Source organism: Glaciihabitans sp. INWT7 (assembly GCF_014217685.1).
Lineage (GTDB): Bacteria > Actinomycetota > Actinomycetes > Actinomycetales > Microbacteriaceae > Lacisediminihabitans.
In genome coordinates, this window is record NZ_CP043653.1 from 2,437,748 (window position 1) to 2,494,799 (window position 57,052).

General features: G+C 66.9%; 52 protein-coding genes (1 of these 52 only partly in view). 19 read left to right on the forward strand and 33 right to left on the reverse strand.

Annotated features, from left to right (window positions below; genetic code table 11):
• Both F1C58_RS11775 and nudC read right to left on the reverse strand, forming a co-directional pair.
• Positions 1 to 747 carry the beginning of an ATP-dependent helicase gene (locus F1C58_RS11775; protein WP_185201288.1) on the reverse strand. 945 nt of this gene lie to the left of the window's left edge, so only the first 747 of its 1,692 coding nucleotides appear in the window; it begins with the start codon at positions 745 to 747; its stop codon lies off the left edge, out of view.
• Positions 741 to 1,724 (reverse strand): NAD(+) diphosphatase, encoded by a 984-nt coding sequence (gene nudC / locus F1C58_RS11780; RefSeq protein ID WP_185201289.1) that lies wholly within the window; start codon positions 1,722 to 1,724, stop codon positions 741 to 743. Before nudC ends, F1C58_RS11775 begins: the two co-directional genes overlap by 7 nt.
• Before the next feature lie 79 nt (positions 1,725 to 1,803).
• Here nudC and F1C58_RS11785 point away from each other — a divergent pair, with 79 nt between their 5' ends.
• A complete protein-coding gene (locus F1C58_RS11785; protein WP_185201290.1) occupies positions 1,804 to 2,799 on the forward strand; it encodes a phosphotransferase in 996 nt (331 codons plus the stop codon).
• Between the two features lie 21 nt (positions 2,800 to 2,820).
• On the opposite strand, the gene F1C58_RS17030 is transcribed toward F1C58_RS11785, so the two are convergent.
• The 5 genes from F1C58_RS17030 to F1C58_RS11810 all read right to left on the reverse strand — a co-directional run bounded on the left by F1C58_RS17030 (position 2,821) and on the right by F1C58_RS11810 (position 8,152).
• Positions 2,821 to 3,384 carry a hypothetical protein gene (locus F1C58_RS17030; RefSeq protein WP_185201291.1) on the reverse strand — a complete coding sequence of 188 codons (564 nt, stop codon included), beginning with the start codon at positions 3,382 to 3,384 and terminating at the stop codon, positions 2,821 to 2,823.
• Between the two features lie 72 nt (positions 3,385 to 3,456).
• Positions 3,457 to 4,650 carry an ABC transporter permease gene (locus F1C58_RS11795; protein WP_185201292.1) on the reverse strand — a complete coding sequence of 398 codons (1,194 nt, stop codon included), beginning with the start codon at positions 4,648 to 4,650 and terminating at the stop codon, positions 3,457 to 3,459.
• On the reverse strand, positions 4,647 to 5,384 hold the full coding sequence (locus F1C58_RS11800) for an ABC transporter ATP-binding protein (RefSeq protein ID WP_185201293.1): 738 nt from the start codon (positions 5,382 to 5,384) through the stop codon (positions 4,647 to 4,649). Before F1C58_RS11800 ends, F1C58_RS11795 begins: the two co-directional genes overlap by 4 nt.
• The gene (locus F1C58_RS11805; RefSeq protein ID WP_185201294.1) at positions 5,384 to 6,697 is read right to left on the reverse strand and encodes an efflux RND transporter periplasmic adaptor subunit; all 1,314 of its coding nucleotides are present in this window, start codon (positions 6,695 to 6,697) and stop codon (positions 5,384 to 5,386) included. Before F1C58_RS11805 ends, F1C58_RS11800 begins: the two co-directional genes overlap by 1 nt.
• Positions 6,698 to 6,817: 120 nt before the next feature.
• A complete protein-coding gene (locus F1C58_RS11810) occupies positions 6,818 to 8,152 on the reverse strand; it encodes an MFS transporter (RefSeq protein WP_185201295.1) in 1,335 nt (444 codons plus the stop codon).
• Between the two features lie 144 nt (positions 8,153 to 8,296).
• Between F1C58_RS11810 and F1C58_RS11815 the strand changes: the two genes are divergently transcribed.
• Positions 8,297 to 9,157 (forward strand): LysR substrate-binding domain-containing protein, encoded by an 861-nt coding sequence (locus F1C58_RS11815; protein ID WP_185204126.1) that lies wholly within the window; start codon positions 8,297 to 8,299, stop codon positions 9,155 to 9,157.
• A gap of 35 nt (positions 9,158 to 9,192) precedes the next feature.
• Here F1C58_RS11815 and F1C58_RS11820 read toward each other — a convergent pair whose 3' ends face one another.
• The gene (locus F1C58_RS11820; protein ID WP_185201296.1) at positions 9,193 to 12,381 is read right to left on the reverse strand and encodes an ATP-dependent DNA helicase; all 3,189 of its coding nucleotides are present in this window, start codon (positions 12,379 to 12,381) and stop codon (positions 9,193 to 9,195) included.
• The gene (locus F1C58_RS11825; RefSeq protein WP_185201297.1) at positions 12,374 to 15,520 is read right to left on the reverse strand and encodes an ATP-dependent DNA helicase; all 3,147 of its coding nucleotides are present in this window, start codon (positions 15,518 to 15,520) and stop codon (positions 12,374 to 12,376) included. The genes F1C58_RS11820 and F1C58_RS11825 overlap by 8 nt, the downstream gene beginning before the upstream one ends.
• A 110-nt stretch (positions 15,521 to 15,630) precedes the next feature.
• Between F1C58_RS11825 and F1C58_RS11830 the strand changes: the two genes are divergently transcribed.
• Positions 15,631 to 15,855 carry a DUF3107 domain-containing protein gene (locus F1C58_RS11830; protein WP_185201298.1) on the forward strand — a complete coding sequence of 75 codons (225 nt, stop codon included), beginning with the start codon at positions 15,631 to 15,633 and terminating at the stop codon, positions 15,853 to 15,855.
• Positions 15,856 to 15,858: 3 nt separating this feature from the next.
• Entirely contained in the window at positions 15,859 to 16,149 is a 291-nt protein-coding gene (locus F1C58_RS11835) for a hypothetical protein (protein WP_185201299.1), read from the forward strand.
• A 17-nt stretch (positions 16,150 to 16,166) separates the two neighbouring features.
• Here F1C58_RS11835 and F1C58_RS11840 read toward each other — a convergent pair whose 3' ends face one another.
• Positions 16,167 to 16,886, reverse strand: a complete 720-nt coding sequence (locus F1C58_RS11840) for a ferritin-like fold-containing protein (RefSeq protein WP_185201300.1) — start codon at positions 16,884 to 16,886, stop codon at positions 16,167 to 16,169.
• A gap of 191 nt (positions 16,887 to 17,077) precedes the next feature.
• Here F1C58_RS11840 and F1C58_RS11845 point away from each other — a divergent pair, with 191 nt between their 5' ends.
• Positions 17,078 to 18,544 carry a DEAD/DEAH box helicase gene (locus F1C58_RS11845; protein WP_185201301.1) on the forward strand — a complete coding sequence of 489 codons (1,467 nt, stop codon included), beginning with the start codon at positions 17,078 to 17,080 and terminating at the stop codon, positions 18,542 to 18,544.
• Between the two features lie 38 nt (positions 18,545 to 18,582).
• Here the strand turns inward: F1C58_RS11845 and F1C58_RS11850 are convergent, their stop codons facing one another.
• A complete protein-coding gene (locus F1C58_RS11850) occupies positions 18,583 to 19,434 on the reverse strand; it encodes a PHP domain-containing protein (protein ID WP_185201302.1) in 852 nt (283 codons plus the stop codon).
• Between the two features lie 33 nt (positions 19,435 to 19,467).
• On the opposite strand from F1C58_RS11850, the gene F1C58_RS11855 reads away from it, so the two are divergent.
• The gene (locus tag F1C58_RS11855; RefSeq protein ID WP_185201303.1) at positions 19,468 to 20,481 is read left to right on the forward strand and encodes an endonuclease/exonuclease/phosphatase family protein; all 1,014 of its coding nucleotides are present in this window, start codon (positions 19,468 to 19,470) and stop codon (positions 20,479 to 20,481) included.
• Positions 20,482 to 20,492: 11 nt separating this feature from the next.
• On the opposite strand, the gene F1C58_RS11860 is transcribed toward F1C58_RS11855, so the two are convergent.
• From F1C58_RS11860 to F1C58_RS11875, 4 genes are all read right to left on the reverse strand, one after another.
• Entirely contained in the window at positions 20,493 to 21,263 is a 771-nt protein-coding gene (locus F1C58_RS11860) for an ABC transporter permease (protein ID WP_185201304.1), read from the reverse strand.
• Positions 21,260 to 22,150, reverse strand: coding sequence for an ABC transporter ATP-binding protein (locus F1C58_RS11865; RefSeq protein WP_185201305.1), 891 nt, complete (start codon positions 22,148 to 22,150; stop codon positions 21,260 to 21,262). The genes F1C58_RS11860 and F1C58_RS11865 overlap by 4 nt, the downstream gene beginning before the upstream one ends.
• Entirely contained in the window at positions 22,147 to 22,548 is a 402-nt protein-coding gene (locus F1C58_RS11870) for a GntR family transcriptional regulator (protein WP_185201306.1), read from the reverse strand. Before F1C58_RS11870 ends, F1C58_RS11865 begins: the two co-directional genes overlap by 4 nt.
• A 64-nt stretch (positions 22,549 to 22,612) precedes the next feature.
• Positions 22,613 to 23,245: a TetR/AcrR family transcriptional regulator gene (locus F1C58_RS11875; RefSeq protein WP_185201307.1), complete on the reverse strand. Its 633-nt coding sequence runs from the start codon at positions 23,243 to 23,245 to the stop codon at positions 22,613 to 22,615.
• Positions 23,246 to 23,705: 460 nt separating this feature from the next.
• Between F1C58_RS11875 and F1C58_RS11880 the strand changes: the two genes are divergently transcribed.
• Entirely contained in the window at positions 23,706 to 25,178 is a 1,473-nt protein-coding gene (locus F1C58_RS11880; RefSeq protein ID WP_185201308.1) for an aminopeptidase P family protein, read from the forward strand.
• A gap of 114 nt (positions 25,179 to 25,292) precedes the next feature.
• Here the strand turns inward: F1C58_RS11880 and F1C58_RS11885 are convergent, their stop codons facing one another.
• Positions 25,293 to 25,778 carry a general stress protein gene (locus F1C58_RS11885; protein ID WP_185201309.1) on the reverse strand — a complete coding sequence of 162 codons (486 nt, stop codon included), beginning with the start codon at positions 25,776 to 25,778 and terminating at the stop codon, positions 25,293 to 25,295.
• Between the two features lie 46 nt (positions 25,779 to 25,824).
• Between F1C58_RS11885 and F1C58_RS11890 the strand changes: the two genes are divergently transcribed.
• Genes F1C58_RS11890 through F1C58_RS11900 form a run of 3 tightly spaced genes read left to right on the forward strand, consistent with a single transcriptional unit; the run spans position 25,825 to position 28,755 of the window.
• Complete coding sequence (locus F1C58_RS11890; protein ID WP_185201310.1) at positions 25,825 to 27,141, forward strand: magnesium transporter MgtE N-terminal domain-containing protein; 1,317 nt, start codon at positions 25,825 to 25,827, stop codon at positions 27,139 to 27,141.
• A complete protein-coding gene (locus F1C58_RS11895) occupies positions 27,125 to 27,628 on the forward strand; it encodes a DUF1003 domain-containing protein (protein WP_185201311.1) in 504 nt (167 codons plus the stop codon). The genes F1C58_RS11890 and F1C58_RS11895 overlap by 17 nt, the downstream gene beginning before the upstream one ends.
• Entirely contained in the window at positions 27,625 to 28,755 is a 1,131-nt protein-coding gene (locus F1C58_RS11900) for an Mrp/NBP35 family ATP-binding protein (RefSeq protein ID WP_255461087.1), read from the forward strand. Before F1C58_RS11895 ends, F1C58_RS11900 begins: the two co-directional genes overlap by 4 nt.
• 36 nt (positions 28,756 to 28,791) lie before the next feature.
• Here the strand turns inward: F1C58_RS11900 and F1C58_RS11905 are convergent, their stop codons facing one another.
• A complete protein-coding gene (locus F1C58_RS11905; RefSeq protein ID WP_185204215.1) occupies positions 28,792 to 28,950 on the reverse strand; it encodes a hypothetical protein in 159 nt (52 codons plus the stop codon).
• 63 nt (positions 28,951 to 29,013) lie between these two features.
• Between F1C58_RS11905 and F1C58_RS11910 the strand changes: the two genes are divergently transcribed.
• A complete protein-coding gene (locus F1C58_RS11910; protein WP_185201312.1) occupies positions 29,014 to 29,928 on the forward strand; it encodes a LysR family transcriptional regulator in 915 nt (304 codons plus the stop codon).
• A gap of 16 nt (positions 29,929 to 29,944) precedes the next feature.
• Here the strand turns inward: F1C58_RS11910 and F1C58_RS11915 are convergent, their stop codons facing one another.
• Together F1C58_RS11915 and F1C58_RS11920 are read right to left on the reverse strand one after the other, a co-directional pair.
• On the reverse strand, positions 29,945 to 30,625 hold the full coding sequence (locus F1C58_RS11915; RefSeq protein WP_185201313.1) for an SDR family oxidoreductase: 681 nt from the start codon (positions 30,623 to 30,625) through the stop codon (positions 29,945 to 29,947).
• Positions 30,626 to 30,702: 77 nt separating this feature from the next.
• The gene (locus F1C58_RS11920) at positions 30,703 to 31,098 is read right to left on the reverse strand and encodes a twin-arginine translocase TatA/TatE family subunit (protein WP_185201314.1); all 396 of its coding nucleotides are present in this window, start codon (positions 31,096 to 31,098) and stop codon (positions 30,703 to 30,705) included.
• 65 nt (positions 31,099 to 31,163) lie between these two features.
• Here F1C58_RS11920 and F1C58_RS11925 point away from each other — a divergent pair, with 65 nt between their 5' ends.
• Positions 31,164 to 31,790, forward strand: a complete 627-nt coding sequence (locus tag F1C58_RS11925; protein WP_185201315.1) for an O-methyltransferase — start codon at positions 31,164 to 31,166, stop codon at positions 31,788 to 31,790.
• Between the two features lie 30 nt (positions 31,791 to 31,820).
• Here the strand turns inward: F1C58_RS11925 and F1C58_RS11930 are convergent, their stop codons facing one another.
• From F1C58_RS11930 to dapE, 3 genes are all read right to left on the reverse strand, one after another.
• The gene (locus F1C58_RS11930; protein ID WP_165063777.1) at positions 31,821 to 31,997 is read right to left on the reverse strand and encodes a DUF3117 domain-containing protein; all 177 of its coding nucleotides are present in this window, start codon (positions 31,995 to 31,997) and stop codon (positions 31,821 to 31,823) included.
• 81 nt (positions 31,998 to 32,078) lie between these two features.
• Positions 32,079 to 33,314 (reverse strand): hypothetical protein, encoded by a 1,236-nt coding sequence (locus F1C58_RS11935; RefSeq protein ID WP_255461088.1) that lies wholly within the window; start codon positions 33,312 to 33,314, stop codon positions 32,079 to 32,081.
• A complete protein-coding gene (dapE, locus tag F1C58_RS11940; RefSeq protein WP_185201316.1) occupies positions 33,296 to 34,393 on the reverse strand; it encodes a succinyl-diaminopimelate desuccinylase in 1,098 nt (365 codons plus the stop codon). The genes F1C58_RS11935 and dapE overlap by 19 nt, the downstream gene beginning before the upstream one ends.
• Positions 34,394 to 34,433: 40 nt before the next feature.
• On the opposite strand from dapE, the gene dapD reads away from it, so the two are divergent.
• Positions 34,434 to 35,369, forward strand: coding sequence for a 2,3,4,5-tetrahydropyridine-2,6-dicarboxylate N-succinyltransferase (gene dapD, locus F1C58_RS11945; protein ID WP_185201317.1), 936 nt, complete (start codon positions 34,434 to 34,436; stop codon positions 35,367 to 35,369).
• Positions 35,370 to 36,246: 877 nt separating this feature from the next.
• The gene (locus F1C58_RS11950) at positions 36,247 to 36,522 is read left to right on the forward strand and encodes an endonuclease domain-containing protein (protein WP_185201318.1); all 276 of its coding nucleotides are present in this window, start codon (positions 36,247 to 36,249) and stop codon (positions 36,520 to 36,522) included.
• Between the two features lie 172 nt (positions 36,523 to 36,694).
• Here F1C58_RS11950 and F1C58_RS11955 read toward each other — a convergent pair whose 3' ends face one another.
• The 4 genes from F1C58_RS11955 to F1C58_RS11970 form a co-directional block, all read right to left on the reverse strand.
• The gene (locus F1C58_RS11955) at positions 36,695 to 37,996 is read right to left on the reverse strand and encodes a citrate synthase (protein ID WP_185201319.1); all 1,302 of its coding nucleotides are present in this window, start codon (positions 37,994 to 37,996) and stop codon (positions 36,695 to 36,697) included.
• Between the two features lie 92 nt (positions 37,997 to 38,088).
• Positions 38,089 to 39,198: a succinyldiaminopimelate transaminase gene (gene dapC, locus F1C58_RS11960; RefSeq protein ID WP_185201320.1), complete on the reverse strand. Its 1,110-nt coding sequence runs from the start codon at positions 39,196 to 39,198 to the stop codon at positions 38,089 to 38,091.
• 2 nt (positions 39,199 to 39,200) lie between these two features.
• The gene (fdxA, locus tag F1C58_RS11965) at positions 39,201 to 39,527 is read right to left on the reverse strand and encodes a ferredoxin (protein ID WP_185201321.1); all 327 of its coding nucleotides are present in this window, start codon (positions 39,525 to 39,527) and stop codon (positions 39,201 to 39,203) included.
• Positions 39,524 to 40,723, reverse strand: a complete 1,200-nt coding sequence (locus F1C58_RS11970; protein WP_185201322.1) for a PIG-L family deacetylase — start codon at positions 40,721 to 40,723, stop codon at positions 39,524 to 39,526. The genes fdxA and F1C58_RS11970 overlap by 4 nt, the downstream gene beginning before the upstream one ends.
• Positions 40,724 to 40,830: 107 nt before the next feature.
• Here F1C58_RS11970 and efeU point away from each other — a divergent pair, with 107 nt between their 5' ends.
• The 3 genes from efeU to efeB are packed head-to-tail and all read left to right on the forward strand — an operon-like array spanning position 40,831 to position 44,187.
• A complete protein-coding gene (gene efeU, locus F1C58_RS11975; protein ID WP_185201323.1) occupies positions 40,831 to 41,694 on the forward strand; it encodes an iron uptake transporter permease EfeU in 864 nt (287 codons plus the stop codon).
• The gene (efeO, locus tag F1C58_RS11980) at positions 41,691 to 42,902 is read left to right on the forward strand and encodes an iron uptake system protein EfeO (RefSeq protein ID WP_185201324.1); all 1,212 of its coding nucleotides are present in this window, start codon (positions 41,691 to 41,693) and stop codon (positions 42,900 to 42,902) included. The genes efeU and efeO overlap by 4 nt, the downstream gene beginning before the upstream one ends.
• A 7-nt stretch (positions 42,903 to 42,909) precedes the next feature.
• A complete protein-coding gene (gene efeB, locus F1C58_RS11985; protein ID WP_185201325.1) occupies positions 42,910 to 44,187 on the forward strand; it encodes an iron uptake transporter deferrochelatase/peroxidase subunit in 1,278 nt (425 codons plus the stop codon).
• A 6-nt stretch (positions 44,188 to 44,193) separates the two neighbouring features.
• Here efeB and F1C58_RS11990 read toward each other — a convergent pair whose 3' ends face one another.
• The 4 genes from F1C58_RS11990 to F1C58_RS12005 all read right to left on the reverse strand — a co-directional run bounded on the left by F1C58_RS11990 (position 44,194) and on the right by F1C58_RS12005 (position 50,344).
• Positions 44,194 to 44,640 carry a hypothetical protein gene (locus F1C58_RS11990; RefSeq protein WP_185201326.1) on the reverse strand — a complete coding sequence of 149 codons (447 nt, stop codon included), beginning with the start codon at positions 44,638 to 44,640 and terminating at the stop codon, positions 44,194 to 44,196.
• A gap of 51 nt (positions 44,641 to 44,691) precedes the next feature.
• Positions 44,692 to 46,599 carry a translational GTPase TypA gene (gene typA, locus F1C58_RS11995; protein ID WP_185201327.1) on the reverse strand — a complete coding sequence of 636 codons (1,908 nt, stop codon included), beginning with the start codon at positions 46,597 to 46,599 and terminating at the stop codon, positions 44,692 to 44,694.
• A 133-nt stretch (positions 46,600 to 46,732) separates the two neighbouring features.
• Positions 46,733 to 48,517, reverse strand: a complete 1,785-nt coding sequence (locus F1C58_RS12000; protein ID WP_185201328.1) for an ABC transporter family substrate-binding protein — start codon at positions 48,515 to 48,517, stop codon at positions 46,733 to 46,735.
• Positions 48,518 to 48,565: 48 nt separating this feature from the next.
• Positions 48,566 to 50,344, reverse strand: a complete 1,779-nt coding sequence (locus F1C58_RS12005; RefSeq protein ID WP_185201329.1) for an ABC transporter ATP-binding protein — start codon at positions 50,342 to 50,344, stop codon at positions 48,566 to 48,568.
• Between the two features lie 86 nt (positions 50,345 to 50,430).
• On the opposite strand from F1C58_RS12005, the gene F1C58_RS12010 reads away from it, so the two are divergent.
• Positions 50,431 to 51,057 carry a PH domain-containing protein gene (locus tag F1C58_RS12010; RefSeq protein WP_185201330.1) on the forward strand — a complete coding sequence of 209 codons (627 nt, stop codon included), beginning with the start codon at positions 50,431 to 50,433 and terminating at the stop codon, positions 51,055 to 51,057.
• Between the two features lie 20 nt (positions 51,058 to 51,077).
• Here the strand turns inward: F1C58_RS12010 and F1C58_RS12015 are convergent, their stop codons facing one another.
• From F1C58_RS12015 to F1C58_RS12025, 3 genes are all read right to left on the reverse strand, one after another.
• Entirely contained in the window at positions 51,078 to 52,145 is a 1,068-nt protein-coding gene (locus F1C58_RS12015; RefSeq protein WP_185201331.1) for an ABC transporter permease, read from the reverse strand.
• On the reverse strand, positions 52,145 to 53,677 hold the full coding sequence (locus tag F1C58_RS12020) for an ABC transporter permease (protein ID WP_185201332.1): 1,533 nt from the start codon (positions 53,675 to 53,677) through the stop codon (positions 52,145 to 52,147). Before F1C58_RS12020 ends, F1C58_RS12015 begins: the two co-directional genes overlap by 1 nt.
• Before the next feature lie 206 nt (positions 53,678 to 53,883).
• On the reverse strand, positions 53,884 to 55,656 hold the full coding sequence (locus F1C58_RS12025) for an ABC transporter family substrate-binding protein (protein WP_185201333.1): 1,773 nt from the start codon (positions 55,654 to 55,656) through the stop codon (positions 53,884 to 53,886).
• Between the two features lie 256 nt (positions 55,657 to 55,912).
• On the opposite strand from F1C58_RS12025, the gene F1C58_RS12030 reads away from it, so the two are divergent.
• On the forward strand, positions 55,913 to 56,722 hold the full coding sequence (locus F1C58_RS12030; protein WP_255461089.1) for a CPBP family intramembrane glutamic endopeptidase: 810 nt from the start codon (positions 55,913 to 55,915) through the stop codon (positions 56,720 to 56,722).
• Positions 56,723 to 57,052 lie beyond the last annotated feature (330 nt).

The following is a 57,052-nucleotide window of genomic DNA, read 5'->3' on the forward strand; positions in this document are numbered from 1 at the left end:
GACGCAGAGGTCCTGGCGATCGCCGAGCCAGAGGTCGAGAAGCGACTGCTGCAGCGGTGAGACGTCCTGGTATTCATCGACGACGAAGAAGCGGTACTGCTCGCGCACCTGCTGGGCGACCCGCGGTTCCGCTTCGATCATGCCCGCGGTCGCGAGCAACACGTCTTCGAAGTCGAGCTGGCGGCGCTCGTCCTTCACCGATTCGTAGGCGCGATGGATGGCGACCATCTTGTCGGCGTCGAGTGCAGAGGGCAGCACGCGCTGAGGCAATATCGTCGCGTACTGGTCGAGCGTGAGACGCGACACCTTGCGCCACTCGATCTCTGCGGCGAGGTCGCGGAGCGTGGCCGTGTCGAGTTTGAGTCTGAGTGTCTCGGCGGCCTGGGCGATCACGCGGCCCTTGCTGTCGAGCAGCCGCGGCATCTGGCCACCGATCACCTCCGGCCAGAAGTGGCCGAGCTGGGACAGGGCTGTGGCGTGGAAGGTGCGCGCCGCGACGCCGGTGGCTCCGAGCTGGCGCAACCGGCCCCGCAGCTCGGCCGCAGCCCGCGAGGTGAAGGTCAGCGCCATGATGCGGTCGGGGGCATAGACCCCGGTCGCGACCCCGTAGGCGATGCGATGGGTGATGGCGCGAGTCTTTCCGGTGCCGGCACCGGCGAGCATGCACAGCGGACCGAGCAGGGTCTCTGCGGCGATGCGCTGCTCGTCATCGAGGGCTTCGAGCAGTGATTCGGCGGAGCTCACCACTGCCGACGGTCGGCGATCGGACCGCCGTACCAGTGCTCGATGATCGCCCGGGCGATGGAGGTGTGGCCGGGGAGGCCGATGTCATCGAGCGATTCCGTGAGCTCGTCGCGGCTGAACCAGCGCAGATCGAGGATCTCCGCGCCATCCGGGGTGAGGATCGACTCCAGGGCCGGATCGACCCGGGCCATGAAGCCGAGCATCAGCGAGGCCGGGAACGGCCACGGCTGCGATCCGAGATAGACGGGATCGACCACTCGGATGCCCGACTCCTCGAACACCTCGCGCTCGACGGCGCTCTCGAGCGACTCGCCCGGCTCGACGAACCCGGCGAGGAGGGAATAGCGATTGGCCGGCCACATCGCGTTGTGGCCGAGCAGGATCCGGTCGTCGGCATCCACGATCCCCACGATGATGGCGGGATCGGTGCGGGGGAAGACCTCGCGGCCGCTCTCGGTGTCGGTGCGCACCCAACCTCCCTGGCCGGAGATGGTCGCCATTCCGGTGCGCGGAGAAAAAGGGTGGGAGTCGTGCCAGTTGGCGAGCGCGAGCGCGGCGGTGAACAGGCCGGCATCGCGATCGCTGAAGGTGCTGCCCAGTGCCCGCAGGTCGCCCCAGCGCTCGGACTCCGGCGAGGCGAGGTACGCCGCAGCGGCGTCGTCCACGATCACGGCGACCACCGGATCGCCCGGCGATTCCGATCCGATCGATCGTCCGAGGTACAGCCGCAGCGCGGAATCGATGTCGGAATCGTGGGGCAGAAGGTCGAGCGCGCCACTCGCGTCGAGCAGCGCCTTGCCCTTCCAGAGCACGAGCTGACGCATCCGCGGATCTCTACGGAGGGTTTCGAACAGATCGGGGTCGCTGCGGGAGAGATAGTCGCGGTCGAGGCCGTGGCGCGAGAGCGGCAGCGCCGACACGGGGAGCGGGGACAGATAGGACGGCGAACCAGCGTCTGAGGACACAGGGTCGATTGACATGGGGCACCAATCATCGAAGGGGGCGGGAAAGGCGTGGCGTTCGGCACCGGCCGCCGGAGGACGACCTACCCTGTGAGGTATGGCCAGATCCCATCTCACTCTAGCCGCGCTCGCAACCTCGGCTGTTGCCGGACTCGATGTCGCTCAGGCCAGTGGTTTCGGGTCGGGTACCCATGGCGATTTCGAGTCGGCCCTGCTGACCACCCGCGACGGCGCGCACTGGATCATCCGGGTGCCCACCTCTGAACGCGCGGAAGCCGAGCAGTCGGCAGACCTCGTCTCCCTGCGCGCGCTGAGCACCGGCGTGCGTGCGCGCCTGCCGTTCGCCGTGTCGAACTACGCGGGCCAGACGCCGATCGGCGGCACCCGCGCCGTCGTCTACGACTTCGTCTACGGATCTCCCGTCGATCTCGCCGCGATCGCCGAGGGCAGCCTCCTCGCCCCGAATCTCGGACGGGCCATCGCCGCGATCCATACTCTCCCGACCAGCTTCGTCGCGGATGCCGGTCTTCCCGTGCTCAGTCCTGCGGAGATCCTGCGCTCGACGATCACCATCATGGATCGGGCGAGCGCGACCAACCTGGTGCCGGCCGCGCTGCTCGGCCGCTGGGAGAAGGCCACGGAAGACGGGCCGCTCTGGCAGTTCGCACCCACCGTGATCAACGGAGGACTCTCGGCCGATTCCTTCCTCAGCTCCGACGACGAGGTCACGGGACTGCTCGGCTGGCAGTCGCTGAGCATCGGGGATCCGGCCCGCGACCTGTATTGGCTCCTGGGCGCCCGCGGCGGATACGTCGCCGAGGCCGCCTTCGATGCGTACAACGAGGCGCGCGGATCGAGTGACCGCCAGGTGAAGCATCGCGCGATGCTCTACGCGGAGCTCGAGATCGCCAAGTGGTTGCTTCACGGCACCCAGGAGCGCAGCACCGAGATCGTGGATGACGCGGTGCAGATGCTGCATGGCCTCGTCGACACCGTGCAGAATGACCTCGACCAGACCCTCAGCCACAACACCATGCCGGTGATGGCCGTGGATGAGGTCGAGGCCATGCTGGATCGCGACCAGCGCTCCTAGACTGCCCGGCGGGTGCCTCCGCTAGGGCGTGGTTCCCGCGGGTCCGCTGCCGGCTCCCGCCCCGCCACCCGGGCGTCCGCCGAAGCCGCGGGCACCCTCGGAGACGCTGGTGGCCGAGATGTCGCCGTTCGATCCGGCGGCACCGATCACCGTCACGGTCTGGCCTGCCTTGAGGGCGGACAGCGTCGTGGTGGAGGTCTTGCTCACCCGCGTGGTGCCCGAGGTGGTGACGGTCTTCGTCGTGCCGTCCTGGGCCTTTACCACCATGGTCGTTCCCGAGATCGAGACGATGGTGCCGGAGGTGAAGCCACCACCGGCGAACCCGGCGCCGCCCGCACCCCCGGCGCCTCCGGCTCCGCCAGCACCCCCGTTGGCCCCCCGCGAGAATCCGCCCGCCGCTGCGCCCTGCGCGGAGGAGGCCGTGGCATGCCCGATGAGCACGCCTCCGAACACCCCGACGACCAGCACCGCGACGAGCGCGAGCGTCGGAGTCAGCCACTTGCGGCGGAGTGCGGGCGCGGCGCTCGCCACCGGTTCGCTCCGCGGGGAGGCGGGTGGTGGAGTGGAGTCAACATCGTTCGACATGGGATCCTTCTTCTCTGGTCTGGCTAGTGGTCCGGCTGGATGGGTGGGTGGGTGTTCTTCTGATGTGCCGGGTCAGATCGCCCGCAGCGCCTGGATGGGTCGCATCGCGGCGGCGCGCGCCGCGGGATAGACCCCGAAGAACACGCCGATGGCGACGGAGACCCCGAGCGCCAGCGGGATCGAATACGACAGCACGACCGGCTGGGTGCCGTTGATGGGAAACTGTGCCCCGATCAGGGCGGCGATGACTCCGAGCACTCCCCCGAGCAGAGTCAGCGTCGCCGCCTCGGCGAGGAACTGTCCAAGGATCGCCCCGCGAGTCGCCCCCAGGGCCTTGCGGATGCCGATCTCGCGGGTGCGCTCGGTGACGGTCACGAGCATCACATTCGTCACCCCGATGCCCCCGACCAGCAGGCTGATCGCCGCGACGGCGCCCAGGAGCACCGTGAAGCTCGCCGCGCTGGTCGCCGCTGTCTGCAACAGGGAACCCTGGTTGATGATCGTGTACGGCTCATTCGCCGTGGTCGTTCCGAGTAGTTGGTTGAGCATCACCTCGACCTCACCCTGGGCCGCCGAGACCGCATCCGAGCTCTTCGCCTCGACGGTGAGCGAGCTGACCGCGCCGTATCCGGTGAACGAGGCCTGGATGCGACTGATCGGGGCGATGATCACCGAGTTGGGGTCGTTGAATCCGACGCTGCCCTGTTGGGCGAGGATCCCGACGATGGTCAACGGGGTTCCCCCCACGGTCACCTGTTGGCCGAGGGGCGAACCAGAGGGGAACAGTTGCGTGGCCAGCGTCTGCCCGATCACCGCATTCTTCGCCGAGGCGGTGACGTCGGCCGCGGTGAAGGCCGAGCCGGAGGACACCGAATTCGTGCCGACAGTGAAGTAGGCGGGCGTCGTGCCGATCACCGAGATCGAGGTCTCGGAGGCTGTCGTTGACGCCACGGTCAGGCTCCCCGACACCTGAGGGATCACCTCCTTCACGTGCCCGAGTCTCGCCGCCTGGATCTGTTGGCCGACCGCCGTGGTGATCTGTTTCGTCGATCCCGCGCTGCTTCCCCCCGTCGGGCGAACGGTGAGGGTGTTCGTGCCCAGTTGGGAGATGGCGGAGTTCACGGTCTGAGCGGAGCCATTGCCCACCGCGAGGAGCAGGATCACGGAGGCGACACCGATCATCACGCCCAGCAGGGTGAGGATCGATCGCAGCTTGTTCGCCGTGATGCCGCGAAGGGCGGAGAGGATCATCTCGGCGACACTCACGGTCGCACCCCCGCAGCGTGGATGCGTGCCGAGGTGCGGTCGGCCACGATGAGGCCGTCGCTGAGGGTGATCACCCGGTGGGACTGTTCGGCGACATGAGCTTCGTGGGTGATGACGATGATCGTGCGCCCCTCGAGCGCCAGCAGGTTGAACATCTCGAGGATCTCGTCGGTCGAGGTGCTGTCGAGGTTTCCGGTCGGTTCGTCGGCGAGTACGAGCGTCGGTGAGGTGACGAGAGCTCGCGCGATGGCGACGCGCTGCTGTTGCCCTCCCGACAGCTCCTGGGGTTGGTGGCTGGCGCGGGATGCGAGCCCGACCGAGTCGAGGGCTTCCAGGGCACGCTCCCGTCGTTCCGCGCGGCCGACCCGGGCGTAGACGAGAGGCAGTTCCACGTTGGCGAGCGCCGACATCCGCGGCACCAGGTTGAATGACTGGAACACGAAGCCGATCTGCTGGTTGCGGATGCGGGCCAGGGCGTTCTCGTCGAGTGTCTTCACGTCGTTGCCGGCAAGGGTGTACGTGCCGGATGATGCGACATCCAGGCATCCGAGCACGTTCATCAGGGTGGACTTGCCCGATCCGGACGGTCCCATAATCGCCACGTAATCGCCCTGCGCCACGTCGAGACTGACGCCGCGCAGTGCGTGCACGGCGGCGTCCCCGGTGCCGTAGACCTGGGTGATGTCGGCCAGCTGCACGACGGGATGCGCGGCGCGGTCTTCGTAGAGCGACATCAGTTTCCGCCCCGGTTGCCGGTGCCGCCAGTGGTACCGCCGCCGGTGCCGGCGCCGCCGAATCCGCCGCCTCCGGTACCCGTGCGGGTTCCGAAGCCGCCGCCTCCGCCCCCGAAACCGGTGCGACCCGTGCCGGCGGTGCCGGTCGTCGTGGGGACGACCACACCGAGCGAGACCGTCTGGCCCGCCTTCAGCCCGGTGAGAACCTGCGTTCCCGCGTTGCCGACGATACCGAGGGTCACGGTGACCGGGGTGACCTTGCCGGTGCTGCCGACGACCTTGACCGTCGACACTCCGTTCGCGGTGGTGATCGCGGCCGCCGGAACGTAGAGCGCATCCGCTGCGGAGCTCTTCGTGGTGATCGCGACCGAGGCCGTCTGGCCGAGCCGCAGGCCGGCGGGGATCGCGGCGAGGGTGATGGTGGTCGCATAGGTCACCACCGAGTTGCTCGTCGTCGCGGTCGGTGCGATCGCCGTGACCGTGGCGTCGGCCGTCTCGCCCGGCACGGCCGGGAAGGTCACCACCGCCTTCTGTCCGACGGTGACCGCGGCGATGTCCGCCTCGGCGATACTGGCGCTCACGGTCATCGCCGAGACATCGGCGATCGTGGCGAAGCCGGAGCTTGCAGCGGAGGAAGCCCCGGTCGACGTGCCGACCGACGCCGTTCCGGTGCCGGATCCCGATCCGGATGACGACGAAGAGGCCGACCCGGAGCCCGAAGCCTGCCCGACCGAACCGCTGAGCGAGACCACCAGCCCCGCGATCGGAGAGCTGAGCGTCGCGGCCGCCAGATTCGCCTCATCCCTTGCCAGGTTCTGGGAGCTCGTCGTCACCTGGTTGAGAGCGGTGGCCACCTGCTGCTTTGCACTGTTGATGCTCGAGACGGTCTGGGCCGCGGAGGTGTTGGGAGTCGTCGGCGCAGACTCGGTGGCGGTGAGTGCCGACACCGCGTTGGCGTATTGGGACTTGGCTTGCGAGTACAGCGAGGAGTCGTTGTTGACGGTCTGCTGCAGTGGCGCGGTCTGCAGGGTGCCGAGCACCTGGCCGGCGGTGACGGTCTGGCCCAGCGAGACATCCACCGTGGCGATCGTGCCCGAGACGGCGAAGGAGGCGGTCGCCTCCGACACGGGCGACACCGATCCGCTCGCCGTGATGGTGTTGCTGACCACTCCCTGCTGCACGGTAGAGGTGAGCTGGGTCGCCGTGCTCGAAGCGTCGGCGACCGGGAACACGAAGAAATAGGCGCCGACGAGTGCGCCGATGATCACCACGGCGAGCACGCTGTTGATCACCACGGGTTTGCGAATTGTCATTTTCGCAAACTGGCCGCTCAAGCTATGAAAGCTGTATGAGCAGGCTGAATGCCCTGCGTAGGTTCCTGAGAGAACGTAAAGAAAGCCGCCGGTGCCCTTGGGGCGGCCCGCTCGGTGACCTCAGGCCGCCCGGCCCCGCTGTTCGATCGCGACGAACCTGCCGGACCGGCGGATGCGGATGCGCAGCGCCAGGCGACCCGACCGCGCAAGCACTATCGCGATGACGATCGCGGCGACCGCCGGAACCACTCCGGCGATCGTCATCGCGGCCTGCACCCCGAAACGATCGGCGATGGCGCCGCTGATCGGTCCTCCGAGTGCCTGGCCGCCGAGCATCACCATGGAGTAGAGGGACATCACCCGGCCCCGGATTGCCCGGTTGGTGGAGAGCTGCACTATCGATTCGGCGCCGGTGGCGAAGAGCAGTCGGGTGACGCCGATCCCCACGAGGAAGACGAGGAAGAGCGGCTCCCAGGGGGAGTTACCGGCGAGTACCAGCGCGAGGCCGAAGAGGCCGGCGGCGAACATGATGGTGCGCAGTCTCACGTTCATCCGTCGCGTCGACAACACGGCACCGGTGAGTGCGCCCACCGCCGCGGCGGAGCTGTAGAGCCCGTATCCCGCCGCACCGGTCTGGTAGACGTTGTCGGCGAAGGCGACAAGCAGCACGGGGAGGGTCATCCCGAAGGTCGACACGAAAGCCAGCATCACCATCGGCCAGAAGATGGTCGGCTTGCCGATCACGTATTTCACGCCCTCGCGGATCTGGCCCTTCGACCGGTTGGCCCGCGGCGAGGGCAGCAACTCGCGCACCCGCATGCAGCCGAGGGTCACCACCACCACGATGGCCGCGACCGCGTTGACGCTGATCGACCAGCCGGAGCCGACCAGCACGATGAGCACGCCGCTGATCGCCGGACCGAGCAGCCCGCCGAGGTGGAAGATCGACGCGTTGAGGCTGATGGCGTTGCGCAGGCGGCGATGCCCGACCATCTCGTTGACGAAGGCCGAGCGCGCGGGTCCTTCGATGACGGCGACCATCCCGAGCAGGAAGGCGACCCCCCACACCTGCCAGACCTCCACGACTCCGGCGATCGTCAGAGCACCGAGAACCGCGCAGAGGAGCGCCGTCGTGGACTGGGTCACCATCATCAGTCGCCGCTTGTCGACCCGGTCGGCGATGACCCCGCCCCAGACCCCGAAGAGCAGAACGGGGGCGAACTGCAGGAATACGGTCACACCCACGAGAGCGACGTTATGTGTCAACTCATTGACGAGCCAGTCGGTCGCGATCTTCTGCATCCAGCCAGAGGTGTTGGAGAGCACCTGCGAGATCACGTACAGGCGGTAGTTGAAGACCCGGAGCGAATCGAAGGTGGCGCGCCAGCGTGGTCGTTCGAGCAGCACCGGGATCGGTTCGGTTGGCGGGATGGCGGTGGACGTCTCGGTGGTCACGCGGAAAGGGGTCCTGCACTGCTCGACGAAGTTTCGTATGGTCTCCCCAACGCTACGGTGGCGCGCAGTCATTCGGGAATAGAATCGAGACTATAAGTCCCATTCGATTTCTCAATGACATCGCCGATGACGCTGGAGGTGTGGATGTTCGATCCGGTGCTGCTCCGCACCTTCGTCACGGTGGCGGAGACGCTCAACTTCACGGTCACGGGCCAGCTGCTCGGCCTGAGCCAGCCGACGGTGAGCCAGCACATCCGCAAGCTCGAGGTGGCCGCCGGGCGTAACCTCGTGCTGCGCGACACCCGTGAGGTTCGCCTCACAGACAACGGCGATGCGATGCTCGGCTTCGCCCGATCGATCCTCGCCGCACACGACCAGGCCTCGAGCTACTTCACCGGCTCGGCGATGCGCGGGCGGCTGCGGTTCGGCTCGGCCGACGATCTCGCTCTCACCCAGCTCCCGCAGATCCTGCGCGACTTCAGGCAGCTGTATCCCCACATCAACCTCGAGCTCACCGTGAACCAGAGCGGATTCCTCACCCGTCGGCTGCTCGCGGGCCAACTCGACCTCGTCTTCGTGAAACAGGAACCGGACATCCCCGGTGGTCGCCTCGTTCGGCGCGACCGGCTGGTGTGGGTCGGGCATCGAAACCTCAGTCTCGAAGCCGGCCAACCCGTGCCGCTCATCGCCTACCAGTCACCGAGCCTCAGTCGCACCGCGGCGATCACCGCACTCGAGTCGGCCGGACGCACCTGGCGCATCACCTGCAATGTGAGGGAGATCAACGGGGTGCTCGCCGCGACCCGTGCCGGAATCGGGATCGCCGCGTTTCCGCAGAGCCTGATCCCGCCCGACCTCGTGCACCTTCCGAGCTCTTTCGCGCTGCCGGAGCTCGGCGACATCGACTTCCGACTGCTCGACAACCCGACATCCGCCCGCGAACCGATCGACGCCCTCGTGGCCGCCATCGTGGCGCGGCAGAGCCAGGTCTCGCCGGGTCCCTAGCCCCGCGGATTGCTCGCGCAGCCCGTGCCCCAAAGTCAGCGGGCGACGGTGCGCCAGAGTGCCACGAGCTCGTCACGGTCGTAGATGCGCTCGGGACGGATGATGCGGTCCTCTGTCACGTAGTAGAACACCGCGTCGATCAGCAGAGGGTCGATGCCCTTCCACTCCGCGAAGGCCTGGCGGTAGAGCGCGAGCTGCAGCTGCTTCGACTCGAGGTCCGCCGCATCCCGCGGGGCCTTTCCGGTCTTCCAGTCGACCACACGATAGCGCCCGTCGACACGATAGACCGCGTCGAGCTTGCAGACGATCACCTCGCCATCGAGGATCAGGTGGATCTCGATCTCGACCTCTTCAGGAGTGAGCGTCGCGAATTCCGAGCGCTCGAAAGTCTGCCGGAGCGTGGCGAGCCCGTCGGGATCGACCCGATCGCCCGGCACCGATTCGTCCACGTCGAGCTCGACCGAGAGGGCATCGAGCTCCTCCGCGGTGCCGTGGATGCCGTAGCGCTGCTCGACCCATTCGTGGAAGAGCGTGCCGAGCCGCGTTGCGCGGTACGGCCGCTCCGGCATCGGGCGGCGCAGAGACGCCGCGACCCCGGCCGGGTCGCTCACGAAGTCCTTGAATCGGGACGCCGAGACCCGGGTGGGCAGATCGACGACTCCGGCCGCGTCGATGCGCCGCTGCCGCTCCTCGAGCAGGAGGGTGAGCTCGACTCCCCAGGAGCCCTCGGCTCCCGGCACCGACTCCCGCACCAGGCGTGCGGCCGCTTCGACCGCGGCGCGGCGGCCGCCCAGGGGATCCATCGGCCAGCGGAACAGGTTCGCTTCGTCGCCGAGGGGGTTGTCCGTGTGCTCACTCTCGAGCGGTAGCGCACCGATCACTCCCCCGGCCTCGAGCTCCCGCAGGAATGCGCTCGGACGTCGTGGGCTGGACTGGGTCGCCCAGAAGGATGCCGTGAGCAGCAGGGAGTGCCGCGCCCGGGTGACGGCGACGTAGGCGAGGCGGCGCTCCTCCTCGTCGTGGCGCTCCTTCACTTCGGCTTTGAAAAGCGCGCGGCTGTCGAGGAGTTCCTTGCGAGTGGCTGCCGACGTCCAGTCGAAACGCGGCAGCTCCGCGGCATCGCCGCGGAAGTCGTAGGGCAGCATGCCGAAGCCGAGCCATCCGTTCGATCCCTCGCGAGGGGAGCCAGGCAGCTCGCCCTCCACGAGACGCGGAACCACCACGAGATCCCATTCCAGACCTTTCGACCCGTGGATGGTGAGCAGCTGCACCGTGCCCGGCTCGGGATCCTCCGGGCGCGGCGCGATGTTGTCGCGCCACTCCGCCTCGCGGAGCCAGGACAGGAATCCTCCGAGACTGGCTGACTCGTCGACGGCCAGATAGCCGCCGAGGGCGTCGAAGAAAGCCTCCATGTTCGCGGCACCGAGCGATCGGGTCTCATTGGCGGCGACCTCGATGTCCAGCATCAGATCCTGCTCGACGAAGGTGACGAAGTCGAGCAGGTCGAGTCCCGCGCGGGCTCTTAGCCGGGCGAAGGTGCGGCCGGCATCCCTCAGTCGTTCGAGGCCCACCGGGCTGAACCGATCGAGCTGGCTGTGCCCGGCCCGTGCCGTCGCGATGAAATCGAGGGCCTCGACGATCGACCCGCCCTCCGCTTCGGCGACGGATGCCCGCAGCGCTTCCTTCACGTCATCGTCGAGCCTGCGCTGGGCATAGTCCCGGTCCCGCAGCCAGGAGGCCACCCGGCCGAGGCCGTGCAGGTCTTTCGCTCCGAGGCGCCAGCGCGATCCGGAGAGCAACCTCACCAGTTCAGAGCCGGCGGTCGGGTCGTTCACCACGGCGAGCGCCGAGACAAGGTCGGCGATCTCGGGCTCGGCCATCAGGCCACCGATGCCGAGCACGTGGAACTTCACGCCGTTGCGCCGCAGCGCTTCGATGAATGCACCCTGCGTCTTGCGCGCGCGAAACAACATCGCGGCGGTGGGCGGAGTGCTGCCGTGAGGCACGTCCAGACGCTCCCGCAGCCATCGGGCGGCGGCTTCCGCCTCCTCGGGAAGGGTCTCCTCCACGACGACCCTCACCGGCACGGCGGTCGCCGAAGCCCCCGCCTCCAGTCGATCGACGCCGGTGCGGGATGCTGCACCGCCGCCGCGGAAGGGTTCCACCAACGCGTTGGCGACGGCGAGGATGTCGTGCCCGTTGCGCCAGGAGGTGGTGAGCGCGAACTGCCCGTCGGGAGCGGCGTCGAACTGGCGGGCGAAGCCGTCCAGATTCGCGGCACTCGCCCCGCGCCATCCATAGATCGACTGGTTGGGATCACCGACCGCCATCACGGGCAGGCCGGCGAAGAGTTCGGAGAGCAGCAGGGTCTGCACCACGCTCGTGTCCTGGTACTCGTCGAGCAGCACGACCCGGTATTGCTCACGGAGTTCGTCGGCGATACGCGGAACGTCACGCACGATGGTCAGGGCGAGCGAGACCTGGTCGGAGTATTCGACGAACCCCCTTCGCACCTTCGCCTCGTCGAACCGGGCCGCCAGGTCGACGAGCACGGGAAGCGCCCCGACGGTGGATGCGAGCACGGCGACGTCCTCGTAGGCACCCCGGCCTCCCGGCGGCAGTTCGACGAGCCCGGCGAATCGGGAGGCGAAGTTCGTGACATCCGTGGGGTCGACGAGGTTCTCGCTCATCGAGTGAGCGAGGTCGAGCACCGCCTTCGTCACGGTGTCGACACTCTTGCCGAGGCCCGGAAGGCGGTCGTCGGTCGAACCGATCACGATCGTGCGGGCCAGCTGCCATGAGGATGCCTCGCCGAGCACCGGCCCGTCGCTCTCCCGCCCGAGCAGGATGGCGTTGTCGCGGTAGATCCGGTTGGAGAAGGAGTTGTAGGTCGTGACGGTCGGCGGATCGAACTCGTCGTAATCCTCCGCGAGCAGCCCGGCGCGATGCAGCTGGTCGATGCGCTCCCGGATGCGCAGGGAGAGTTCCCCCGCTGCCTTGCGGGTGAAGGTGAGTCCGAGGATCTGCCCCGCCGCCACCCGGCCATTGGCGAGCAGCCAGAGCACGCGGTTCGCCATGGTCTCGGTCTTGCCGCTTCCCGCGCCGGCGACGACCAGCGCCGGTGCGAGCGGGGACTCGATCACCCGGCGCTGCTGGGCGGTCGGCCGAGGTCTGCCGAGGGCATCCGCGATGTCGTCCGCCGAAACGTACGGCGCCTCAGTCACTGGCCACCGACCTCACGCGATGCAGCTTCTTCGCACCGACGTCGAACGACCCCCAGGCGTCGAGATCGAGGGCACCGTCGAATGCCGCGGCGGCCATGCCGATGGCCGCCTGGCGGATGCGGGTGCGGAATCCCTCGAGCTGCTGCTCGTCGAGCGGCGCCTGGTTTCCCTCTCGATACAGCTTGCCCCTGGTTCCCTTCTTCACGAAGAGCAGCTTCGCCCCGCCGGCCCTGTGCTCACCGAGTTCGTCGAGGAATTCGTCGAGGACGCCCTGCACATAGGCGAGCTGATAGGTGCCGAGCTGCGGATGCGCGTCGATCTTCGGCTGCGGCACGATCGGATTGCCCGTCTTGAGGTCCACGATCACCACCGAGCCGTCGGCAGACCGCTCGACGCGGTCGATGGACCCGTTCACCGTCGCCCGATCGATGTCGATCGAGAACCGGCTCTCCGCCCCCACGAGCACCTTGCCTTCACGGGCGAAGTCCGCGAGGTACTCCGCAACCCCGGCAGCGAGGATCCGCGCAGCCCTCTTCTGCTGCTCGGCGAGCCACGGCGACTCGAAAGCGAGTTCCCCCCACCGACCCTCGATAGCACCCCAGACCGCATCCACGGTCGGATCGGTCGCCGTCTCCATGGCCCAGTGCACTATCGTTCCGAGCCCCATCGCGGTGCTCGACTGGGTGCCGGACACCGAGTCGATGAACCAGTCCACCGGGGAGTCCTCGAAGGCCTCCAGCCGTGATGGTGAGACCGGAACCTGCTCGTCGGCGGCGAAGACGGGATCAGTCGTCGAGACCTCGCGGAGCCCGTGCCAGTCCTCGGGATCGGCGCCGGGGATCCGCTCTCGTGCCAGCAGGGCGAGAGCGGATGCCGCTGCCGTGCGCTCCGCCGGGGTGCGCCGGCCCGTCGCGAGCTCACGACGGAGCCGGCCGGTGAGGGCCCGCAACGAGAGCGGCCGCTGCGTTGCTGTCTCCACGGTCTCGGACTCGGCCGGTGCCAGCGAGAAGAGCACGCTAGCCGACTCGTCCTCGTTGTCCACGGCGGCGAGGATGACCTGCCGGCGGGCGCGGGAGACGGCGAGTGCGAACATCCGCAGTTCGTCGTCGCGCACCTGCCGTCGCTCGTCGAGCGTCACATCGCCGAGCCCGGTCATCACCCGCACGAGCTCCTGCGGGGAGAGCAGCGAGCCGCGAAGGCGCAGGTTCGGCCACACGCCGTCCTGCAGGGCCGCGACGACCACGACGTCGAACTCCAGCCCGACCGTTCCGGAGGGGGTGGTCACGAGCACGGCGTCGGCGAGCGATTGCGGAGACAGGGTGTCTTCCGGCACCTCGGCGTCGAGCACCCCGTCGAGAAACACCTGCGCCGCGGTGCCGGGCTGACGCTCGACGAACCGCTTTGCCGCGGTGAAGAGGGCGACGACACCGTCGAGGTCGCGATTGGCCTCGTCTGCGGCGATGCCCGCGCTGGTGGCGCGGGCGAACCACTCTGACGCGAGGCCGCTGCGATCCCAGGCCAGCCAGAGCAGCTCCTCGATGGTCGCCCCCTCCGCGCCCGCGACGCCGATGGCGTCGAGAGTGCGGGCGAGTCGATCGGCGTTGCGTCCGACACGATGGTCGATGGTGGCGAACCGGCCCGGCGCGCCGAGCGCGTCGACGAGAAGCTCGTCGCTGGATCGCGTGCCGCCTCCGGCCAGCTCCTCCGCCCGGAGTGCGAGGCGCAGGCGCCGCACAGCGAGTTTGTCGAGGCCGCCGAACGGGCCGAGGAGAAGCTCTGCGGCGATCGTCGGATCGAGCGGGGTGCGACCGACTCCGACATCCACCACGGTGAGGAGTCCGCGGGCGGCGTGGTCGTCGCGAAGCGCCCGACCGCCCACCGAGGTGCGGGTCGGCACCTCGGCGAGCGCGAGGGCCCGGGCGATCTGGGGCACGGAGGATCCGCTGCGCACGACGATCGCCATGCGGTTCCAATCGACCCCGTCGAGCAGATGACGTTCGCGAAGCTGGCGAGCGATCGCGGCCCATTGCCGAGCAGGGCTCTCGGCGAAAACCTTGAGCACCGGGGCGAGACGGGATCCCGGATCGCCGGACCCTCCCGCGGCGGAGCGTGCCTCACGCTGCCCGAACGCTCCGGCCGTGCCGATGCGATCGGTGATGCGCCGGGTGAACTCCCGCAGCACCGGTTCCTGCCGATGCACCGACGACAGGGCGAGGGTGACGAGGTGGGGCAGGTCGAGCAGGATGCCGAGGCGGGCGAGGGAGTCCGGTTCCCCGCCGCGGAAGGCATTGGCCGCGACATCCGGGTCCCCCAGGGCGATCACCGACACGCCTCGGGCGGCCAGCGCGGCGAGCAACCCGATCGTGGATCGGGTGGCCTCCTGGAGGTCGTCCACGATCACGAGACGAAGCCGGTCGACAGCCGCACCGCCCTCACCACGACCGAGAGCGGCGATCGCGAACTGCACGAGTTCCGTCGAGTCGAGCTGGTTGGAACGGGAGCTGCTCACCACGCTGAAGTAGTCGGCGAAGAAGTCCGCGGCGGCGACCCATTCCGGCCGGTCTCGCTCGATGCCGAGTGCGCGGAGACGCTGCGGCGTGACCCCGTACTCGGTGGAACGCCCGAGCAGTTCGCGCAGCTCGGTGCGGAAACCCCGCAGCCGCCGGACCGCGGGACCGAGCTGGTCGGGCCAGGAGGGGCCCGATCCGTCTTCGAGGTGGCCGTCGATGAGTTGGGCGAGGTCGCTGTCCTGGTCACCGCCGGTCGCCAGGCGCGGGGCGTCCACCCCGGCGGCACGAGCGGCGTTGCCGACGATCTCGAAGGCGAGGGAGTTGACGGTCCGGGCGATCGGACCGTTGGTCGGCACCCCGATCCGCAGCGCCAGGATGTCGCGCAAACGCGTCGCCGTCGTGCGGCTGGACGTGAGAACGAGAAGCTCCTCCGGGGCGAAACCGCGGTGCTCCACGCGGTGCGCCACCAATTCCACGAGCGTTGCGGTCTTGCCCGAACCGGGCGCACCGATGACGGCGGCCGAGACGCCGTCTGCGAGGTCGAGAACCGCTCGCTGTGACGCATCGAGGGGGAGCGGTGAGGTGCCGGATGACGGCGCCGTCGCCTGCCGAAACCCCCTGATAGCCATCGACCCACGGTAGCGCGGGCCGGAGACATCACCGCACCAGCGCCGTCGCTTCGTTCCGCCCAAAGAGAACGGGGAGATTCGGGCCGCTCCAACTGTCGTAATCTGTGCACGTGGACATAAGAATCGGCATCACCAATAGCCCCCGTGAGATCAACCTCGAATCGTCGCAGTCGGCGGCGGATGTCGAAGGCATCGTCACCGCGGCTCTCGCCTCAGACGCGAAATTCTTCAAGCTCGTCGACCAGAAGGGCAACGTCTACGTCGTTCCCGTGGCGACCTTCGGCTACCTGGAGATCGGCTCTGAAGAGTCCCGTCGCGTCGGTTTCGTGGCCTGACCGATGGAACTGCTGTTCGTGACGCTCGGCGGGGCCGTCCTTGGCCTTGCGGCGCGCTACGGCGTGCCGAAGCGCGCCACGCACGGCGCCCTCCTCGTTCCGGCGATCGGCGCGATCGTGGCAGCCGTGGTCTGGGCCGCCCTCACCTGGGTGGGCTGGAAATTCGACGGCGGATGGATCTGGGTGGTCAGCCTCGTCGCTGCGGGCGTCGTCGCCGTTGTGGCGAGCGTCGTCCTCGCGCGTCAGCGCACGGAACACGACGCGGAGCTGCTCGCCAGCCTCAGCCACGCCTGACGGGAGTGACCGGCCGATCAGGCGGTCAGGCCGAGGGCATCCATCCGTCGCGTGTGCGACGCGATCAACTCGGTGAAAGCCGGCTCGAGCCGGGCTTCGTCGCGCTGGCTGTGACCGATGTTCGTGAGTGATGACCGGGCGATGAGCAGGGTGTCTCCCACGAGACGTCGTCCCCACATGGCCAGCCGGGACGCGAGCTTCGGGTTGGCATCGATGGCAGACCGCAGTTCGTCGACGAGCATCGCGTGGCCGTCATCCCCGGAAAGCAGCGGGATGATGCGTGCGCGGGCATCGGCGGAGAGCCCCGCCGCGAGCTGAACCTGGAAGTCGCCGAGGAGTCCTGCGGTGAGATATGCCGTCACCAGCATCTCGTACCAGTCCGCCCCGAGCGTCGTGTGGGCATACTCGTCGATTCGGGCGGCGAAGGGAGCCATCGCGGGGCCCGGCTCGTGTCCGAGCCTCTTGATCTCCGCCGCGAGGCCGTGGTGCTTCGCCAGCGCAAGGGCCGCCACGCGGCTGACCGCAACCTTCGAGGCTGCGGTCGGCGCCACACTCACCGCGCGGCTGAGAGTCTCGAAGAGCGCGAGCTGCACGTAGGCGGCCTGGCCGAGGTACGGAAGAAGCTCGGGAGTCAGTTCGGCGAGATCGACGCGGTCGACCTGCGCGACGGGCTCACGCCGCGGTTTGAGGCGGGGAGCATCAGTGCGCCGGGGACGTCGAGAAAACAAGGAGACCACGGGCACAGCCTATCCGCGACAGGCCGCCGACCGCCGCGAAAACGCTCCCGGGGCGACAGGCGGCTAAACTGGTGGTAATGCCTCCCATTTCTGGTGGAGGCTCAGCACGCCCCAGGTCAAAGCGGGCGTAGCCGCTTTTTAGACAGGGCATCATCATCACTACATTTTCAGATCTCAACATCGACCAGGACATGGTCGACGCTCTCGCCACGAAGGGCATCATCTCGCCCTTCCCGATCCAGGTTCAGACGATCCCCATGGGACTCGCCGGCCAGGACATCATCGGACAGGCCAAGACCGGAACGGGCAAGACGCTCGGCTTCGGACTCCCCCTTCTGCAGTCGCTCGGCCTCAACCCCGAGCCCGGCGTGAAGGCACTCGTCGTTGTGCCGACCCGCGAACTGTGCGTGCAGGTGGCAGAGGACCTCGTGCTTGCGGCCTCCAACCGCGGCACCCAGGTCGCCGCCATCTACGGTGGCAAGGCGTATGAGGGACAGGTCGAGCAGCTCAAGGCCGGCGCACAGGTGGTCGTCGGAACCCCCGGTCGCCTCCTCGACCTCGCCAGCCAGCGCATGCTGTCGCTCAAGGACGTCAAGGTGATGGTGCTCGACGAGGCCGACAAGATGCTCGACCTCGGTTTCCTCTCCGACATCGAGAAGCTCTTCGCGCAGACCTCCCCCACCCGCCACACCATGCTCTTCTCGGCCACGATGCCCGGCCCGATCGTCGCCCTCGCGCGTCGCTTCATGAACCGGCCCATCCACATCCGCGCGACGGATCCCGATGAGGGTCGTACCCAGGCGAACATCAAGCACGTCGTCTATCGCGCCCACTCGATGGACAAGGACGAGGTCATCGCCCGCATCCTCCAGGCCGAGGGACGTGGCAAGACCGTCGTCTTCACCCGCACCAAGCGCGCGGCAGCAAAACTCGTCGAAGAACTCAACGACCGCGGATTCAACGCCGCCGCCGTGCACGGCGACCTCAACCAGGAGCAGCGCGAGCGCGCCATGGCCGCGTTCAAGGCAGGCAAGAAGGACATCCTGATCGCCACGGATGTCGCGGCCCGCGGTATCGACGTCAACGACGTGACACACGTGATCAACCACACGATCCCGGACGATGACGACACCTACCTGCACCGCGCCGGCCGTACCGGCCGCGCGGGAAAGACCGGCATCGCCGTCACCTTCGTCGACTGGGACGACATGCACAAGTGGGCCGCCATCAACAAGGCGCTCGACATGGGCCAGCCGGAGCCGGTCGAGACCTATTCGTCCTCGCCGCACCTCTTCACCGACCTCGACATCCCGGAAGGCACCAAGGGGCGCCTCGCTTCCGCCGGTCCCGTTCGGGCGCGCGAGCCCCGTCCCGCCGACAGCGACCTCGGGGGTCGCTCCGGCGGAGGTCGGGACAGCAACGGCGACCGCAGCCGCTCGGGTGATCGTGGTGGCCGCTCCGGCGACCACGGCGGCACCGGGCGCAACTCCGGCCGTCCCGCGGGAGCCACGGGCGGACGTCCTCCGCGCGAGGGATCGACGGATGTCGTGCGCGAGAGCGCCGAAGGCGGCGGAACCCACGACGGCACGTCGCCGACGCGACGCCGCCGCACCCGCTCCCGCCGTGGCGGAGCGGGAAACACGCCTCCCGCCTCCTGAGCATCGGGGTCTGAACCGGGGGCCCCAGAACTCGGGCGTCAGCCGCGATAGGGAGCCGAGCCGGAACCGGCTGCGACGATTCGCGCAAGTGCCTCCGGCTCCGTGGTGTTCTCGGCGAGACGATTGGGCTTGCCCTCGCCGTGGTAGTCGCTCGAACCGGTGACCACCAGGTCATACTTCGCGGCGAGCTCGTAGAGGCGCACCTTTCCGTCTTCGGTGTTGTCCCGGTGGTGGATCTCCAGCCCGAAGAGACCCGCAGCCACGAGCTCCGCGATCGCGTGCTCCTCGATCACCCGGTAGCGTCCGTGGGTGGCCGGGTGCGCGAGCACCGGCACTCCCCCTGCCGCGACGATCATCCGGACGCCCTCGAGCGGAGAGGGCGCGTAGTACTTCTCGTAGTAGCCGCTGCGCCAGTGCAGGATGCTTTCGAACGCGGCGCTGCGGTCGCTCACGAGACCCTTCGCCACGAGGGCGTCGGCGATGTGGGGTCGCCCGAGCGTTCCCCCGTCCACCGACTGGGCCAGCACATCGGCCCAGGTGATGTCGTAGTCGGCGGCGATGCGCTCGACGATGCGCTCGGCGCGGTGCAGGCGTCCATCCCGGATCCGCGCGGTCTCCGCGACCACCGTTGCGTCCGTCGGATCGAAGAGGTAGGCGAGCATGTGCACGCTCGCCGGACCGTAGTTCGTGCTCAGCTCCATGCCCGGAATCACGGTCAGGCCGGTTCCGGATGCCGCGGCGAAAGCCTCCTGCCATCCCGCGGTCGAGTCGTGGTCCGTGATCGCCACAGTGCCGAGTCCAGCCGCCACGGCCGCCCGCACGAGCTCGGTCGGTGTCTCGGTGCCGTCGGAGACGCTGCTGTGGGTGTGCAGGTCGATCGATCCGGGCATCCTGCAACTCTATTCCCGTTAGGGTTGGTCACGATGTTCCGCCGCCTGCTCGCTGCCCTGCTCCTCATCCTGGGGGCAGCAGCGGTGCTCTTGTTCGGTTGGCCGCAACTGTTCTCGCTCCAACGAGCCCCCGGAATCGCGCAGCTCGTCTCGTTCCGCGCGGCCGGAGCCGCGGGCGGCGCCGTCATCCTCCTCCTTCTGCTGGTCATCTCCGCCGCCAATCCGCGTTTTCGACGGCTCGGGCTGTCCCTTTGCGCGCTCGCCCTGGTCTTCGTGCTTCTCAACGCCGCAGTGCTCTCCAGCCGTGGCTTCGGCGGCGGCACTCTGCCCGCCCGGGCCGGGGCCGACGTCACCGTCGTCTCGTGGAACACTCTGGGCGGTGCGCCGGGCGCCGCGGTGATCGCGAAACTCGCCATCGAGTCGGATGCGGACATCGTCTCGCTGCCGGAAACCACAGAGCAGACGGCGACCGCCGTCGCCGTGCTCATGACCGCGGCGGGCCTCCCAATGGTGGCCCATACCGTGGCCCACGGGCAGATCTCCAAATCACGGTCGACCTCAGTGCTCATCAGCACCGCGCTCGGGGCCTATCACCTCGACGAATCCGCCGGCTCCACCGGCACCCTCCCGAGCCTCGTGATGGTGCCCGACAGCGGAACCGGTCCGACCATCGTGGCGGCCCACCCGGTGGCGCCGCAGCCGATAGAGCTCGAGAACTGGAAGTCAGACCTCCGGTGGCTCGCGGGAGCGTGCCCCGGCGGGAATGTGATCCTCGCCGGTGATTTCAACTCGACTCTCGATCATCTCGCCGGCTTGGGCGCTGCACCGGGCACCACCGTCGGCGCCTGCACGGACGCCGCCCTTCGTGCGCACGCCGCTGCCGTCGGCACGTGGCCGACCGTCGCCCCTGCTCTCCTCGGCGCCCCCATCGACCATGTGATGACGACGGCGAACTGGGCGGTCGTGGGTGTGCGCGTCGTCGAGAACCTCGATCGAGCGGGGAGTGACCACCGGCCGATCGTCGTTCGGCTGCGTCCGGCTGGCTGAGCTCGCCAAGATCAGCCGCGGGGTGTCGCCCCGCGCAACACGACGTATCCGGCCGTTGCCGCAATCGCCGTCACCACCAGGCTCAGGAATACCGACCCCACGAGACCGGCCGCCGCGAAGAATGCTCCGACGGCCGACCATCCGTCGGTGAGGATCAGCAGCGCAATGATCCCGACTCCGACCAGGCCGAGCCCGATGAAGAGCGCGACCATGCCGCTTGCCCTCCACCGCACGTAGATCGCCCCGAACAGCGCACCGACGAAGAAGAAGAAGAGCAACGCGACGAAGAAGACGTAGAAGCGAGTGGGCCAGTCCCCGCCGAAATACCCGGCGGTGAACATGCACCCCCCGACTCCCCACCCGTTGGTGAGCTCCTCGACGATAGAGAGCACGGTGATCCCCGTGGAGTAGATCAGAGACAGGACAACGAAGTTCACGGCCGTGCCGAGGTAATAGTCGCGTCGCGTGACCCCGTAGCCGAGCGCGAACGGGAATGTCACGTTGATGGCCTGGATGGCGACGATCAGCATGTACACGAAGATGTAGAAGCTCGAGCCGCTGTATTGCAGGCCGTCGGCGACATCCCCGCGGTTCGTGGTGCCCTGCACCGACCAATAGACGATGAGCCAGATCACCAGGTTGGCCAGGAAGATGGTTCCGAGGATGATCCACGGCAGCACGATCGTGCCCCACGGGTTGGCGAAATGCAGACGCACAATGCGCCCGATGCGCTGGGTGCCCGTTGTGGGCACCACCCTCGTGAACAGTGCGGTCGTCGTCATGATGCTGCCTCGAATTCCTTCTCGCTCGAGCTGGTTCGGCGGATGATGAGCTGCTGGAGCGAGACCGGAGCGAGCTCGAGGCCGGCTGCGGTCGCTTCAAGTCGATCCTGGGCAGAGAATCCCTCCACCGTCGCCGACGCCAGCCCTCCGATGCCGTCCCGGTGCAGGATCTCGCGGCCGGCGAGGAACGCGTCTACGGATGCCTTCGGGCCGACGACATTCGTCGCGGATCCTCGCAACGTCTCGGCGTCCTCATCGATGATGACTCGCCCCTCGTCGATCACGAGAACGTGCTCGAGCAGGTTCGATACCTCGTCGATGAGATGGGTGGAGAGCACGACAGTGCGCGGATGCTCCACGTAGTCCCCCAGCAGGCGATCGTAGAAGAGTTGCCGCGCGACGGCGTCGAGGCCGAGGTAGGGCTCGTCGAAGAAGGTGAGCGGTGCGCGGGACGCGAGTCCGACCACTACACCGATGGCCGAGACCTGTCCGCGGGAGAGCTTCTTGATCCGGCGATTGAGCGGCACCCGGAATTCCTCGATGAGCTGTTCGGCGAACTCTGCATCCCAGTTGGCGAAGAACCACGGGGCACTCGCGAACACGTGGCGCGGCCGGAAGTCCTCGGGGTACCGCTGCCCCTCCTTGATGAAACAGATGTTCTGCAACACCGCGGCATTCTCGACCGGGGATTCGCCGAAGATGCTGATCGAGCCGCTCGTGGCGAACTCCTGCCCGGTGAGCAGCTGCATCATCGTCGTCTTGCCAGCGCCATTGCGGCCGAGCAGCCCGCAGATCGTGTTCTCCTCGACGGCGAAGGTGGCGGCATCCACCGCCGTCACACCGCGGTAGCGCTTGGTGAGGTTTTCGACCTCGATGACTGCGGTCATTTCGTGCCCTCCCTGTCGACCGGGCCTGTCCCAGCCCCGTCGGTGTGGAACATGCTGGTTTCGATCATGCTGCTGAGCTGCCCGGGGGTGATCCCGAGTTTCGAGGCCTCGGCGATCAGGGGACGCACGAATTCCACGAGGAACTCATCGCGTCGCCTCGACATCAGACGCTCTCTCGCTCCGGCGACCACGAACATGCCGATGCCGCGCTTCTTGTAGATGACGCCGGCGTCGACGAGCAGGTTGACACCCTTGAGCGCGGTGGCCGGGTTGATGCGGTAGAACGCGGCGAACTCGTTGGTCGAGGGCACCTGGGACACCTCCGCCACGAGACCGGCGATGATGTCGTTCTCCACCTGCTCCGCGATCTGGAGGAAGATGGGCCGCGAATCGTCCATGGTGTCCCTCCCGCCGCTCGGTTAGTTGGTGCAGTAACTAACTAAGCAGGCGCGAAGGCGCCTGTCAACCCTTCACGGCAGCCCGATTCGCCGCGATGACCAGTTCGCCCATCGCACGGGCGCGCCGAGCGGCCCGGGGGTCACCGGCTGCCGCCTGCACGATGCACCCCTTCATCAGGATGAACCACACCCGGGCGAACTCCTCCGGATCAGTGAGGCCGGCCTCTGCGGCGAAACCGCTCACGACCGTGCCGATCGTGGCGAGGTGGGCGGAGCTCGCTCGACCGAGCGGGTGATCCATCCCCATCTCCAGGATCACCTTGACGAAGGTGCACGCCTCGAAATCGTCGCGCTGGAACCATCCGTCGAACACGTCGAAGATGGCGAGCAAGCGACCCTCCGGCTGGTCGGAGAGGGATCGCGCACCGCTGTCGACGATGCCGAAGGTCCAGTCGGTCTCGCGGCGCTTCAGGATGGCGAGAACGAGATCGTCCTTCGTCGGGAAGTGGCGGTAGAGCGTCGCCTTAGCGACTCCCGAGGCGAGAACGACCTCGTCCATCGCGACATCCCGGATCGCTCGCCGACAGAACAGCCGGTAGCCGGCCTCGATGATGCGCTCGTGGGAGTCCGCGAAGGCGGGGGCTCTGCCGGCCGGTGAGATGGCGGCGATCACCGGGGTGGGGGCGGCGACAGTCATGGGTTCACTCCCGAACAGGTCTGCGGGGTCTGAGCAAACCTGGGTGCGCGACACTGGCGCGTTCATACTCGACCGATCGTAGTCCGTCAAGGAGTGCGGCGAGTCATAGACAAGACAGTGCAGTCTCTGTTTTGATTAGGCAAGCCGGGTCAGAGGTGACGAAGGCATAGGCAGGGGCACAGCAATGAAGAGTTTCGAGGATGTCCTCCACAACTTCGACACGTCGCCGACGGCGCCCGATACCCCGCTGGACACTGCAACCATCGTTCTCGACGAGTCGGTACTTCCCGCGCCGGTCTCGTCATTCGAACATGTCGCGCGCTCCACGGCGAGCCGCGAGTCTCTCGTTCCGCCCAGACCCCTGTGGCCGTTCGGCCTTCGCACGCACCCTCACCGTCAGGCCAGTTGAGGCCGAGGGACATTCGTCGCGCCGACGGAGGTCGCGGTGGAGAATGGATGCATGGCTGACAAGAATGTATCCGCGCCCCGCGCCACTTCTAATCGCTCGACCGTGCCGGTCTCCGACACCTTCAAGCAGTTCATCTCGAGCGAATGGGCCGAGCACACCGAGTCCGAACCGCGTTCGCGCGAGCAGGCTGCGTGGGCGGCGGCACGCCGGGCTCGCATCTCGGCGCTGTACGCGGGTAAGCGGCTGATCATCCCCGCCGGCGCGGCGAAGGTGCGCTCGAACGACACCGACTACGCCTACCGCGCACACTCCGCCTTCTCCCACCTCACGGGCTGGGCCGGCGACTCCGTCGCGGGCAGTGTGCTCGTGCTCGAGCCGACGGACGAAGGACACACCGCGACCCTCTATTTCCGCAAGGCGGCCGGGCGCGATTCCGACGAGTTCTACGCCAACCCGGAGATCGGCGAGTTCTGGACCGGCCCGCGCCCCTCCCTCGCACACGTCGCCACGGACCTCGGCCTCCTCACCGCCGACCTTGCCGCGTTCGGCGGAGTCCTGGACGCCGTCGATTCCGACACCATCATCCTGCGCGACGGCGACCGGGATCTCACCGACCAGATCGATGGTCGCCGACTGCTCTCGGCAGACGCCGACAGCCTCGAGAATGACGCCGACACCGAATTCGCCCGCGACCTCTCCGAACTCCGCCTGGTGAAGGATGACTACGAGATCGAACAGATGAGACGGGCGGTCGCGGCGACCAAGATGGGGTTCGACGACGTGATCGCGGATCGTGATGCGATCGTCGCCCACGAGCGAGGTGAGCGTCTCGTCGAGGGCACATTCAACCGCCGCGCCCGCGCCGAAGGCAATGCCGTCGGCTACGACACGATCGCCGCTTCAGGCCCTCACGCCTGCGTCCTGCACTGGACCCGTAACGACGGCGCGGTCGTACCCGGCGACCTGATCCTGATGGATGCCGGAATCGAACTCGACAGCCTGTACACCGCAGACATCACCCGCACGCTCCCCGTGAACGGCCGCTTCAGCGAGACCCAGCGGCTCGTCTACGAGGCTGTGCTCGAGGCGGCCGATGCCGCGTTCGCCATCGTGCGCCCGGGAATCCGGTTCCGTGAGATCCACGCGACGGCGATGGCGGTCATCGCCGCGAAGACGGCGGACTGGGGTTTCCTGCCGGTGAGCGCCGAGGAGTCGCTGAAGCCGGAGAACCAGTTCCACCGGCGCTACATGGTCCACGGCACCTCGCATCACCTCGGCCTGGACGTGCACGACTGCGCCCAGGCGCGGCGCGACCTCTATCTCGATGGCGTTCTAGAACCAGGCATGGTCTTCACCATCGAACCTGGCCTCTATTTCCAGCCCGACGACCTCACCGTGCCGGAGGAGTTTCGCGGAATCGGTGTGCGCATCGAAGACAACATCCTCGTCACCGAGGCCGGCGCAGAGAACCTGTCCGTCGGCATCCCCCGCACCGTGGATGACGTGGAGGCCTGGCTGCGCTGAGCGACGGGCCCGTATCGCCCGGCGTCCGATCCGCGACGGATTGCGGACAGTCCGGGGCGGCATGCCCGCCCGTCCATCCGGACCGGATGGGCCCGCGCGAGGCGGGGTGTGCCCTCAGGAGGTGCGCGAGAGCACGTCCTGGGCTTTCGTGAGCAGGTTGGGGTCGACGACGATCTCGTATCGGCTCGCGAGCACCTGGTGGGTGGAGGTGAAGTCGCGGGTGCGGCGCGTGACTGCGGTGGCGGCGATCCCGAAGAGGGCTCCGAAACCGGCGCCGATGATGATCGCCGCGATCACATACTGCAGAACGGTGCCGGTGCCGCCGAAGGTGAATAGCACGCCGATGAAGAGTCCGAACCAGGCGCCGCTGGCCGCTCCGGCACCAGCGGCCCGTCCGTAGGTGAGCTTGCCGGTGACCCGCTCGACGGTCTTCAAATCGCTGCCGACGATGGAGACCTGTTTGACCGGGAAGTCGGCTTTGGCCAGGCGATCGACCACGGCCTGGGCCTCGAAGTAGGTGTCGTAGGTGCCGAGCACGTCGCCCTTCGGCAGGGTCGGGATGAGACGGCCGCGGGGTGCGAGAGGGCTTTGGTTGGTCATGCCCCCATTATCCTCTCCCCCCATTCGGAAGGTCTAAGTTAGACCTGTGAGCGCCGCAAGAGTCTTCGTCGCCCGACTTGCCGGGTGCTCCGTTTTCGACCCCGCCGGCGACAAGGTGGGCCGCGTTCGCGATGTGCTCGTCGTCTACCGCCAGAAGGAACCGCCGCGAGTCGTCGGACTGATCGTGGAGGTGCCCGGCAAGCGCCGGGTGTTCCTGTCGATCGGTCGCGTCACGAGCTTCGTATCCGGCCAGGTGATCACCACCGGACTCATCAATCTTCGCCGCTTCGAACAGCGCGGCGGTGAGGTACGGGTGATCGCAGAGATGCTGGGCCGCGAGGTGACCCTCGTCGACAAATCGGGCGGCGCGACGATCGAGGATGTGGCGATCGAAGAGAGTGGTCCGGGCGAGTGGGCGGTCAGCGAGCTCTTCCTGCGCCGGCCGAAGACGAGTTCGTCCCCCTTCGCCAAGGGCCAGACCGTGTTCTCCCCCTGGGCTGGCATGCGGGAGCGCTCCACCGGCGAGGCGCAGTCCGCCACCCAGCTTCTCGCCACCTACGAAGACCTCCTGCCCGCCGACCTCGCGAACGCGATGCTCGACCTGCCGGAACAGCGGATGCTGGAGGTCGCTGAGGAGATGAGCGACGAGCGCCTCGCGGATGTGCTCGAGGAGATGCCGGAGAGCGAGCAGGTCGACATCCTCAACCAGCTCGATGACGACCGCGCCGCCGACGTGCTCGACCAGATGCAGCCGGATGACGCGGCCGACCTGATCGCGCAGCTCAGCGACGAGCGGGGCGAGGTGCTCCTCGACCTCATGCAGCCCGAAGAGGCCGAAGACGTGCGCATGCTGCTCGCCTACGCACCCGACACCGCCGGCGGACTCATGACACCGGAGCCGATCATCGTGTCGGCCGACGCCACCGTCGCGGAGGGCCTTGCGCTCATCCGGCGCCACGAGCTGGCCCCGGCGCTCGGTGCGGCGGTGTGTGTGACTCTGCCGCCCTACGAACCGCCGACCGGTAGATTCCTCGGAATGGTGCATTTCCAGCGGATGCTGCGTTACCCACCGATGGAACGGCTCGGCACCCTGCTCGACCAGAAGCTCGAGCCGGTGAAGGCGAGTGCCTCCGCCGCTGAGGTCGCCAGGACTCTCGCCAGCTACAACCTGGTCTCGCTTCCCGTTGTCGACGACAACCACCGACTGGTCGGGGTGGTGACCATTGACGATGTCCTCGACTACCTCCTGCCCGATGACTGGCGAAGTCACGACGACGATCCCGAGCCGGCGAATGCCGACACCAGCACCATCCCCGTAATCGCTTCTGCCGGAAGGAGGTCGCCAAGTGGCCCGTCGTTCTGATTCGCTCGATACGCCGAAGGGCCTGCGCAACCGATTCGTGCCCCGGATGGGTGGGCGCGACCGGGTAGGGCGCTTCTCCGAGGGGTTCGCCCGCGCCATGGGCACCTCGTACTTCCTCGTGGGAATGACCGCCTTCGTCGTCGCCTGGCTCGCTTTCAACAGCTACGCGCCGACCGGCTCGCAGTTCGACCCGATCAAGACGAACTTCACCCTCCTCACGTTGATCCTCTCGCTGCAGGCCTCGTATGCCGCTCCGCTCATCCTGTTGGCCCAGAACCGCCAGGACGACCGCGACCGGGTGCAGTTCGAGCAGGATCGGCAGCGCGCCGAACGCAATCTCGCCGACACGGAATACCTCGCCCGCGAGGTCGTCTCGTTGCGATTGGCCGTGCGAGAACTCGCCTCGAAAGACTTCATCCGGGCCGAGCTTCGAGCGCTGCTCGAAGAACTCGAGAAGGAACGCAAGCCCGACGGGGCCGCCGGTTGAGCGACGCCATCGGCCTCGACGAACGTGTGCGTGACGCTCTCTCCCGGGTGATCGACCCCGAGATCCGCAAGCCGATCACCGAACTCGACATGATCGGTGGCGTCACGAGTGGCCCGGGCGGCTCCGTCACCGTCGGGCTCACACTGACGATCGTCGGATGCCCCGCCGCCGACACCATCGAACGCGATGTGAGAGAGGCCGCGGCATCCGTCGAGGGCGTCACCACCGTGACGGTGAATGTCAGCATCATGACGCGGGAGCAGCGCACCGCTCTCACCGAGAAGCTGCGCGGCGGGCGGTCGCGCGAGCTGCAGTTCGGACCGCAGAATCTCACCCGGATCATCGCCATCACGAGCGGCAAGGGCGGCGTGGGCAAGTCGACGATCACTGCCAACCTCGCTGTCGCTCTCGCCGCGCGCGGACTGGCTGTCGGACTCGTCGACGCGGATGTCTTCGGGTTCTCGATCCCGGGCATCCTCGGTCTCACCGGAGCGAAGCCCACAAAGGTGGGAGAGATGATCCTGCCGCCGATCAACTACGGCGTGAAAGTGATCTCGATCGGCATGTTCGTCGAAGACAATGCCGCGGTGTCCTGGCGCGGACCGATGCTGCACCGAACGATCCAGCAATTCCTCACCGATGTGTACTTCGGTGACCTCGACGTGCTTCTGCTCGACCTCCCGCCGGGCACCGGCGACGTGGCGATCTCGCTCGGCCAGCTGCTCCCCCACGCCGACGTCATCGTGGTGACCACCCCCCAGGGTGCCGCGGCGGAGGTCGCCGAACGCAGTGCGACCGTCGCGCGCCAGACCGGCCAGCGGGTGATCGGAGTCATCGAGAACATGGCGGGACTCGTTCAACCCGACGGCAGCGTGCTCGAACTCTTCGGTTCGGGAGGCGGTGCGGATGTCGCGGCACGACTGTCCGCGGGGCAGGACTATCCCGTGCCGGTGCTCGCCGCCGTGCCGCTCAGCATCTCACTGCGCGAGGGTGGTGACGCCGGAGTGCCCATCGTGCTCTCGGACCCGCTGGACGCGGCATCCGTGGCGATCCTGTCGGTGGCCGACCATCTCGCGCGCGGGGGTCGTGGACTCGCGGGCCGCAAGCTGGGCTTTACCGTAACCTGACCGGCCGGCGACGACCGACGGGGGTGTCGCGGCGGCTCAGACCTCGCGGGTCGGCGCCTGGCGGTATCCGTCGCGAAGGCTCACGACGACAGCGGAGGCGATGCCCCACACGGAGAGAACGGCGATGGCGGCGGGAACGATGACGGCGTACATGATGACCTCGGGTTGTAGCTGCGAATGATTGATTGGTTCCATTCCACACCTCTTCTCTCTGAAGCACAATCAAATAGAAATGGACCAACTGTGTAGTCTGGCTACATGGATGTGCATCGCCTCGAACTGCTCAGGGAACTCGCCGAGCGGGGAAGCATCACCGCCGTCGCCCAGGCCACAAACCGCACGGTCTCGGCGGTCTCACAGCAGCTGAAGGTGCTGGAGCGCGAGGCCGGCCTTCCCCTCACCGAGCGCTCAGGGCGTGGCATCGTGCTGACCGGAGCCGGCCGGATGCTCGCCCAGACCGCGACGGATGTCGCGATCGCCCTCGAGCGCGCCGATGCCGTGTGGAAGGAATTCACTCTCTCCCCCCGCGGCGAGGTCACCCTGACCACCTTCCCCACCGGAGGGCAGATGCTGCTGCCCGGTCTCCTCGACGCGGTCGCCGCGATCCCCGATCTCACGCTCATCGCGAGCGACCAGGATCCGCTCCACCCCGACTTCGCCGACCTCACCCCCGACTTCGACATCGTCATCGCCGATGCGCCCGGTCTGATGCCGTCCTGGCGCGAACGCGGCCTCGCCGTCGTGAAGCTGATGGACGAGCCACTGGACATCGCATTGCCGGAGGGTCATCCCCTTGCAGCCAAAGCGAGCCTCTCGGCGAAGGACCTCGTGGATGTCACCTGGATCGGTGTGCCCCTCGGCTTCCCCTACGACCGCATCCTGCGCCAGCTGGAGGCCATCACTGGCGTTCCGGCGACCATCGGGCAACGATTCCTCGACAACGGCATCGTCGAGGCCCTGGTGGCGACAGGGCATGGCATCGCGATCCTGCCGCGCTTCACGACCCGCGATCATGAGAACGGGCTCGTCACCCGCCCGCTCGCCGGCATCCGGTCGACCCGTCAGATCTCGGCGCTGATGCGTCCCGACCGGGCCGAGCGGCCCTCGGTGCGCCTGGTCGTGCGCGCCCTACAGAAGGTGGCGAGCGGCGTCGCGGCCCAGCATCAGGGGTGATCCCCCCAAGCGGAGGTTAGAAGGCCGTGCTCGGCAGGTCCTTCTCGTCGTCACGGATGGCCCGCACGATCCGTGCCGCGACCGCCTCAGGAGCGAGACCCGCGGGAAACGCCGGAGCGGTGCCCGCGATGGCTCGGGTGGCGAGGCCGGTCTCGATATGCCCGGGCCGCGCATCGAGCACGCGGATGCCGGATCGCCGCAGTTCGCGCGACGAGGCTTGCACGAAGGCTGCCAGCGCCGCCTTCGAGGCGGAGTAGGCGGCGAGACCCGCCGTCGGGGACTCCGCGACGATGCCGCTCAGGGTCACGACGAAGGGCTTTCCGCCGCCCTGGGCCGAGGCCGAAAGATGGGGGACGGCCTCACGGATGAGCCGCATCGGGGCCAGCGCGTTCGTCTCGAAGAGCTGCCGAAGAGTGTCATCGCGTACCTCGCCCACCGGTCCGAATGCCACCACCCCCGCGGCGATGACGATGCCGTCGAGCCGGTCGTGCGCGCCGAACGCGGCCGCGACGATCGCTGCGGCCGCCGCCTCGTCCGTGAGATCGGCGAGAAAGGCGTCGGGACCGCTCAATCGCTCCGCGCTTCGCCCGGCACGAACCACCGTCGCGCCCTCCGACTCCAACTGACGCGCCAACTCAGCGCCCAGCACACCGGACGCCCCCACCACCAGCACAACCGCACCGTTCACATCGCTCATGGCGCGATCCTAGATGTCTGATCTGGGACGCCGCCTGAGGGGCACCCGGGAGTGGGGTGCGATCTGCGCAGCCGGCTTCAGGTCGCTTCCGTGTCGAACGGCGCCTCGACGACGGTTTCGCCCGTGCTGCTCTCGGCCATCAGGCGTTTACGCTTCGCATAGGCCGATTCGCCATTCGGCTGCACGATAGTGAGGGGCACCTCCGGCCGATCGTCCGAGTCCTCGAGAAGGGCCTCGCGGATGATGCGGCGCGGGTCGTACTGGCGGGGATCGAGCTTCTTCCAGTCGACGTCGTCGAAGTCGGGGCCCATCTCCTCGCGCAGGCGCTCCTTCGCGCCATCCGCCATGTCGCGCACGTTCCGCACGAGGCGCCCCAGCTGGGCCGCATAGTGCGGAATCCGCTCAGGGCCAAGCAGAAAGACCGCGATCACGAGGATCACGAGGAACTTATCGATAGTCAGGCCGCCGAACACTCGTTCAGACTAACGCTCCCAGCCCCAAACCCTCCCTTACGCTGGGCTGTGAACGAGGAGCAGAATTGGCAGACAAAGAGTCGAGCTGGAAGTTCGCGGAGGACTTCATCGTCGAACGCGAGCACATTGCGCAGGCGAGGCAGCATTCGATCGAGCTGGGAATCGATGCGGTGAGCCCGGCGATGGGCGCTCAACTCGCGGTCATCGCTGCGGCGACGGCCGCGACCAGCATCATCGAGATCGGCACCGGGGTCGGCGTGAGCGGGCTCTGGTTGCTCACCGGCGCACCCGAAGCCACGCTCACCTCTATCGACTTCGAGCTGGACTACCAGCAATCCGCGAAGAAGGCATTCCTCGAGGCGGGCATCCCCGGCAATCGAGTTCGGCTCATCGCCGGGCGAGCCATCGACGTGCTGCCCCGCATGAACGAACAGTCTTACGACGTCGTGCTCGTGGATGCCGACCCGCAGTCGGTCATCCAGTACGTTGAGCACGGCCTTCGGCTCGTGCGAACGGGCGGCACCGTGCTTGTCGCGCACGCCCTGTGGCGTGGCAGGGTCGCCGATCCGGCGCAGCGCGACGACACCGTGACCGGGTTCCGCTCGCTCCTGTCGGAGATCGCCGAATCCTCGGCCGTGATCAGCGCGCTGTCGCCGGTCGGCGACGGGCTGCTTCAACTGACCAAGCTCTAGAGAGCCCGGTCGGCGGTGGAACTGACCGCCCTAGCTGGCCGCGGCGACAACCCCGGCTAGCGCGTCGTGCAGTTCTTTCGCTTCGGCATCGTTGACCGAGACGACGAGGCGACCCCCACCTTCGAGCGGGACGCGCACGATGATGAGGCGACCCTCCTTAACAGCCTCCATTGGTCCGTCTCCGGTCCTCGGCTTCATGGCTGCCATGATGGATCCCCTTTCGTGGAATGACTTCCCATTATCCCGTAACTGGGCGTTAACCCGAAAACGGGGGCTCCCACCGCGTCGTTACGGGGGTGTCCAGTCGTACCCGTCGAACCACCAACAGAGCGAGAGCCAGGCGAACTGGCCGACGATGCAGGCGACCACGAGCACAACCCGGTAGGCGGCGGACCGTGGCTGGGCGATGGCGCCGAGCAGGGGGAACATCGGCACGAGCAGGCGGAACGTGCTCGACTGCGGAAAGAACACGGCCAGGAGGTAGAGCCCGTAGCTCGCCGACCAGAAACGGAGGTCGGGTCCGAGTCGGCGAACCGCGGGAAGGAACAGCGCAGCGGCGAATCCGACGACGAGAAGTGCGAGGGCCACGAGGGGGACGGCGCCGAGATGCCACAGATCCCCCCAGAATCGTGTGGCCTGCAGCCACGGGGCGAAGGGCTGGAGTTCGACATAGCCGATGTACGCGGACCGCCACGCGAGTTCGGTGTCGGTGTAGGCGGAGAGGGATCCCGTGACCGCCCAGGCCACGATGGGCCACGCCAGGCCCATCACGAGGCTGAATCCGGCGAGGCCGGCCGCGAGCATCCGCTCCCTGGCAGGGAACGGATCGCGGACGCGGGTGATCCATCGGTGACCGAAGTGCAGCGCGAGCGCAAGCGCGAACGCGAGTCCGCTCGGCCGCGTGAGCGACATGATGGCCACAGCGGGAAAGAGCAGCCCGTACCGGCGCTCGATCAGAAGGTAGAGCGCGAGAGCGAGGAAGAAGGAGTGCATCGACTCCGCATAGGAGACCTGCAGGACGGGCGAGAGTGGAGCGACACACCAGAGCACGACGGCGAAGAGCGCGGTGGCCGCAGGCAGTCGCAGGAGGAAGAGCCGGTAGATCATGAGCGCCGTGAGCAGCGAGAAGACGAATGAGACGGCCACCGACACCGGCTCCCAGGGCAGTGTGGTCACCGCCATCACAAACCGCACGAGCATCGGATAGGCCGGCAGGAAGGCCCAGGCGTTCTCCGCCACATGTCCGGAGGCGGTCAGCGGAAGTGTCGCCGGATAGCCGCCGACGGCGACGATGTGGTACCAGGTGCTATCCCAGAACTGTGCGAACTGCAGGTAGCCGGGATTCGCGCCCGACCAGGGATTCGGTGCCTGGCGAGCAGCGAAATACAGCAGGAGGCTCGTGCTGACCAGTCGAGAGGCCGCCCACACCACGACAACCTTCACCCACCACGGGGTGAGGCGGTAGCGCACGCGGAGCGTGGGTGGCGTCGATCGCTGCCTTTCGGTCAGCTCTGCTCGAGCCACGCCCGCAGACCCCGCTCGCACTCCGTGATCTGGTGCACCGCGACGCGCTCGTCGTCCGCATGGGCGAGGAGCGGGTCTCCCGGCCCGTAGTTGACCGCAGGGATGCCGAGAGCGGAGAAGCGCGCGACATCCGTCCACCCGTATTTCGGTTTCGCTTCACCACCGACCGCGGCGAGGAATTGCTTGGCCAGGGGCGCATCGAGACCGGGGCGGGCGCCGTCGGCGCTGTCGGTGACCACCAGGTCGACTCCGGCGAAGACCTCGCGCAGGTGGGTCTCGGCCGCTTGCGCACCCTTGTCGGGGGCGAATCGGTAGTTCACCGTGACCACGCATTCGTCGGGGATCACGTTGCCTGCCACTCCCCCGCTGATCGCCACGGCATTGAGGCCCTCTCGGTAGACCAGGCCATCGACCTCGATCGATCGGGGCTGGTAGGACGCGAGGATGTCGAGAATCGGGGATGCGGCGTGAATGGCGTTGACCCCGACCCAGGCCCGGGCGGAGTGGGCCCTCTTGCCGGTCGTTCTCAACTCCACCCGCATCGTGCCATTGCAGCCGCCCTCGATGAGGGAATTCGTCGGCTCACCGAGGATGGCGAAGTCCGCGGCGAGCAGCTCGGGCCGGTGGGCGGCGAGTCGGCCGAGCCCGTTGAGGTCGGAGGCCACCTCCTCGTTGTCGTACCAGATCCAGGTGAGGTCCACCGCGGCATCCGTGAGTTCGGCGGCGAGCTTGAGCTGCACCGCGACCCCCGCTTTCATGTCGACGGTTCCGCGGCCCCAGAGGTAGTCGGTGCCGTCCTCGGTCTCGAACCGGGTCGGCAGGTTGCCGTTGAGCGGCACGGTGTCCGTATGCCCGGCGATGACCACGCGCCGGGCGTGACCGTGGGTCGTGCGGGCGACCAGCGCATCACCGTCCCGGGTCAGCTCGAGGTGTTCGAAGGGGGCGAGAGCGGCAGCAATGGCATCGGTGATGGTGCGCTCATCGCCCGAGACCGATTCGATGTCGCAGAGCTGCCGGGTGATCTCGATCGACGATGCCGCCAGGTCGATCGCGGGCGGGGTCGATTCGGCGGTGGGCATGCGGTCAGTTTATAAGTCCCCCTCTCGCTAATCTTGAGCCATGACTGATCGAGCAGCCTGGGGCTACGGACTCGCGACCATCGCCGGCGACGGCACGGTGCTCGACACCTGGTACCGCACGCCGACCCTCGGCTCGTTCCCCGCCGGTCGGGATCCCTACATCGCCCCCGCCGACTTCGCCTCGGTCGTGGGCCGTGACGCGCGCCGCAATGTCACCGTGGACTTCGTGATGGTGCAGATCGAACTCGATGCGCCCCCCGCCTCCACTCCCGACGCCTACCTGCGCCTCCATTTGCTCAGCCACCTGGTGGTGAAGCCGAACAGCATCAACCTCGACGGACTGTTCGGCCACCTGCCGATCGTCGCCTGGACGAACGCCGGCCCGGTGCATCCGCACGACTATGCGGACCAGCGCCTCACCCTGCAGCGGCTCGGGATCTCCGCGCACTCGATCGACAAGTTCCCCCGACTCACCGACTACGTCTCTCCCGACCGGGTGCGGATCGCGGATGCCTCGCGCGTGCGTCTCGGCGCCCACCTCGCTCCGGGCACGACGGTGATGCACGAGGGCTTCGTCAACTTCAACGCGGGCACTCTCGGGTCATCCATGATCGAGGGTCGCGTCTCGCAGGGCGTGGTGATCGGCGACGGTTCGGATGTCGGCGGCGGCGCCTCCATCATGGGCACCCTCTCGGGCGGCGGCACCGAGCGCGTGACGGTCGGTGAACGGGCTCTTCTCGGGGCGAACTCCGGCATCGGTATCTCGATCGGTGACGACTCGGTCGTCGAGGCCGGGCTCTACCTCACGGCGGGCACGAAGCTCACCGTGCTCGGGGATTCCCCGCGCACGGTGAAGGCCGTCGAGCTGTCCGGTGTCGCCGGACTGCTCTTCCGACGCAACTCGCTCACCGGAGCTGTCGAGGTGCTCGCGCGCAGTGGTCGCGGCATCCAGCTGAACGCGGCCCTGCACGCCTGAGCCTCGCCCGCCTCAGTCTGCAGCGCAGTGGGCCCCGTCAGGCGTCCCTGCGCGTTCGCCGTGCTGGGCGCTCCCCGTGCTGCGCGCTCCCCGTGCGAAATGCAGGAAGGCGTGTGAGGCACGTGGCAGATGCGCCCCACAGGCCTCAGCAGTCACGAGGGTTCCTGCATTTCGCACGGGGAGTACGGCCGCTGGCTGCTCCTCCCCCGGCGCCGGTGGCGGATGATGTGCACAGATGCTCGGCAGCGGATGACCACCCGCAGTCGGGCACGACAGTCTCGGCCACATGGACCTTCTCGCGCACATCCGTTCTCTCGGCGGAGTAGCCCCCACCCATCGGCTGGTTCGAATGGGATGGACGGGGCGATCGTTGGCAGCTGCCGTAAACCGTGGCTCGATAGTTCGCGTTCGACAAGGGTGGTACGCCTCCGCATTGGAGCCCGAAGAGAATCTGGCGGCCTGGCGCGTGGGAGGACGACTCACCTGCGTGAGCGGAGCGGCCCACTTCGGCCTCGCGATGCGCTCCTCCCCCGCTCTTCATGTTGCGGTCTCGCGGGCAGCGTCTCGCCTCCGGGACCCGTCAGACATGCGCAGCCGGCTCTCACTCCACTCTGATGCGGTAATCCACTGGCGATCTCAGCGACCGGGGTCCGCCTTCGTTGAATCCCCGTTGAATTGCCTCATAGACATGTGCGCGTGCGAACCACCCGAATTCGTTGTGGCGGCGGCAGATAGTGCGCTTCGCGCTGGTCTCGTCAGTCGTGCGGCATGGCTTCGGGCGGTGGCGCATCTTCCGTTGCGGCTTCGGCTGCAGGTTTCGGATGTCGACCACCGATCCGAATCGATCATCGAATCTCTCACCCGGTACCGATGCCGCATGCTGGGGCTCGTCGTGCGAATTCAGGTGGCTCTGGCTCCCGGCATCCGCGTGGATATGTTGATCGGTGACCGGCTGGTGGTCGAGGTTGACGGTCGCGAGTACCACTCCGACCCGTCCGCCTTCGAACGGGACCGCGTGCGGGACGCGCGCCTCACGGCACTCGGCTACCGCGTCTTGCATTTCAGCTACAGCCAGGTGATGTACGACTGGCCAGCCGTCGAGGCCGCGATTCTCACCGCGATGGGTCGGCGGGAGCATCGCGCACACGCGTAGTGCGGTGACCCAAGCCCAGGTGACCCGTTCGGCAGCGTTTGATGCACGAAATGCAGGAAAGGGTGTGACGCACGTGGCAGATGAGCCCCACAGGCCTCAGCAGTCACGAGGTTTCCTGCATTTGCAACAGGGGGCGGACTAGGTGGGCCACCCTCCGGGCGGAGTGCCCGAGCTAGCGCGCGGGCCACTCCCGGCGGGGCTCGCCGACGTAGAGCTGCTGAGGACGGCCGATCTTCGTGGCCGGGTCGTTGTTCATCTCGCGCCAGTGGGCGATCCAGCCGGGCAGGCGTCCGATCGCGAACAGCACGGTGAACATGCGCGGTGGGAATCCCATCGCCTTGTAGATCACTCCGGTGTAGAAGTCCACGTTGGGGTAGAGCTTGCGCTCGATGAAGTAGTCGTCGGCCAGAGCTACGGCCTCGAGCTCCTTGGCGATGTCGAGCAGGTCGTCCTTCACTCCGAGAGCGGCGAGCACCTCGTCGGCGCTCTCTTTCACGAGCCTGGCGCGCGGGTCGAAGTTCTTGTAGACCCGGTGCCCGAAGCCCATCAGGCGGATGCCGTCTTCCTTGTTCTTGACGCGCTCGACGAATTTCTCCACCGACTCGCCCGACTCTTTGATTTCACCGAGCATCTTGAGCACCGCCTCGTTCGCCCCACCGTGAAGCGGACCGTACAGGGCGTTGATGCCGGCTGAGATCGAGGCGAACATGTTGGCCTCGGTGGATCCGACCAGTCGCACCGTCGAGGTGGACGCATTCTGCTCGTGGTCCTCGTGCAGGATGAGCAGGCGCTCGAGGGCCTTGGAGACCACCGGGTTCACCTCGTAGGGCTCGGCCATGTTTCCGAAGTTCAGCTTGAGGAAGTTGTCGGTGAAGCTCAGTGAGTTGTCCGGGTAGAGGAATGCCTGGCCGAGGGCCTTCTTGTGCGCATAGGCCGCGATGATCGGCAGCTTCGCCAGCAGCCGGATGGTCGAGAGCTCGACCTGCTCCGGATCGTGAACGCTGAGCGAGTCTTCGTAGAAGGTCGACAGCGCCGAGACCGCGCTCGAGAGAACCGACATCGGGTGCGCGTTGTGGGGAAGCGCGTCGAAGAAGCGCCGGAGGTCTTCGTGGATGAGCGTGTGACGACGAACCCGGTCCTCGAAGGCCTCGAGTTCGGACGCGGACGGCAACTGCCCATAGATGAGCAGCCAGGCGACCTCGAGGTACGTGGAGTTGGCCGCGACATCCTCGATCGCGTAGCCGCGGTAACGCAGGATGCCCTTGTCGCCGTCGATGTAGGTGATGGCACTCTTCGTGGCAGAGGTGTTGACGAAGCCCTGGTCGAGAGTCGTGTACCCGGTCTGGCGGGTGAAGGTGGAGATGTCGATGGCCGAGGCGCCATCGACGCTCCTCACGACGGGGAACTCGGCAGTGCCGCCCGGGAACTGGAGGGTGGCCTTGTCGGCGGCAGGGTCATTTGCGGCAGCATTCACCTCTACAGCCTAATTGCCCCACCGCACACCCTCGGCACGCCCGTCGACAGCGACATCCACCAAGGTATCGATCGACCGGTTGGAGGAAGGTGCTAATTTCTTGACGCGGCTAGCCGAGCGACCGCGGAATCGATGGCTGAGTCGGTCGCGGTGAGCGCGACGCGCACGTGCTGCGAGGGCTCCGCACCGTAGAAGGTTCCGGGCACGACGAGGATGCCGATGCTGGCCAGGCGGTCTACGGCGGCCCACGCGTCTCCGCCAGCGGTCGCCCAGAGGTACAGGCCGCCCTCACTGTCGTCGATGCGGAAACCGGCGGCCTCGAGGGCTGGCCTCAGCCGGTCACGTCGGGCGCGATAGAGGGCCTTCTGGGCTCGCACGTGCTGGTCGTCGCCGAGCGCGGTGACCATCGCGGCCTGAATCGGCGCGGGCGGAAGGGTGCCGAGATGCTTTCGCACCGTGAGCAGCTGCCCGATGAGCGTGCTGCACCCGGCCACGAAACCGGCCCGATAGCCGGCGAGGTTCGACTGCTTGCTCAGCGAATAGACGCACAGCACCGAGCTGCGGTCGCCCGCGATGACCCGCGGATCGAGAACACTCGGGGTCGCGACCCGGTCGAATTCGTCGCTCCAGCCGAGCTCGGCATAACATTCGTCGCTCGCGATGACGGCACCGAGTTCCCGTGCCCGGGCGACGGCCGCGGCCAATTCCTCGACCGAGAGGATGCGACCGTTCGGATTTCCCGGACTGTTGATCCAGATGAGACGCGTGCCCTCCGGCCAGTCGGCCGGATCGTCGCTCGAGACGACGGTCGCCCCGACCAGCGCGGCGCCGACCGCGTAGGTGGGGTAGGCGAGCGAGGGCTGCACGACGGTGTCACCCGGTCCAAGACCGAGCCAGAGCGCCAGACCGGCGATGAACTCCTTGGAGCCGATCGTCGGGAGCACATTCGCGACACCGAGATCGTCGACACCGCGACGGCGGCCGAACCACTCGACGATCGCCTCCCGCAGCGCCGGCGTTCCGGCGGTCAGCGGGTAGGAGTGGGCATCGGTCGCTGCGGAGAGCGACTCCCGGATCAGGGCGGGAGTCGGGTCCACCGGAGAACCGACGGAGAGGTCGATCGCCCCCTCGGGATGCACCTTCGCACGGGCCGCGTAGGGCTCGAGAGCATCCCAGGGCCAGTCCGGCAGGCTGAGCGCCATTGTCAGGCCGCGGGACCCTGGGGCGGGAGCGCGTTGATGATCGCGTGGTCCTTGTGGATGACGCCGACCTTCGCCGCTCCGCCGGGCGAACCGACCTCGTCGAAGAACTCCACGTTGGCCTTGTAGTACTCGGCCCACTGCTCTGGCACATCGTCTTCGTAGTAGATCGCCTCGACGGGGCACACCGGCTCGCACGCACCACAGTCGACGCATTCGTCGGGGTGGATGTAGAGCATGCGGTCGCCCTCGTAGATGCAGTCGACGGGACATTCGTCGATGCACGCTCGGTCTTTGACATCCACACACGGGAGGGCGATGACGTAAGTCACTGTCGGTTCGGTCCTTTCGATTCAGGCCTTGATCCAAGCCTATCCCGCGAAAACGTGCCGAAATTCGGCCACGCGAGCGCGAGTACGGCGATGAGGAGTGATCCATAGGTGAGGGCATAGCCCGCCGCGTTCGCCGGGACGAGAACCGACCCACCTGTCGACCTCACCGAGAGCACGCCGACGGCCAGGAGGAGCCCCACCGCGGCGCATCCCGCCACCACCCGGCCAGAGAAGACGATCCGCAGGCCGACCAACAGGCTGGCGATGATGAGCAACGAGACGACGATGCCCACCGGAGCACTCAGCCCGAAGATCTGCGGGGCGAACTGGTGGTTGACGACGGTGATTCCCCCGAGCGCCGCGCCGACAAGGGCGGCGATGACCCACGCGAAGATCTTGACGGACAGGCCCTGGTCCTTCCACGCCACCATGCCGGGAGCCTCGGTGCGCAACCGAGTGAAGCCCTCCACACTCTCGATCACCCGGCTGGGTCCGCTGGACAGCGAGAAACGGTCGCCCTCCACCACGATCTGGGTACGGTGCGCACCGAGTGCCGCCGTCTTGCGATCGAGCACGCCGGAGACGTCGACCCGCAGGGCCGAGCGCGCGGCATCCGCGTCCACGACCCAGAATGGCACTCCCATGACCTCGGCCGCATGACGTGCCGCCGCGTGGGCGCGCACATGATCGGGATGTCCGTAACCGCCGTTCGAGTCATAGCTGATCACCGCACCCGGCTTCACCGCATCGATGACCGTCGCGAGGTCGGCGGCGACCTCCCCGAAGTCGGCTGCACAGAACGAGTCCGCTGCGAGCGACTCCGCCGGCTCCGCGCCGGCGGCCCCCCAGCGCATGCCGGAATCGGTATACCGTCGCGGCTCACGTTCGACCCAGCGCGCTCCGGGCTCCCCGAGAAAACGGTGATCGGAGACCCCGAGGGCCGTCATCGCGGCGGCCAACTCCGCAGTGCGCACCTCGGCGAGGCGCGGCCCGTCACCTTCGAGACCGGACAGGTCCACCGGGATGACTTCACCGAGTTCGCCGCGCGTGCAGGTGACGACGGTCACCTGCGATCCCCGCTCGACCATCAGGGCGATCGTTCCGCCGGTGGTGATGCTCTCATCATCCGGATGCGCGTGCACGAAGAGCACGCGCTCGAGGGGCGACGGCTCACCGGCAAGAAAGTCTGATTCCACCTGCCGAATTTACCCCAGCGGGGCTGACCACTTGCACAGGTCGCAGCGCGCCGGCCCGATCGACCTAGTAAGGTTAGCCTTACCAACCTTCTGAAGAGGACTGTCTCGTGTTCGCAAACTTTCTCATCGGCCTCCGCGAGGGCCTCGAGGCCGCGCTCGTCGTCGGCATCCTCGTCGCCTACGTCATCAAAATCGGACGCCGCGACGTGCTGCGCCGCATCTGGGTCGGCGTGGGCCTCGCCGTCGCGCTCGCGCTCTCCATCGGCGCCCTCCTCACCTTCGGCGCCTACGGCCTGAGCTTCGAGGCCCAGGAGGCCATCGGCGGCACGCTCTCCATCGTCGCTACCGGTTTCGTCACCTGGATGATCTTCTGGATGCTCAAGACGGCCCGCAACCTCAGCGGCACCCTGCGATCGGACGTCGACAGACACCTCGCCGGCGCCGGCTGGGGGCTGGTGCTCGTGGCGTTCCTCGCGGTGGGACGCGAGGGCATCGAAACCGCCCTGTTCCTCTGGGCAGCGGTGCAGGCCACGGGGTCGACCACCTTCCCCCTCCTCGGGGCCGCGCTCGGCATCCTGGTGGCCCTCGTGCTCGGCTACCTGATCTACCGCGGGGTGCTGAGCATCAACCTGTCGAAGTTCTTCACCTACACCGGCCTGTTCCTGATCGTCGTCGCCGCGGGTGTGCTCTCCTACGGCGTTCACGACCTTCAGGAGGCCGGCATCCTGCCGGGGCTCGGCGCACTCGCCTTCGACGTCTCGTCGGCCATCCCGCCGGCCAGCTGGTACGGCACCCTGCTCAAGGGCAGCATCAACTTCTCCCCCGCGACGACGTGGCTCGAAGCGATCGTCTGGACCCTCTACGTCGTGCCCGTGCTGATCCTGTTCATCCGCCGCATCCGCGGCGCCCAACCGACGAAAGCAACTCCTGCCGCCGTCGCCCCGACCCCTGTCACCGAAGGAGCCCGATGACCTCGCGCCTGACTTTCCGCACCCTCATCGTCACGGCGACGGCCGCAACCGCACTGCTCATGCTGAGCGCCTGCGTGCCCAATACCCCGGCATCCTCGTCACGCGCCACTGCGGGCACGAAGCTCTCGGTGGTCAGCAGCAGCTCGGATTGCGCCGTCTCGGCGACGACAGCCCCGAGCGGCACCGTCGCCTTCACGATCAGCAACTCCACCGACCAGGCCACCGAGTTCTACGTGCTCGCCGACGACGGCCTGCGCATCGTGGGTGAGGTGGAGAACATCGCCCCCGGCGCCCCGCGCACGCTCACAGTGCAACTCGCCGCCGGCACGTACTTCACGACCTGCAAGCCAGGGATGGTGGGAGACGGCATCGGACGCGCCACCTTCACCGTCACCGATTCCGGCAACCGGATCGAGCTCGCCGGCGATGAGAAGACCCAGACTGCGGCCGCCGCTGCCAACTACGTGGCCTACGTGAAGAACCAGGTCTCCCAGCTCATCCCGGCCACCGCCGCCTTCCTCGACGCCTACCTCGCGGGCGACACCGCCACAGCCCGCACGCTGTATCCGGCCGCGCGAGCCTTCTACGAGCGCATCGAGCCGGTCGCGGAGTCCTTCGGAGACCTCGACCCGGAGATCGACTTCCGCGAGGCCGATGTGGCCGAAGGCGACCAGTGGACCGGCTGGCACCGCCTCGAGAAAGACCTGTGGCCGCCCGTTGCCGCCGACAACGGGGGAACGACATACGTGGCTCTCACCCCGGGCGAGCGCGCCGCCTTCGCCGCGAAGCTGACCTCGAACACGCAGCAGCTGGCGGATGCCGTGAACGCCAAGTCCTACACGGTGAGTGCCGCCGCCATCTCGAACGGAGCGATCGGCCTGCTCGACGAGGTCGCGAACGGCAAGATCACCGGTGAGGAGGAGATCTGGTCCCACACCGACCTCTGGGACTTCCAGGCCAACCTCGAGGGCGCGCGGGTCGCCTACGAGGGGGTGCGCAACATCGTCACGGTGAAGAGCCCGAAGCTCGTGTCGCAGATCGACGCGCAATTCACCGCGCTGGAGAAGCAGCTCGCCACCTACGGCTCTCTCAGCACCGGCTTCCCCTCCTACACGGATCTCACGAGCACGCAGGTGCGCCAGCTCGCGAACGGGGTGAACGGGTTGAGCGAACCGCTCAGCAAGCTCACCGCCGCCCTGCTGAAATAGGCGACCGATGGCCAGGAAATCGCCCCCGGCTGGCGAGCCGACCGAATCGACCGGACTCTCCCGGCGCGGCCTGCTCGGCCTCGCGGGAGCCGGTGTGGTCGGGGCGGGCGTGGGAATCGGAGCGGATCGCGCGGTCATGGCGAGTGCCGCGACCGGCGATTCGGGGGCTGCGGCCTCCTATCCCTTCTACGGCGCCCACCAGTCGGGAATCACCACTGCTGCCCAGGATCGCCTCCACTTCGCGAGCTACGACGTCTCGGGCACCAGTCGCGCCGAGCTGATCGGTCTCCTCGAGGACTGGACCGCCGCCGCCGCACGGATGACCGCGGGCAAAGCCGTCGGCGACGGGGCGACCGAGGGACCATACGACGCTCCCCCGGACGACACCGGCGAAGCGCTCGACCTGCCCACCTCCGGGCTCACCATCACCTTCGGATTCGGTCCGTCCCTCTTCGATGACCGGTTCGGGCTGTCGTCCCGCCGCCCCGCAGCGCTGATCGATCTGCCGCACTTCTCCGGCGACGCGCTCGAGGAGTCCCTCGTGGGAGGCGACCTGTGCATCCAGGCCTGCAGCGACGACCCGCAGGTGGCGGTCCACGCGATCCGCAATCTCTCCCGGATCGCCTTCGGGCGGGCATCCATCCGCTGGTCCCAGCTCGGCTTCGGGCGCACCTCCTCCACCACGCGGGCGCAGGTGACGCCACGCAACCTGTTCGGCTTCAAGGACGGCACCGCCAACGTGAAGGCCGAAGACACCACGATCGTCGACGATCACATCTGGGTACCGACGGGAGACGGCGCCGAGTGGATGACCGGGGGTTCGTATCTCGTCTCGCGCAAGATCCGCATGACCATCGAGACCTGGGACCGGGCCGCCCTCCGCGAGCAGGAACGTGTTGTCGGCCGCACGAAGAGCCAGGGTGCTCCCCGCAGTGGCGGCACCGAGTTCACAGAACCTGATTTCGCCGCGGAGAACCACGGCGAACCCGCTATCGATGCCCATTCGCACGTGCGCCTTGCACATCCGAAGCAGAACGACGGTGCCGTGCTCCTGAGGCGCGGTTACAACTTCGTCGATGGAAACGACGACCTCGGGCGTCTCAACGCCGGGCTGTTCTTCATCGCATTCCAGCGGGATCCGCGCACCCAGTTCGTGCCGATCCAGCTGAAGCTCGCGGGCAATGACGCGATGAACGAATATCTCCGGCACGTCGGATCGGGCATCTTCGCCGTACCGCCGGGCGCCCGAGAGGGAAGCTTCGTCGGCGCCGCTCTGTTCGGCTAATCGACACTACTTGCCGTCGCCCTTGGTGACGGTGTAGTTGAGCACGAATCCCTTGCCGTCCTTGATCTCCACCACGGCGACGTTCAGGGTGTCTTTGTCACCGACGAGGGCTCCCCCGTCGGCGGTGGTCTCTGTGAGGGTCTTGCACTCGAAGCCTGCCGAGGTGAGGGTGGCCAGCACGTCGTTGATCGCCGTGCTGTCCGTCGCGCGCACGCTCACGTTCCAGATCTTCGACTTCGCGTCTCCCACGCCGGCACCGGAGAGCACCTCTCCCGACGCGAGCGGCACCTCGCTGGGGAAGTCCTTCGGCACGCTCTTGCCGGGAACATCCACCTTGCCGCCGGTGACGTCGTGCACGAGGTTCTGCACCGAGCATCCGGCAAGCGCCGGGCCGGCGAGCAGGGCGATCACGATGGCGATCGGAACGGTGAGGCGCTTAACCGAGTGAGACATGCCGCCCAGCCTAGGGCCGGGGACATGTCTCACAACAGTGTTGTCTGCGGGCTACGCGTTCTGCTTCTTCAGGCGGGAGACGCGGCGGGCGCGGTCGCCCGCGGCCAGCTCGACCTTACGGATGCGCACGAACTCGGGGGTCACCTCGACGCACTCGTCCTCGCGCGCGAACTCGAGGCACTCCTCGAGAGTCAGCTTGCGCGACGGGGTCATGCGCTCGAACGTGTCCGAGGTGGACTGGCGCATGTTGGTGAGCTGCTTCTCCTTGGTGATGTTCACGTCCATGTCATCGGCACGCGAGTTCTCACCGACGACCATGCCCTCGTAGACCTCCTGGGTCGGCTCGACGAAGAACGACATGCGCTCCTGCAGTGCCACCATGGCGAACGGGGTGGCGACACCGGCGCGGTCGGCGACGATCGAGCCGTTGACACGGGTCGTGATCTCACCGGCCCACTGCTCGTAGCCGTGCGAGACGGCGTTGGCGATGCCGGATCCGCGCGTGATCGTGAGGAACTCTGTGCGGAATCCGATGAGTCCACGCGACGGCACGACGAACTCCATGCGCACCCAGCCGGTGCCGTGGTTCGACATGCCCTCCATGCGGCCCTTGCGCGAGGCGAGGAGCTGGGTGATGGCGCCGAGGTATTCCTCCGGCGCATCCGTCGTCAGGTGCTCGAAGGGCTCGTGGATCTTGCCGTCGACACGCTTGACGACCACTTGTGGCTTGCCGACGGTGAGCTCGAAGCCCTCGCGACGCATCTGCTCGACGAGGATGGCCAGGGCCAGCTCTCCACGACCCTGCACCTCCCACGCGTCCGGGCGTCCGATGTCGACGAGCTTGATCGAGACGTTACCGACGAGTTCGCGGTCGAGGCGGTCCTTGACCATGCGGGCGGTGAGCTTGTGGCCCTTCACCTTGCCGATCATCGGGCTGGTGTTGGTGCCGATGGTCATCGAGATGGCGGGGTCGTCGACCGTGATGGTCGGCAGCGGGCGCACGTCATTGGGGTCGGCGAGGGTCTCACCGATCGTGATGTCTTCGAAGCCGGCGACGGCGACGATGTCACCCGGTCCCGCGGACTCCGTGGGGAAGCGGTCGAGAGCGCGCGTGATGAGCAGCTCGGTGACCTTGACGTTGTGCACGGATCCGTCGTGCTTGACCCAGGCCACAGTCTGGCCCTTCTTGATGGTGCCGTTGAAGACACGCAGGAGGGCGAGACGGCCGAGGAACGGCGAGGCGTCGAGGTTCGTGACGTGAGCCTGCAGCGGGTGCTCGTCGTCGTAGCGCGGCGCGGGGATGTGCTGCAGGATCGCGTCGAACAACGGCTCGAGGTCGTCGTTGTCGGGAAGGGAGCCGTTCTCCGGCTTGTTCCAGCTCGCGGCACCATTACGACCGGATGCGTAGACGATCGGCACGTTGAGGATCGCGTCGAGGTCGAGGTCGGGATAGTCGTCGGACATGTCGCTCGCGAGGCCGAGGAGCAGGTCCTGGCTCTCGGTGACGACCTCATCGATGCGGGCATCCGGACGATCGGTCTTGTTGACCAGCAGGATGACCGGAAGGTTCGACTCGAGCGCCTTGCGCAACACGAATCGGGTCTGCGGAAGCGGACCCTCACTGGCATCGACGAGCAGAACGACGCCGTCGACCATGCTGAGACCGCGCTCGACCTCTCCACCGAAGTCGGCGTGACCGGGGGTGTCGATCACGTTGATGGTGATCGGTCCGTCGGTCGCGTGCAAACCGGAATACGAGACCGCGGTGTTCTTCGCGAGGATCGTGATTCCCTTTTCGCGTTCGAGGTCGTTCGAGTCCATCGCACGCTCTTCGAGGTGCGCGTGGGCCGCGAAGGAGTTCGTCTGGCGCAGCATGGCGTCGACGAGGGTGGTCTTTCCATGGTCGACGTGAGCGACGATCGCTACGTTGCGCAGGTCATTACGGGTGGCGATTGCCATAGGTATACGTCCAGATTTGTCTCGAGAAGGAGGGAGGCCACGATCGTTCAGTGACGGCAGAATCACGTCGGTGGTGCTCCGCACTGCATAGTCTACCGGTTGCGGCCCCGGTACTACCGATTAAGAGCCGGCACTACCCCTTATCAACCGGCGACCAGTCCCAGACATTCCACAACAGGTTCGGCGACAGCGGTGACGGTGCCACCCCGCTGACGTGATCGTTGAAGGCCGTGACCGCCGGGAACTGGTAGAGCGGCACCCCGTAGCCATCCGCCCAGACCCGCGCGTCGATCTTCTGCAGGATGGCGAGCTGCTGGCTCCGGTCGGCGGTGGCGCTGAGGGAATCGATGAGGGCATCCACTTCGGGGTTGGCGTAGAAGTTGTCGTTGCCCACCGGCGAATCGCTGCGGAAGGCCGCGGATACCGCACTCACCGCGAGGCTCGACGGTCGCAGCGCGTACAGCGAGGCATCGTAGGCGCCGTCGGTGCCGAGCAGCTGCCGCCAGTCGGTGCTCGAGCAGTCGGTCACGGTGAAGCCGGCGAGGGCGGCCGAGTCCTGGATCGCGGCGTACTCGGCGACCCGGCGCGGATTCGAGGGATCGAACAGCAGGCAGACCTGCGGGCCCACGACCCCTGCCTTGGCGAGCAGCTCCTTCGCTCCCTCGATATCGACTGTGGCGTAGGCGCTCGATCCGTTCGTGCGCACCGCTGCCGCGTACCCCTGCTCCCCCGGAAGGAAGACCTGCGAGGAGCGCAGCCTGGCCTCTTCCTGCAACGGCACGATCAGGTCGTCCAGGATCTTCTGACGCGGCACCGTCTTCAGGAACGCTCGCCGCACGACGGGATCGTCGAATGTGCCGTTTCGCGAGTGGGAGAACTGCAGGTCGAGGTGCTCGTAGGGGCCGTCGGAGCCGCTCAGCACTGTCGCGTTGTCCACAGACAGCAGCGCCTGCGCGACATCCGCGTTCGGCTGCGGGGAGATGACGTCCACCTGGCCGGCACGCAGCGCGGCCACCGCGGCGAGCGGATCGGTGATGAACCGCAGTTCGACGCGTTCGAAGGTGGGACGGTGGTCGCCGCTGTACTGCGGGTTGGCGGTGAGGGTCGCTCCCGTCGCCGTCAGTCCGGTGAGGGTGTATGGCCCGGTGCCGATGACGAGGCTCTTGTCTTTGGGCATGGTCGTGAAGTCGAAACCGGTGTCCCAGAAGTGGGCGATCTTGGAGAGCTTCGCGATGTCGCGCTTCTGGATCGCGGTGACGAGAGCGCCCTCGGCCCGCGTCGCATCATCCATGCCCAGCGCCTTCTGCGCCACCACATGAGCGGGAAGACCCACCCCGAAGACGAGCTCCCAGTCCACGAACGGATGGTCGTAGGTGAGCGTCAGCGAGCGGTTGTCATCGCCGATCACGGGGGTCTTCGACACCAGCTGCAGGCCGTTGCCGCTGAATCCGTCGAAGTGCACGACCCCCGCGGGGAACGGCTTGGTGTAGCGCCCGGTGTCGGGATCGGTATAGCTCTCGTTGTCGAAGCCCGGAGTGTTGAGGGCTCCAGAATTCGCCGCCCACGAGAGCAGCAGGTCGGCACCGTCCACCGCCTGGCCGTCCGACCACTTGACGCCGTCGCGGATGGTGTATTTCACTCGAAACGGCTGCTTCGACACCACCTGGTAGGTACCGAAGGACTCGTCCTTCTGCAGCGCCGGACGATTGTCGTAGTAGTTGAACTGCGAATTGGTGGCTGCGACGATGCTGGCGTTGGCAGCGACGTTGCCGAACGAGGTCCTCGCGTTATAGGAGGAGAAGGCCTGGCTCACCGCGACACGCACTGTACTGCCCTTGGTCACCGTCGCTGTGCACCCGGAAAGGGCGATGCCCGCCACCGCGAGGACGAGGAGTGCGGCTACCAGTGACTTGCGCATCCGATCCATCGTAGCGATCGGCCGCGCGAACCCCGACAGCCCCCTGTCTTACTCGGAGGATCCCGCTCGCAGCAGTTCGCGTCGGCTCTCGCGGCGCTCGCGCTGCAGGATGGGGTCGGGAAGCGGCACAGCGGCCAACAGGCGTTGGGTGTAGGGCTGCGTCGGGTTGCGCAAGATCTCGTCACGGCTTCCCACCTCCACCAGTTTGCCCTGGTGCATCACCGCGATGCGGTTGGCCAGCACGTCGATGACGGCGAGGTCGTGGGTGATGAAGAGGCAGGCGAACTGCATCTCGCGCTGCAGACCCTGCAGGAGTTCGAGCACCCGCGCCTGCACCGACACGTCGAGAGCGCTCGTGGGCTCATCCGCGATCAAGAGCTGCGGCTTCAGCGCGATCGCCCGGGCGATGCCGACGCGCTGCTTCTGCCCACCGGAGAGCTCATGCGGAAAACGTCCGCGATAGGCGCGTGGCAGTTCGACGCTGTCGAGCAGGCGCTCGACCTCGTTGAACAGTGCCTGGCCCTTCATCTGCTTGGCGAGGAGAAGTGGCTCGCCGATGCTGTCCCCGACGGGCATCCGCGGGTTGAGCGAGGAGGCGGGGTCCTGGAAGACGATGCCGGCCTTCTTGTGCAGCTGACGGATCTCCTCGCGATTGGCCTTCGAGATGTTCTGACCGGTGACCGTGAGGGTGCCCTCGGTGATCGGAAGCAGCCCGATCGCGGCGCGACCGAGGGTCGTCTTGCCCGAACCGGACTCGCCGACGAGGCCGACGACCTCGCCGGAGTGCACCTGCAGGTCGACGTGATCGACGGCACGGAAGGCGGGCACTCGACCGTGCTTCGGGTACTCGATGACGACATCGTCGAAATCGAGGACGACAGGCCTGGTGTCCCGTGCGGCGACCGGGGATGCTCCGCTCGCTCGATCGCTCACCGCGATCCGCTCACGCGCCTCGGGTGTGTCGGCTGCAAGCGCGGCGTTCGTATCGATCTCTTCTCCCGCGCGCTGTCCGAGGTGCGGAACCGCGGCGAGAAGCGCCCTGGTATAGGGATGCTGCGGGTTCGAGAAGATCTCGAGCGCCGTTCCCGTCTCCACGATCACGCCGTCTTTCATCACGGCGATGTAGTCCGCGATGTCGGCGACCACGCCCATGTCGTGGGTGATCAGCAGGATGGCGCTCTTGAGGCGGTCGCGCAGGCTGCGGAGCAGGTCGAGGATCTCGGCCTGCACGGTCACATCCAGTGCGGTAGTCGGCTCGTCGGCGATGAGCAGCGTCGGGTCGCAGGAGATCGACTGTGCGATCATCGCGCGCTGGCGCTGGCCGCCCGACAGTTGGTGCGGGTAGGAATTGAATGCCTTGAGCGGATCCGGGAGCTCGACCATGCCGAGCAGCTCGATCGCGCGCTTCTTTGCCTCTGAGGGCGCGATGCCGTAGTGCACGCGAAGGGTCTCGATGATCTGCGAACCGACCGTGTAGACCGGGTTCAGCGCCGTCATCGGCTCCTGGAAGATCACCGCGATCTCCCCACCGCGGATGCGTCGCATGTGGTTCGCGCGGATGCCGGTGATCTCCTCGCCATTCAGCTTGATGCTGCCCCGGATGCGGCTGTTGGAAGGCAGAAGATCGAGAAGGGCCATCGATGAGGCGCTTTTCCCCGAACCGGACTCACCGACGAGAGCGAGCACCTCGCCCGGCATGATCCGGTAGTTCATGTGGCGGGCGGCCGGCACCCACTGGTTGTCGACGCCGAAGTCGACATTGAGATCGGTCACCTCGAGAACCGGGGTGGCAGCATCCGTCGAAGCGGTCGCGGGGGTCTCGGTCATGACTGTGCCTTTCGTGCAATACGTGCGCCGGTGTTCCGGTGTGGGGCTGGGTGGGGATTTCGAGCCGGGCCTGAGACGATGGGAATATGCCCCAGTTGCCCGGTCCAGAGCGAGAGACCATCGCCTCCCGCTTCAATCGCACGATAGCGATCGGAGTCTGGGTGATCTCCCTGATCATCGCGGTGTCGCTCTTCTTCATCAATCGACCGGATCAGCTCGCCTACCTCGTGCCGCTGGCTCTCGTGAACCTGCTGGTCTGGGAGGCGCTCTGGCGACCGCTGCTCGTGGTGAGCGACGAGGGCGTGGTCGTGACGAACCCGTTTCGTGCGGTTCACGTGCCCTGGAATGCTCTCGTGAACATCGACACCAAGTTCGCCCTCACGCTCTTCACTCCCGGTCGGAAGATCGAGGTGTGGGTTGCGCCGTCGCCCGGAAGGTCGTTCGGCTATCGCAGCGCGGCGGTCGCCGAGCGCGAGATCCGCCGCACCGCACCGCACAGCACCAACAAGGTGCGTCCGGGAGACCTTCCGTCGAGCGAGTCCGGCGCTGCCGCCGAGGTGGTGCGATCGCGCTGGGAACTGCTGCAGGTATCCGGTCAGATCGAGGCCGGCGTCGCCGATTCCACCCGGGTGACGACGCACTGGCACTGGTACTCGATAGCCGCTATCGTCGCGCTGCTCGTCTCCTCGGTGCCGGCGCTTCTCATCGCCTAGCCGGGCGATCCGCCGCTCGGTCACTTCGTGCCGGGGTCGATCAGGTCGCTGTCGTCGCCGGCGCGCACGTTCTCGTCTTCGGCGATGCTGAGGCGCTCTTCCTGCATGCGACGAAGCTTGAAGCGGCGATGGCGCGGGTCGAAAGCGTCGCGGAGACCGTCACCGACGAAGTTGACGAGGAGCGCGAGGGACACGATGAACAGCGCTGGCCACCAGAACAGCCACGGTCGGGTCTGGAAGGCCGACTGGTTGCTCGAGATCAGGTTGCCGAGAGACACATCGGGCGCCCGGATGCCGAACCCGAGATAGCTCAGCGCGGTCTCGAGCAGGATGGCGGAGGCCATGATGAGCGTCGCACTCACGATCACCACACCGAGGGCGTTGGGGAGGATGTGACGGAAGATGATCCGTGCATCGGATGCCCCGGCAACGCGGGCCGCCTCGACGAACTCGCGTTCACGCAGGGAGAGGAACTCGCCCCGCACGAGACGGGCGATACCCATCCAGGAGAAGAAGCCGAGCATGATCGCCAGCGTCGCCGCTCCGAATCCGCCAAAGGCGTTTCCGACCACGGCACCGATCACGAGGGCCGGGATCACGATGAACACGTCGGTGATGCGCATGAGGATCGCGTCGGTCTTGCCGCGGTAGTACCCGGCGGTCGCCCCGACGAACACCCCGATGATTGTCGCGATTCCTCCGAGCACCACCATCACCAGTGCGGAGTTCTGGATTCCGCGCATCGTCATGGCGAAGTAGTCCTTGCCGATGCGATTCTGCCCAAAGGGATGATTGCCGATCTCGATCCCGGTGCCGCCGAGCCATTTGGGCAGTAGCGACATCGTCGGCGCGCCCTGGTTCTGCTGGTCATTGAGATCGGTGTAGCCGTACTTCCACCAGCCGTGGATCGGACCGAGCCCGATGGCGGAGATCGAGAAGATCACGATCACGAAAACAAGGACGAGAGCGCCCACGGCCACCTTGTTGGCCAAGAACCGCTTGAAGATCAGGCGACCCTGGCTCTCGGGCGGCTTGTTCTCGGAGATGATGGCCTCTGCGGCCAGTGTGGTCGATTCGTCGTTGGACATCAGCGAACCCTCACTCTCGGGTCGAGGGCCGCGTAGGCCAGGTCGGCAAGGAAGTTGAAGAGGATCGCCATTCCGGCGATCACGATGAAGTACCCCATCACCGGGTTGAGGTCTCCGCGGCCGAGGCCGGCGAAGAACAACTGGCCCATTCCGGGGATGCCGAAGATCGACTCCGTGATGATCGCCCCACCGAGCAGGGCTCCGACGTCGAAGGCGACGAGGGTCGTGATGGGGATGAGCATGTTGCGGAAGGCGTGGCGCACGACGACGGTGCGCTCGGGAAGTCCCTTGGCCCGCGCGGTGCGCACGTAGTCCTGGCCCATCGTCTCCAGCATCCCGGCGCGCGCGTAGCGGGTGTAGCTGGCGAAGGAGATGAGCAGGAGGGCGATCGTCGGAAGCAGGAAGTGGGTGAAGGTGTCGATCCCCGACTCCCACACGTTTCCACCGAGGTTCGGCGTCTGGTTGCCGACGGTCGCGATCGGACGATTGTTGGTATCGCTGAGGTACAGCGGCCACGACTGCATGAAGCGGTCGAGCAGCACCAGTCCGCCGGAGAGCACCGCCGTGATCGCTCCGACCCGTACGGACTGTCCGCGGTCGTAGCCGCCCATCAGGAAGCCGGTGACGAGGCCGACGGCAACGGTGACGATGGCGAGGATGACGAGCGTGCCGGCGGAGGAGATGTCGAACAGGCCCTGGAGGCTGAAGTAGGCGATCATCGCGACCACCACGTTGATTCCGGCCGTGATGAGCGCGCGACGATTCCGGAGGCCCGCGACGAGCGCGGTCGTCCCCACGCCGATACCTCCGGCGAGCAGGAAGATGCCGATCGGTCCGAGGCCGGGGTGCAACAGCCATCCGGAAAGGGAGATCGCGTACAGGACGATCGCCGAGATCACCGCGGTGGCACCGCCCACGACGAGTCTTCGCCGCATCTCGCCGCCGATCACCGATTGGACGACGAGCCCGAGCACCAACCCGATCCCTATCACGACCCCGATCGCGATGATCGGATCGGCGAGGAAGTCGTTGAACCCGATGGCGATGAACTCCTTCAGGAGCACCGCGATGAGGAACGAGGGAAGCGAGAAGAGGAAGAAGCTCGTGAAGGTCACCACGTTGTCGAGGCCGCTGTACTGGCGAAGGGCGGTGATGATGCCGAGAGCCAGTCCGAGGATGATCGCGAGGATCAGCGCGCCGGCGACGAGCTGCACGGTGGACTGCATCGCCCGGGGCAGGATGTCGATGACCTCCGCCTTCGAGATGGTCTGCCCGAGGTCGCAGGAGTTGGCGAGTGGGATGAGGCACTTCGCGGCGCCGCCGATCCAGAGGAACCACCGCAGCGGCGGCGGGACATCCAGCTGCAGCGCCTGGATGCGGGCCTGGATGAGCTTCTCCTTGTTGAGAGCGTTGCTCTGCAACAGGTCATCGAGGGGGTGCGCGGAATACGCGGTCAACATGTACATGATGAACGACGCCGCGATCAGCACGAGGACTGAGACGAGAATTCGCCGCAGGATGAAACTCACCATCGAATAGGTACCTTGCTGGTTCGGTTATCCGGTACGGAAGGCTTCGTCGCCTCCCCGGCACTGGAAATGTTACGGGGGTCCACGGTCCGTTTGTGACGGACGGGACTGAAGAATCTTACCCACGCCACCAAGGATTTGCCCGGCGGCGTGAAAGCGGTGACCTGCGGCTCGTCGTGTACCGAGAGCCGCAGGTCACCGATTCAGTGCTACTTACCCTTGACGGTCCACTCCCAGAAGTTCCAGAAGGGGCCGGTCTGGCCAGCGAAGTACGTGTCGACACCCGTGATGCGACTCGTTACTCCGGTGATGCCGGGCAGCTGGAACAGAGGAAGGCCGTAGGCGTCATCGAACGCCTGCTTGTCCATCTTCTGCAGGATCGGATCGATCTTCTTGGTGTCGAGGATCGACTGGGTCGAGAGAGCCAGCTTGTCCGTGCCCTTGTAGGCGTTGTAGTTTCCGCCACCGTCGGTCGACCAGATCTGCGGGACACCGGCGTAGCCGTAACCCGGGTTGATCCAACCGAAGAGAACGGCGTCGTAGGTTCCGTCGCCGAGTTTCTTGCTCCAGTCGGGCGATCCGGCATCCACGATCTTGAAGCCGGCCTTGGTTGCCGAGGCCTGGATGGCCTGGAACTCATCGACGCGGTTCGGGTTGTTGGTGTTGTACATCAACTTGATCGTCGGGGTCGCACCGGCGAGGAGCGTCTTGGCTCCCTCGATGTCGACCTTGTCGTAGGCGGAGGAACCGTTGCCCTTGACCGAGTCGGCGTAACCGGACTGCTGCGGCAGGAACTGCTCGGAGTCGAGCACCTTCGCCTTGGGGTCGACCGGCGTGACGATCGCGTCGAGGATCTGCTGGCGCGGGATGGTCTTGAGGAACGCCTCACGCACCTTCGCGTCCTGGAACACCGGAGCGTTGAACGACAGGTCGAGGTGGTCGTACGACGCCTGCGATCCGACGATCACCTTTGCGCTCGTCGACTTGAGGGCGGTGAGCGTGTCGGCGGATGCCTGCGGGTTGATCACGTCGACCTCGCCGTTGGCGAGTGCGGAGACCTGCGCGTTGGCGTCCGGGATGTTGCGGAGCACGATCTTGTCGACCTTGGACTCGTGGTCACCCGTGTAGTACTTGTTCTTCACCAGGGTGAGGGACTGGGTGGGCACGAAGTCGGAGACGACCATCGGTCCGCTGGAGACGAGAAGCGACTTGTCGGTCGGCATCGCCGTGACGTCGTATCCGGTGTTGACGAACTCGGCAGCCTTCTGCAGCGTCGGGTCGGCAGCGGCCGGCTTGGCCGGGTCGCCCTTCGGCAGCTTCTTGAGCAGTGCCGTGAGGTCGGCCGCGCTCTTGAGGCCGGCCTTCTCTGCGACGACGTGAGCCGGCTGAGAGATCGGGGAGAAGATCGCGTAGTCGACGTAGGGGTCTGAGTACTTCATCGTCATCGACAGGTCGTCGTCGCTGATCACCGGGAAGGAGGGACCGTTGAGGGCGACGGTGCTACCGGCGGTGGAGAAGTAGTTGGTACCGGAGGTGACGTCACCGTTGTCGTCCGTGGTTCCGGAGTCGTAGAAGCCGGTGCTGATCGCCCAGGTGAGCGCCATGTCGTCCGCGGTGATCGGCTTGCCGTCGGACCACTTGAGGCCCTTCTTGAGCGTGTACTTGACGGTCAGCGGGGAGTCCGACGTCTTGGTCAGAGTTCCGAATGACTTGTCGTAGATGACCTTGAACTTCGGGTCGACGTAGTAGAAACCGCCGGTGGTCATGTAGGACACGAACCCGTTGGTGTCGAGGTTCCCATCCGGGGTGTTGTAGTTGAACGACGTGAAGTCGTTAACCGTTGCCACCGTGACGGTTCCGCCCTTTGCTGTGGTGGGGGTCGGCGTACCGGATGTTGTGCACCCGGCGAGCGCGAATGCCGTGGCGCCGGCGATGGCGACGACTGCGATCGCATTACGCGCCAATCTTCCTCTGATTTTCAATTTTCCTCCTGTGCAAGATGAGCAAACGGCAGCACGATCCTTAGCGTTTTGCCGCGCTAGATAGAAGAACCCTAAGTAGGGGGTGCTCCCCGAGCCAAACTGTAGAGGCAAACGTTACACAGTGGTAACAGACCTAACAAATTGTTGCGCCCGGGGAAGATTCATTGCGCGCTGCTGGGAGATTTCGCACAAATATTGCGATTCCGAGGTGTCTCAAAGTGTGAACTGACCGAATAGAGGGCGTAGCATCGAAACCGTGCCAGTGCCACCTTTGTCGGATTCCACAGTTTTCGACCCGGTGGATGCACCCTCCCGAAGGCGAATCAGAGGCGAGATCGTTCTCGTGCTCGGCCTGTCGCTCGGTGCGTCGGCGGTCTATTCGATCGTGTCCCTCGCCGACAGTCTGACGAGACCCACGCCCCTCTCGCAGCAGGTTCAGTCTCTCAATAACTCGCTGAACAATCGCGCGATTTTCGACTTCATCTATCAGTTCCTCGCCATCTTCTTCGACCTGGTTCCGGTCGCCCTCGTCTGCTTCCTGCTGTGGCAGAGCGCGAGGCCGCACCTCGCGCGCCTCGGCCTCGCATTCGACCGTCCGGGGCGTGACTCCCTGCTCGGGCTCGGACTCGCGCTCCTGATCGGGATCCCCGGCATCTTCGTCTATCTGGGTGGCAAGGCCCTCGGAGTCGGCGTGACCGTATCCGCGTCCCCTCTCGATACGTACTGGTGGACCATCCCGATCCTCGTGCTCTCGGCTCTGCGCGCAGGCCTGCAGGAAGAGCTGATCGTGATCGGCTACCTGTTCGCCCGGCTGCGCGACCTCGGCTGGAAGACGTGGCCGATCATCCTCTCGGCCGCGCTGCTCAGGGGCACCTACCACCTCTACCAGGGCTTCGGTGCGTTCGTCGGCAACTTCGCCATGGGCGTGCTGTTCGGGTGGCTGTACTCCCGCTACGGCCGGGTGCTGCCCCTCGTGATCGCACACTTCGTGATCGACACCGCGATCTTCGTGGGGTACCCGTGGGCGGCATCCGCGTTCCCGGGGCTGTTCGGCGTGGCGAAGTAACGCTCGCACGAGTGCCGGACCCGGCCCACTGAGCGCGTCGCGGTCGTGGCGGGATAAACGACGCGTCACGGCGGTACAAAGCCCTCGCGGAGGGAGTCGTGTCTCCCGCCGCGAGGGCACGTACCCGCCGCGAGAACGCGCCGGGTCATTTCTGGCGACACGATGTGACAGCGCCCTCGTGCGGATGCGTCGGCAATCCCCTCGAGAACGCGTAGTTCCTTCTTGGACCGGCGATTCGCCGAGCGGTGCGATACCACCACATCCGTCGTCACCCACACGGCGAGGAATCCCCAGGGCGAGGAATCTTGAAGGCGACGAGCACGTGAGCAG

Bases quoted from the DNA above. Each gene is read 5' to 3' on its own strand.
- nudC (WP_185201289.1), bottom strand. From the start codon at position 1,724: ATGTCAATCGACCCTGTGTCCTCAGACGCTGGTTCGCCGTCCTATCTG.
- F1C58_RS11785 (WP_185201290.1), top strand. From the start codon at position 1,804: ATGGCCAGATCCCATCTCACTCTAGCCGCGCTCGCAACCTCGGCTGTT.
- F1C58_RS17030 (WP_185201291.1), bottom strand. From the start codon at position 3,384: ATGTCGAACGATGTTGACTCCACTCCACCACCCGCCTCCCCGCGGAGC.
- F1C58_RS11800 (WP_185201293.1), bottom strand. From the start codon at position 5,384: ATGTCGCTCTACGAAGACCGCGCCGCGCATCCCGTCGTGCAGCTGGCC.
- F1C58_RS11805 (WP_185201294.1), bottom strand. From the start codon at position 6,697: ATGACAATTCGCAAACCCGTGGTGATCAACAGCGTGCTCGCCGTGGTG.
- F1C58_RS11815 (WP_185204126.1), top strand. From the start codon at position 8,297: ATGTTCGATCCGGTGCTGCTCCGCACCTTCGTCACGGTGGCGGAGACG.
- F1C58_RS11825 (WP_185201297.1), bottom strand. From the start codon at position 15,520: ATGGCTATCAGGGGGTTTCGGCAGGCGACGGCGCCGTCATCCGGCACC.
- F1C58_RS11835 (WP_185201299.1), top strand. From the start codon at position 15,859: ATGGAACTGCTGTTCGTGACGCTCGGCGGGGCCGTCCTTGGCCTTGCG.
- F1C58_RS11845 (WP_185201301.1), top strand. From the start codon at position 17,078: ATGGTCGACGCTCTCGCCACGAAGGGCATCATCTCGCCCTTCCCGATC.
- F1C58_RS11850 (WP_185201302.1), bottom strand. From the start codon at position 19,434: ATGCCCGGATCGATCGACCTGCACACCCACAGCAGCGTCTCCGACGGC.
- F1C58_RS11855 (WP_185201303.1), top strand. From the start codon at position 19,468: ATGTTCCGCCGCCTGCTCGCTGCCCTGCTCCTCATCCTGGGGGCAGCA.
- F1C58_RS11860 (WP_185201304.1), bottom strand. From the start codon at position 21,263: ATGACGACGACCGCACTGTTCACGAGGGTGGTGCCCACAACGGGCACC.
- F1C58_RS11865 (WP_185201305.1), bottom strand. From the start codon at position 22,150: ATGACCGCAGTCATCGAGGTCGAAAACCTCACCAAGCGCTACCGCGGT.
- F1C58_RS11870 (WP_185201306.1), bottom strand. From the start codon at position 22,548: ATGGACGATTCGCGGCCCATCTTCCTCCAGATCGCGGAGCAGGTGGAG.
- F1C58_RS11875 (WP_185201307.1), bottom strand. From the start codon at position 23,245: ATGACTGTCGCCGCCCCCACCCCGGTGATCGCCGCCATCTCACCGGCC.
- F1C58_RS11880 (WP_185201308.1), top strand. From the start codon at position 23,706: ATGGCTGACAAGAATGTATCCGCGCCCCGCGCCACTTCTAATCGCTCG.
- F1C58_RS11885 (WP_185201309.1), bottom strand. From the start codon at position 25,778: ATGACCAACCAAAGCCCTCTCGCACCCCGCGGCCGTCTCATCCCGACC.
- F1C58_RS11905 (WP_185204215.1), bottom strand. From the start codon at position 28,950: ATGGAACCAATCAATCATTCGCAGCTACAACCCGAGGTCATCATGTAC.
- F1C58_RS11910 (WP_185201312.1), top strand. From the start codon at position 29,014: ATGGATGTGCATCGCCTCGAACTGCTCAGGGAACTCGCCGAGCGGGGA.
- F1C58_RS11915 (WP_185201313.1), bottom strand. From the start codon at position 30,625: ATGAGCGATGTGAACGGTGCGGTTGTGCTGGTGGTGGGGGCGTCCGGT.
- F1C58_RS11930 (WP_165063777.1), bottom strand. From the start codon at position 31,997: ATGGCAGCCATGAAGCCGAGGACCGGAGACGGACCAATGGAGGCTGTT.
- dapE (WP_185201316.1), bottom strand. From the start codon at position 34,393: ATGCCCACCGCCGAATCGACCCCGCCCGCGATCGACCTGGCGGCATCG.
- dapD (WP_185201317.1), top strand. From the start codon at position 34,434: ATGACTGATCGAGCAGCCTGGGGCTACGGACTCGCGACCATCGCCGGC.
- F1C58_RS11950 (WP_185201318.1), top strand. From the start codon at position 36,247: ATGCTGGGGCTCGTCGTGCGAATTCAGGTGGCTCTGGCTCCCGGCATC.
- dapC (WP_185201320.1), bottom strand. From the start codon at position 39,198: ATGGCGCTCAGCCTGCCGGACTGGCCCTGGGATGCTCTCGAGCCCTAC.
- efeO (WP_185201324.1), top strand. From the start codon at position 41,691: ATGACCTCGCGCCTGACTTTCCGCACCCTCATCGTCACGGCGACGGCC.
- efeB (WP_185201325.1), top strand. From the start codon at position 42,910: ATGGCCAGGAAATCGCCCCCGGCTGGCGAGCCGACCGAATCGACCGGA.
- F1C58_RS11990 (WP_185201326.1), bottom strand. From the start codon at position 44,640: ATGTCTCACTCGGTTAAGCGCCTCACCGTTCCGATCGCCATCGTGATC.
- typA (WP_185201327.1), bottom strand. From the start codon at position 46,599: ATGGCAATCGCCACCCGTAATGACCTGCGCAACGTAGCGATCGTCGCT.
- F1C58_RS12000 (WP_185201328.1), bottom strand. From the start codon at position 48,517: ATGCGCAAGTCACTGGTAGCCGCACTCCTCGTCCTCGCGGTGGCGGGC.
- F1C58_RS12005 (WP_185201329.1), bottom strand. From the start codon at position 50,344: ATGACCGAGACCCCCGCGACCGCTTCGACGGATGCTGCCACCCCGGTT.
- F1C58_RS12010 (WP_185201330.1), top strand. From the start codon at position 50,431: ATGCCCCAGTTGCCCGGTCCAGAGCGAGAGACCATCGCCTCCCGCTTC.
- F1C58_RS12015 (WP_185201331.1), bottom strand. From the start codon at position 52,145: ATGTCCAACGACGAATCGACCACACTGGCCGCAGAGGCCATCATCTCC.
- F1C58_RS12020 (WP_185201332.1), bottom strand. From the start codon at position 53,677: ATGGTGAGTTTCATCCTGCGGCGAATTCTCGTCTCAGTCCTCGTGCTG.